Below are 57671 nucleotides of genomic sequence, written 5' to 3'. Positions count from 1 at the left end.
TGCGGTCGCTCACGCGGCGACCTGCTCGGCGCTGTCCGCCGTGATGCCCTTCGTGGAGGCGATCACGTTCTTCAGCTTCTTCGACAATGCCTCAAAGAACATGCTCAGCGGAAACTCGTCCGGAAGCACGTCATCCACGAGCTTGCGCGGCGGCAGGGTCAGGTCCAGGGCGTCCGGGCCCTTGGCCCACTTCGAGCCCGGGTGCGGGGCGAGGTAGGCCGAGACCAGCTCGTACCCGGCGAACCAGTGCACCAGCTTCGGGCGGTCGATGCCGTCCCGGTAGAGCTTCTCGATCTCGGCGCAGAGCTGGTTGGTGACCTGCGGGGCGCGCTCCCAGTCGACGGTGAGCTTGTTGTCGGTCCAGCGGATGACGTCGTGCTTGTGCAGGTAGGCGAAGAGGAGCTGGCCGCCGACGCCGTCGTAGTTGCGCACGCGGTCGCCGGTGAGCGGGAAGCGGAACATGCGGTCGAAGAGCACCGCGTACTGCACGTCACGGGCCTGCGGGACGCCGTCGGCCTCCAGCTTCACGGCCTCCTTGAAGGCGGTGAGGTCGCAGCGCAGCTCCTCCAGGCCGTACATCCAGAACGGCTGGCGCTGCTTGATCATGAACGGGTCGAACGGCAGGTCGCCGCGGCTGTGCGTCCGGTCGTGGACCATGTCCCAGAGCACGAATGCCTCTTCGCAGCGCTTCTGGTCGTGGACCATCGCGGCGATGTCCTCGGGCAGCTCCAGGCCCAGGATGTCGACGGCGGCGTCGGTCACACGGCGGAAGCGGGCGGCCTCGCGGTCGCAGAAGATGCCGCCCCAGGTGAAACGTTCCGGCGCCTCGCGCACGGCGATGGTCTCGGGGAAGAGGACGGCGGAGTTGGTGTCGTAGCCCGCCGTGAAGTCCTCGAACTTGATGCCGCAGAACAGCGGGTTGTCGTACCGGGTGCGCTCCAGCTCGGCCAGCCACTGAGGCCAGACCATGCGCAGCACGACCGCCTCCAGGTTGCGGTCCGGGTTGCCGTTCTGCGTGTACATCGGGAAGACCACCAGGTGCTGGAGGCCGTCCGCGCGGTCCGCGGCGGGCTGGAAGGCCAGCAGCGAGTCCAGGAAGTCGGGCACCTGGAAGCCGCCGTCGGCCCAGCGGCGGAGGTCCTTCATCAGGGCCTCGTGGTAGTCGGCGTCGTGCGGGAGCAGCGGGGACAGCTCCTCGACGGCGGATATCGCACGGCGCACCGCCACCTCGACGTCGGCCTGCTCCGGGGCGCCCTCGGCGTCGAAGTCGATCGATCCGTCCTTGGACTGCCATGGCCGGATCTGTTCCACGACATCCTTGAGCACGGGCCACGCCGGGTGCTCAACGACCCTGGTCGCGGGAGGAACCTGCCCCTCCGAACCCACCTGCACAAGAATTTCCGTCATGACCCATCCTCCACGCGTGAACCTAGCGACAGCACACCGTATGCGTACGTGGTTTCTCTCAGCAAGAGGAGCCTCGGGAAAATATTCTGTTGACTCGCATGGTCACCGCTCTTTTTCCTGCCTGACACCGTGACGGCGCTCACTTCGACTCCGCCGCGACCGACGGTCGAGTCTCGGCGGACACCTGCGGTCACCGCTCGGATCCAGCCAGTCAATGCCCGGGAGACTCGCCCACGCGAGGGTGAGCGCCGGCGCGGGCACGGGCCAGGCGCGAGGCCGGTGCCCCCACCCGTCACCCCAATCCCCGCGTGTACGCGCGGGTTCATCGGCGGACCAGGCCATTAGGCTGCGACTCTGCCGCGTGGACAGCGACGTCCGCGAAGTCCGCCCCGTCCGCGCGCGAGCCGAGCCGCCGTCGACGGAAGCGAGTTGAACCTTGAACTTCCTTACCATCGGTCACCGCGGTGTCATGGGCATCGAGCCCGAGAACACCCTTCGTTCCTTCGTCGCCGCCCAGCAGGCCGGCCTCGACGTCATCGAACTCGATCTGCACCTGAGCAAGGACGGCGCCCTGGTCGTCATGCACGACGCGGAGGTGGACCGCACGACCGACGGGACCGGCCCGATCTCCGAGAAGACCCTTGCCGAGCTGCGCGCCCTGGACGCGGGCCGCGGTGAGCGCGTCCCCGTCTTCGAGGAGGTCCTGGACGCCGTGAAGGCGCCGCTGCAGGCCGAGATCAAGGACGTGGCGGCGGCCCGGGCGCTGGCCGAGGTGATGCACAGGCGGGACCTGGTCTCCCGGGTGGAGGTGTCCTCGTTCCACGACGAGGCGATCGCCGAGATCGCCCGCCTGGTGCCGGGCGTGCGCACCGCGCTCATCGCCAGCCGCTACGGCACCGACGTCGTGGAGCGCGCCACGGAGGCCGGCGCCGCGAGCGTGTGCCTGAACATCCGGCGGCTCACCCTGGAGGTCGTGGAGCACGCCCGCAAGGCGGACCTCGGAATCATCGGCTGGGTGGTGAACACGCAGGACCACCTGCGGCTCGTACGGGCCCTCCAGCTGGACGGCGCGACCACCGACTACCCGGAGATCAAGCGCACCGGCCGTTTCACGGCGTAACGGTCACGCGAGCTCCTTGAGCAGCAGCTCGAACTGCAGGTCGTCGCGCTGCGGAATGCCGCAGCGCTCGTCGCCGTACGGGAACGGCGTCATCCGTCCCGTACGGCGGTAGCCGCGGCGCTCGTACCAGGCGATGAGGTCGTTCCGCACGGAGATCACCGTCATGTGCATCTCGGTGACTCCCCAGGCCTCGCGGGCCAGGCGCTCCGCCTCCGCGATGACCACCTTGCCGAGGCCCCCGCCCTGGAGTGCGGGGCTGACCGCGAACATGCCGAAGTAGGCGTGGTGGCCGCGGTGCTGGAGCTGGCAGCAGGCGACGATCCGGCCGTCCCGCTCGACCGTCAGCAGCCTGCTGTCGGTCGACTTGATGACCTGGAGCACGGCCTCGGGGTCGGTCCGCTGCCCTTCGAGGATGTCCGCCTCGGTGGTCCACCCGACCCGGCTGGCGTCGCCCCGGTACGCCGACTCGATCAGCGCGACCAGCGCATCCACGTCTGCGTCGGTGGCGTCACGGAAGGTCGGGGCGGTGGCGGCGGTGTCCATGGGGCGGGTCTCCGAATCTGTGGCGCGGCACGGCAGTGACGAGGGTAGCGCTGCCACTAGGATCCGGGTGCATGGTGCACGTACTCAGCAGTCGTACCCTCCTGTGCCCGACCGACCCCGAGCGCTCCCGGGCCTTCTACGGCGGGCAGTTGGGCCTCGCCGTGTACCGCGAGTTCGGCATCGGCCCGGAGCGCGGCACCGTCTACTTCCTCGGCGGCGGCTTCCTGGAGGTCTCCGGACGGTCGGACACCCCGCCGTCCCCGGCCGTGCGGCTGTGGCTACAGGTCCCGGACGTGACCGCGGCGCACGAGGAACTGCTGGCCAAGGGGGTCGGGATCGTCCGCCCGCCGGTGAAGGAGCCCTGGGGTCTGGTCGAGATGTGGATCGCGGATCCGGACGGCACACCGATCGTGCTGGTGGAGGTTCCGACGGATCATCCGCTGCGGTACCGGCCGGGGATCTAGCCGGCCGGGCCCGGCCGGTCCGGCGCTGAGGTCCGTCGGTGCGGGGCGTGTTCCCAGCCCCGGTCCGTTCGGGTCAGCTCGTGGAATCCCGCCGTGAGCAGGTGGTCGGTCCCGGCCTGGTCGTCGGCACCTCCGTACGCGAGGAGGCGGTCCACGCCGCACAGCCTGAGCCAGTCGGCGGCGTGGGCCAGGAGGCGGTGCGGCCAGTCCTCCCCGTGGCGGCCGGGGGCGATGTGGAGGTTGCCGATGTCGGCCAGGCCGGCCGCGCGGACGTGGCGTTCGGGGCGGGCCAGGGTGGTGTCCACCTCGATGTAGCCGACGGGGGTACCCGCCTCGTGCGCGGTGAAACGGGTGCCGCACGCCCCCGGTGTGCGCTCGACCGTGACGCCGGGGCGCGGTTGCGGACGGGGCAGATCGGACACCCACGCGATCAGGATCACCTCCGTCGTCCCGGTGTGCCGGAATCCGCCGCGCTCGTAGACGGTCCGGACGTGCGGCCAGTTCCGGGGCAGGCCGTAGACGGCGGGGGCGGGCAGATCGCCGGATGCGTGGCGGACGCGGACGTTCCAGCGGGCGAGCCGGGCCAGGCAGGCGCTCATGAGCAGGCCGGCGGCCTCCTCGGTGTCCGGGCGGAAGGAGGCCGGCGGGTGCCACAGGAACCAGCCGATCTCGCCCGCGTCCCGGTAGTGCGGGCCGACCTCGGCGTCGGGGCGGTAGCGCAGCAGGTGTGCGGCGGCGACGACGTGGCGGCGCTGCTCGGCGACCAGGGTGATCCGCTCGCTCACCCACGGGTCGGTGACGAACTCGTCCGGCTGCCGCTCCAGGCTGCTGAGCACCGTGTTCACGGAGACGGAGACACCAGGGACGACGGCGGCCACATGGGCGTTCACCAGGTCCGTGAGCTGGTCGCGGTCGTCACGGCGGAAGGGGCGTACCTCGGTCATGCGTGACCTCCGGTCGGGAACCGTCGGGGGAGGCCGCCATGCGATGCGGTACGGGGCCAGCGTACGACCGCCGCTGCGCCGTCGGCGAGAGGGTTTCCCGATGGCCGCCGTCCGTGGGCGGGGCTAGCGTGCTGAGAGGGACCGATTCCCGCGCCAGGCCGGGAGGAGCGCCATGAAGTTCGAGAAGCCGGTGACCGGCGGACCCTGCTGGACGGAGCTGGGGACGACTGACCTGGAGGGCGCCAAGCGGTTCTACACGGAGCTGTTCGGCTGGCGTCCGGAGACGGATCCGCGCGAGGAGGCCGGGAATTACACGGTCGCGCACCTGGGGGACGCGGCGGTCGCCGCGCTCACCCCGCTGTACCAGTTTCAACCGGTCGCGTGGAACGTGTCGTTCGCGGTGGCGGACGCGGACGCGACGGCCCGGACGGTCGAGGAGGCGGGTGGAACCGTGATCCTCGGTCCGCTGGACGTGTTCGACGTCGGCCGCTTCGCCGTGGCCCTCGACCCGACGGGCGCGGCCTTCCATCTGTGGCAGGCGCGGACGTTCCCCGGTGCCGGACTGTTCAACGCCCCCGGCTCGCTGGGCTGGGTGGAGCTGGCGACCCGTGAGACCGACCGGGCACGGGACTTCTACACCACGGTCTTCGGATGGACCGTCAACGCCTCGCAGTGGTACACGCAGTGGGGCATCGGCGGCGAGGACTTCGGCGGGATGGCGGACATGGGCGACCGCTTCCCGCCCGAGGTGCCCCCGCACTGGATGCCGTACTTCGCGGTGGCGGACGTGGACGCCACGGCACAGGTGGCGGTCGCGGCCGGCGGTTCGGTCCTGATGGAACCGATGTCGATGGGAGACGTCCGGCGCATCGCGGTGCTGCGGGATCCGCAAGGAGCTGCCTTCGGGGTGTACATGGAGGGCGGGGAGGGCTGACCGTCAGGCCAGCGGTGTCACCGTCACCCGGTCGATGACCGGGGCGTACGCCGAGCGCCGGGCACCGGGGTTGCGGCCCGTGCCGTCGAAGTCGGGCAGCTCGTCGGCGGTGAAGGTGAGGGTGTTGGCGCCCTGCCGCAGGGTGACGGGGACGGCGAGCGTGCGGAAGTCGTTGAAGTGGAAGGTGGTGGGGAACAGGACGCGGTGCGGGGCGGCACCGTTCACGCAGAGGTCCGCGTGGCGGCAGACCGGGTCGGGGTTGTAGTGGGTGGCGGGTGCCTGTTCGCCGTTGGAGTAGCGGATGGTCAGCGCGTGCCGTCCGGCGTGCTCGGCGGTGACGGTCAGGGTGAGCGCGTTCGCCGGTCCGCCGCCGATGCCGTCCACGGCCTTGCCGCCGGTGGCGAAGGTGTGGGCGCCGGTTACCTTGGCCCTGCCGGTCAGGACGCCCTCCTCGGCCGCGTACTCCGTGGCGCGCAGCAGCCCGCGTGACGGCCCGACGAGCAGCCGGTCCACGACGAGGCGCTCCGCCGCCCCGGTGATCGTGACCTTGTTGACGCCACCGGCCAGGAAGAGCGGCACGGCGCCGCGCCGCACGCGTCCGGTCTCCTCGCCGTTGACCGTCAGCCGCCCCTCGCCCGGGCCGAGGAGGCCGACGGTGACGGTCGCCTCGCCGTCGTCGGGGGCGTACACCCAGAAGGTGGCGGTGCCGCCGCGCGGCAGTACGGCGGCGCCGGGGCCCGACTCCCCGCGATGGTCGTGGCTCACCCGCGCCCCGCCGCCGAGGTGCGCGTACTCGGCGTCGTACAGGCCGGGCGCGGTCACGAGCTCGTCGCGCAGGGCGAGGTCGAGCCGGTCGACGACCGCGTCGCCCTTGGTGGCGCCGAGTTCGGGGTCGCGGGCGGACAGGGTGAGGGTGTGCCGGCCCGCGGTCAGCTCGACGCGGGTCTCGGCACGGCCCCACACGGCCCACTTGTAGCCGAGGGGGAGCCGCAGTTCGCGCGGCTGCTCACCGTCGGCGCGCAGGAAGACGTTGGTGGGGCCCTGCTCGCCCACCCCCTCGGCCAGGTTGTGGGAGTTGGCGTAGACGGCGACGTCGTACGTCCCGTCGGCGGGGACCTCCACGTCGAAGGCGAGGGCGAGGTCGGAGCCGGTGCGCAGGCCGCCCACGTGGTAGCCGCCGGAGGTGGCGAACTTCCCGACGTCGTCCGGGGATCCCTCGGGACCGTTCCTGCGGTGCCCGCTGCCCGTGTGCGCCGCGTCCTCGGCCTCGTACGTCCGCCGCCAGCCGGCCGAGGGCTGGGCCGGGACGGCTCCCTTGCCACCGGGCGAAAGGATCACCTGGTACGCGGACATCTCCGCCAGGTCCGTCAGACGCAGTGTCACTTTCCCGTCCACGACGGGGAGTTCGCGGTCGAGGAGGCGCAGCGGCTGGGCCGAGGCGCCGACCTGTCCCGTCCAGGGGATCTCCTGGAGCCGTATGTGGGCGGTCGCGCCGAAGAGGCCGGGGTCGACGCCCTCGAAGACGAGGCCGGCGGCTCCGCTCCCGCCGCCGAACAGCACCCGCGCCTGCCGCTTGTCCCGGTCCAGGGCGGCGACGCCCTGGAGGGTGTACCGCATGCCGGGCCGCGGCGCGGTGACCCGGACGGTGTCGCCGGTCAGCTGTCCGTAGGCGTTGAACAGCCACCACTGCCCGTTGCCCTTGTTGGCCTCGACCGCCGAGTCGTTGAGGTTTCCGTCGATGTTCCAGTACGCCATGTCGGCGTCGACCTTGGACTCCTCGATGGCGGCGATCCACTGGACCATCCGGCCCGGGACGGAGAGGTGGTAGTTGTGCGCGTACTCGTTGATGTTGACGGGCAGCGGGCCGATCCCCAGTTCCTTCTCCATGCGGCGGTACTTGGCGACGTCGGTACGGATCTCGTCCGGCGAGGACAGCTCATGCCAGGTGATCACGTCCGGCAGCACACCGTTGTCCCGGGCGAACTCCAGGAATCCCCGCACCTCCTCGTACAGGATGCTGGTGTTGGGGCCCGCGATGCGGGCGTCCGGGTCGAGCTCCCTGATGAGTCCGTGGACGCCCTTCCAGGCGGCGAAGAAGCGCGCCGGGTCGTCGCGCCAGGAGACGGTGTCGTAGCTCCACTCCCCCGTGCCGAACATGTTGCCCTCGGGCTCGTTGAACGGCACGTACACCACGTGGGACCTGAGGGCGCCCAGCGACAGCACCTGTTCGACCTGCCGGCGGACCCTGGCCCGGAAGTCGGCGAGCCGTTCCTCGCCGGTGGCACCGGGCCACTCGTAGGGGAAGCCGCGGTAGGTGTCGGTCATGTAGACGTAGACGTCCCGGCCGCCCGCCGCCACGAAGGACGGCAGGATCTCCAGGGCGTCGGCCCCGGGGTGCTGGATGCCGTCCTGGGCCTTGGTGGAGACCGTGCGGACGTACATGCCCTCGACGACGTTCCGGCTCGGCACACCGGCGCCGTACAGCCCGTACAGTGTGCCGCTCGCGCCGCCGTGGAAGGCGCCCGTCGGGGTGGCCAGGTCGACGGTGAGCGTCTGGACGGAGGAAGCTGCGTCGGTCACGACATCGATCCCCTGTTCGTGATTTCGTACACCAGGCGGTGAATCGAACCGACCGTAGGGATCACCTCGCGTCCGCGTCAACGGTCCCGCACCCGGGGCGGTCTCCGCGCGTCTCAGGCGCGCAGCGCGCCGATGCGTCCCTCCAGGCGGCTCAGCAACTCGGCCAGCAGGCCCGCCAGTTCGCCCTGGCCCTCGGGGGCGAGGACCGACAGTACGGCGGTCTCGTAGCCGAGTTGCTCGGGGAGGATGCCGTCGACGAGGTCACGGCCGGCGTCGGTGAGCCGGACGTGGGCGACCCGGCGGTCGCGGGCGTCGCCGCGGCGCTCGACGAGGCCGCGCTCGGTCAGGTGCTTGAGGCGCTTGGTGACGGCGGCACCCGAGGAGAAGGTCTCCCGGGCCAGCTCACTGGGGGTCAGTTCATGGCCGGTGCGGCGCAGCGCGCCGAGCAGGTCGAACTCGGGGCGGCTGAGGCCTGCGCGGCGCAGCGGGGCGTCCTCGGCCTGCTGCAGGAGGGCGGCGCAGCGGTTGATGCGGCCGATGACCTCCATGGGCCCGGTGTCCAGCTCGGGGTGGACGGTCTGCCACTGCCGGACGACCGCGGCGACGGTGTCGCCCCTGCCCTCGCCGTTGTCGGCCGCCGGTCGTCCGTTCGTCGCCGTCATGGCCGTACGTCCTCCGTTGTCGTCGTCTTCGCGGTCCGCGTGCCGGGCCGGGAGTGCAGCCCCTGGCGTCGTACCGTCGCGGCGAGCGTACGGTGTCCGGACCACTCGGCGAGCACGACCCGCTCCTCGGGCAGGGCGCGTTGCCGCCACTCGCCGGACACGGTGTCGGCCGTGGCGCGCAGGTCCGCCAGCGCGGCGGCGAGTCCGCGGCGGGCCGCCTCCAGGTCCCGGGGCGCCGGATGCGGCTCCGCGAGGAGGCGCGCGGTGCGCTCCCGGGCCCGCTCGACGGCGGTCAGCGCGTGCTCGACGCGGCCGCCGGCCCGACGGTCGGTGACGGCTACGGCCGCGACGAACCCGACCAGCGCACCGACGAGGGTGTCGGCGACGCGCTCGGTGATCAGCTCGCCGGAGTCCTGCGTCCGGGCGAACTCGGTGACGAGCAGGGCCATCGGGGTGACGAAGACGCTGCCGAGCCAGTAGTTGCGGCCCATCAGCGCCTCGGCGCCGAAGTTGAGGGCGAGGCAGCACAGCACGAGGGCGGCCGGATGGAGGTGGGCGAGCGGGACCGTCACGGCGAAGACGAGGACGCCGACGAGGTTGCCGACGACGCGCTGGACGCCCCGGCTCCAGGTGAGGGTGACGTTGGCCTGGTAGAGGGAGGCCGCGGTGACCAGGGCCCAGTAGGGGCGGCCGACGCCGAGGGCGAGGGAGGCGTATCCGGCGAGGGCGCAGCCGAGGGCCGTACGGGCGGCGATCGGGGTGAGCGGTTCCAGCCTGTGCCACAACGGGAGGTGCCCAGTGGCGAGTTCGGTGTCGACGCCGGGGAGTTCGCCGGCGGTGTCCGCCGGGTGGTCCGCCCGCGGGACACGTCCGGCGCCGCGCAGGTCGCGCGCCCAGGAGCGCAGCCGCTCGGGGTCCGTGTCCGCGGGTGCGGCGAGGGCGGCCTCGGCGCGGACGACGAGCCGTTCGAGGGCGCGCCGGGTCCGGTCCGCGCGAGCGTCGTCGGCAGGCAGCGACCGCCAGGCCGCCTGTACGGCCGCGGCTGTCGCGGCACGGGCCCGGTCGTGGCCGTCGGCGGTGCCGTCCGTGGCGGCGTACGCGGCGGCGTACGCGGCGGCGGCGTCCAGGGCGTGGGCGGTGGCGCGGCGCTCGGGTCCGTGCGGGCGGACCAGTCCCGGCGCCATGCCCACCAGCCAGGCCCAGCCGCCCGCGGCCAGCGCCAGCCCCACGTGGCCGGGTACCTGGCCGAGGGTCTGCGGGGCGAACAGCGAGGCGGAGCTGATGAAGGTCAGGACCACGTTCCCGGGCGGGCCGACGCGGGTGGCGTCGCACAGCGCCTTCTGGACGGCGGCCATGAGCGCGCCGACGGTGACCAGCGCGACGGCGTCGACGGTGAGCGACGCGGCGATCAGGGCAGCGGCGAGGCCGCCGGCCATGCCGAGCACCACCCAGGCCAGAGCGCGGGCCCGGGCCGCATACGGGCGGTTGTGACCGTAGAGCGCGCAGAGGGATCCGGCCATCGTGTACATGGCGAGATCGAGTCTGCCGAGCGCCAGCAGAGTCAGGTTGGGCGGGGCGACCGCGGCGACCACGCTGAGCGCCGGTTTGAACCAGATGTCGGAGGGCCGGCCGAGGCGCAGTACCCCGGCGAGGGGGAGGCGAAGAGGGGGCGTCGCACTGCTCATATCATCAATTTAGCATGTGTTTTATCTGTAAAATATTTGGAGCTTGCCGCGCCGCCCCCCTCGTCACCTGCTGTGCTCCGCCGGATGCTCCCCGTTTACATCCTTGCGCTCGCGTGCGCGCCGCATGTCCCGGGCATCGCATCCATCGACGGATCGTTTGCTGAGTGCTGCGTGCTGTGTGCCGAGCACGGAGCGGGGAGGTGCGCGTGCACGGACCGGCTTCGCTCGGCTGGCTGCTGGTCGCGTTGTGTGCGGCGACCGGCGCCTACTGCCTGCTGCGGATGCGCAGCAGTGTCGAGGAGCAACGGCGCGCCGCGGGCGGCGAGGCGCTGATGGGCTTCGGAATGGCCGCCATGGCCGTGCCGGCGGCGGTGTTCACCCCACCGTCGTGGACGTGGCCGCTCTACGCGACGTTGTTCGGCGCGGCAACGCTGCGCGCCCTGTGGGCCGCGCGCAGCGCCCCGCACCATCTGCACCACCTGGTGGGCACGGCGGCGATGGTCTACATGGCGCTCGCGATGACCGCCTCCCCCGGACACCGTCACCACGTGCACGGCGTCCCCGGAGTCCCCCTGGTGACAGGCCTGTTGCTCATCTACTTCACCGGCTACGTCCTGCTCTCCGGCATCCGCCTGGTCCCCGACGCCGGGGCGGCGAGCACCGGGACCGTCGTCGGCTGGGGGGATCGGCTGGAGCTGGCGCGGGCGTGCCGGCTGTCGATGGGGATCGGCATGGTGGCGATGCTGCTGACGCTCTGACCCACATCACCACGCCCGCGTGCACGCGTTGTACGAAAGCGTTGCCTGCGTCACTTCGGCGCGGCGGACCGTACCCGCGGGCGGCCCCCCGCTCATAGGGTGCTGCCCATGATGGTCCCCGCGGCACTGCTGCTGCTCGGCGCCCTGACCGCCGTCGCCGCTCCCCGGCTGCTCGCCCGGGCCGACTGGCCGGACCGTGAACCGGTGGTGGCGCTGTGGGTGTGGCAGTGCGTGGTGGCGGCCGTATTGCTGTGCTGCGCACTGTCGATGACGCTCAGCGCGGCGGCGGCCTGGCAGGCGGTGCGCGGGCATGTGTTCGGCCCCGCGCCGCGCTCGGTCGTGGACGCGTACGCACTCGGCGGGACCGGCCCCTGGGCGGCGGCGACCGCGGTGGCGCTCGCGTGCGGCGGGCTGTGGAGCGGGGCGATGCTGGTCCGTGAGGTCGTACGGGCCGGCGCGCGGCGACGCCGTCAGCGGGCCGAACTTCTCGTGCGCGCACCGCTGTTGCCTGGCGAGGAGCCCGTCAGCGGGCGGCTCGTCCTGCTGGAGGGGGAGCGCCCGGATGCCTGGTGGCTGCCCGGTGCGGCACCGCAACTCGTCGTCACCACGGCCGCGTTGCGCCGTCTGAAGGGGCGGCAGCTGGACGCCGTGCTGGCCCACGAGCAGGGCCACGCGCAGGCCCGGCACGACTGGCTGCTGCACTGCTCGGCCGCGCTGGCGGGCGGATTCCCGCAGGTGCCGGTGTTCGCCGCGTTCCGCGACGAGATGCACCGCCTGGTCGAACTGGCCGCCGACGACATGGCCTCCCGCCGCTTCGGCCGGCTGACGACCGCGCTGGCGCTGGTGGAACTCAACGAGGACCGGGGTGTGTTCGGCCCCTCCCCCACGCCGCAGGCCCATGTCCCGCAGCGTGTGCACCGGCTGCTGACTCCCCCGGACAGGCTCTCCGCGATGCGCCGTCTGCGGCTGACGGCGGCTGCGGCTCTGGTGCCGGTGATCCCGGTGCTGGTGGCGCTCGTACCGGGACTGCGCGCGCTCGGCTGAGGCTGCGGCGGGCTCTGCGGAGTCGGCCTCCCGCCCCAGGCGTCGGCGAAGACCGCGGCCTGCCCCGCCAGAGCCGGGCACGCCCTGTGGCGCACGGCAAGGCACCCTCACCAACGGACGATCCCGTTCAGCCCCACAGCCCGATCGAACTGACGCACACTGGACGGCGGTCATGCGCCGGGCGGGCCCCGGTAGGGTCCGGCGCATGGCTGCCGTCCTCTTCGATTTCTCCGGAACCCTCTTCCGCATCGAGTCCACCGAGTCCTGGCTGCGTGCCGTACTGGCCGGGAAGCCCCTCACCCTGACCGAGCCCGAACTCGCCGAAACCGCACGGGCACTGGAACTCGCCGGTGCGCTGCCGGGCGGGGCGGTCCCGGCCGATCCGCCCGAGGACCTCGCCGACGTGTGGGCGGTCCGCGACGAGAGCGCCGAACTGCACCGGGCCGCGTACACCGGCCTGTCCCGTCGGGTCACGCTCCCCGACCCGGCGCTGCACGACGCCCTGTACGAGCGGCACAAGTCCCCCGCCGCATGGTCCCCGTACCCCGACGCCGCCGAGGTGCTGCGGACGCTGCGCGAGCGCGGGATCGGGGTCGGCGTCGTCAGCAACATCGGCTGGGACCTGCGCCCGGTCTTCCGCGAGCACGGGCTCGACGCGCACGTGGACGCGTACGTGCTGTCGTACGAACACGGCATCCAGAAGCCGGACCCACGGCTGTTCGCGGCCGCCTGCGAGGCGCTCGGTGCCGATCCGCGGGACGTACTGATGGTCGGTGACAGCCGCGCCGCGGACGGCGGCGCGACGGCCCTGGGCTGCCGGGTGCACTTCGTGGACCATCTGCCGGTGACCGAACGGCCGGACGGGCTGCTTCCGGTGCTGGACCTGGTGGGCCGGCCCGAGGCCGGTACGCGCCGTCCGCCTGAGACGATCCCCCGCGTCGCCCCAGACGGACGGCAGCCCTGAACAGGCCCGCGCCGAAGCCGGGCCTGATGCGTTGAGTATAGTTGGCTGGCAGCCAGTCAACGCAGGAGTTACAGCATGTCCCCGCGCAGCGCCTCGGTCAATGAAGAGTTGCGCCGACGTTCCCGGGAGCGGCTCCTGCAGGCCGCGGTCGAACTGGTCGACGAGCACGGATTCGAGGCCACGACCCTGGGCGACATCGCGGACCGGGCGGGTTCGGCGCGCGGGCTGGTCTCTTACTACTTCCCCGGCAAACGCCAGCTGGTGCAGTCCGCGGTGCACCGGCTGATGCACCGCACGCTGGAGGAGGCCCTGGAGCGCGAGCCGCGCACCGAGGACGGCCGGGAGCGGCTGGCCCGGGCCATCGACGCGATCCTGGGGCTGGCGCGCGACCGGCCTGTCCTGATGCGACAGCACATGGCGGGGCTCCTGCAGTCCCAGGGGTTCGTGCAGTGCCCCGAGCAGCGCCGTCTGGCGGAGCTGCTGAGCGACACCGTCACCCGGTACGGCTCCGAGGACGCCGCGGCCGACTACCCGATGCTGCGCGCGCTGCTCATGGGGGCGGTGTACTCGGCGCTGGTCCCCGGGGTGCCGATGCCGATCCCGGTCCTGCGGGCCGAGTTGTTCAAGCGGTACCGGCTCGACCGGGAACTGGGCGTTCCGCCCGGGACCGAGCCGTCCGGCGGGACGGGCGAGAAGGATCTGTCGCGGTTCTTCGCGACGGACGACCGGCCGGAGTAGCCCCCACACCCTCGACGGCGACGCGTCCCCCGCACTTCGAGGAAACACGCCACGTAGCCCCGTGATAGCACTCCGTACGAGCGGACACGCGCCCACATCACCCGGCCGCACCCTGTCAGTGCGGGCTCCGCAGTGCAATGCTGGACACACCAGCGATCTCCTCCGGTCTCCCGGGGAAGGAGTTCCGCCGTGCTGCGTGTCGCCGTCGTCGGCTCAGGGCCGAGCGGGTGCTACACCGCCCAGACCCTGGTCCAGCAGGACCCGGACGTGCTCGTGGACGTCCTGGACAGGCTGCCGTGCCCGTTCGGTCTGGTGCGCTACGGCGTGGCACCGGACCACGAGAAGATCAAGTCGCTGCAGGGGAACCTGCGGACGGTCCTGGAGCACGACCGGGTCCGGTTCCTCGGCGGCGTGCGGGTCGGCGGCCCCGGTGGGCTGCCCGTGGAGCGGCTGCGGGAGCTCTACCACGCGGTGGTGTACTGCGTGGGCGCCTCGACCGACCGGCACCTCGGCATTCCCGGTGAGAACCTGCCGGGCAGCTGGTCGGCCACCGAGTTCGTGTCCTGGTACAGCGCGCATCCGGACTCCGTGGCGGAGGCCTTCGTACGCGAGGTCCGGTCGGCCGTGGTCATCGGCGTGGGGAACGTCGCGGTGGACGTCACGCGGATGCTGGCCCGCGGCGCGGCGGAGCTGAGCCCCACCGACATGCCGCAGGACGCGCTGAGCACGCTCGCGGCGAGCCGGGTGACCGAGGTCAGCATGGTGGGCCGGCGCGGCCCCTCGCAGGCCCGCTTCACCACCAAGGAGCTGCGCGAGCTGGGCGGCCTGCCGGACACCGAAGTCGCCGTGGATCCGGCCGAGTTGGCGCTGGATCCGGCCTACGCCGACCCCTCCGGGCTGCCCGCCCCGCAGCGCCGGAACGTGGAGGCGTTGCGCGGCTGGGCGGACGGGCCGCCCGGGGCCGCGGCGCGCCGCATCCGGCTGCGTTTCTTCCTGCGCCCCGTCGAGCTGCTGGCCGACGGCGGCCGGGTGGGCGCGGTGCGGTTCGAGCGGACGGTGCCGGACGGGCACGGCGGCGTGACCGGGACCGGCCGGTTCGAGGACGTGGAGGCGCAGTTGGTGCTGCGCTCGGTGGGCTATCGCGGAGTGCCACTGGAGGGGCTGCCGTTCGACGCCGAGAGCGGCACGGTGCCGAACGCGTACGGCCGTGTCGCGCGGGGCTGCTTCGTGCCCCCGGGCGAGTACGTGGCCGGGTGGATCAAGCGCGGCCCGACGGGTGTCATCGGCACCAACCGCCCGTGCGCCAAGGAGACGGTGACGCACCTGCTGGAGGACGCCCCGACGCTCGTGCGGAAGGACGTGCCGCCGGATCCCGTCGCGGCGCTCCGGGCAGAGGGGATCGTGCCGGTCGAGTGGAGGGGGTGGCAGGCCATCGAGCGGGCCGAGGCGGAGCTCGGGGCCCGGCTCGGGCGGAGCGTGGTCAAGCTGGCCGACTGGGACTCGCTGCTGACGGCGGCGCGGACGGCGGTCTCATAGCTCGCGGTCTCATAGCTCGCGGTCTCATAGCTCGCGATCCCGTGGGGCATGCGGTCTCGGTCTGTCCGGATGTCGCCCCCTCACCGCCGGAACAACCCCACCGGAACCGCCCCGGCCAGCACTCCGTAACCCTCCGGATTGAGATGCAGCCAGTCCCCGACCTGCAATCCTGGCAGCAGCCGCCCCGGATTCTCCGGATCGCGTACCGCCCGGTCGAAGTCGATCACCGCGTCGAAGTGGCCGCGCGCGCGGATCCAGGCGTTCACGCGCTGCCTGGACCGCTCCCGCTCGCCCGCCGGGTCGTCGTAGAGGGTGTTGCCGCCGAAGGGGAGCAGGGTCGCTCCGTAGACGCGGATGCCCTGGGCGTGGGCACGGACGACGATCTGCTGGTAGGCGGCGACGAGGTCGCCGGTGACACGGCGCTGGGCGTCGGGGGTGGCGTCGGCGGTGCCGACGTCGTTGACGCCCTCGAAGACGATCAGCCGGCAGACGCCACTGCGGGAGAGGACGTCCCGGTCGAGGCGGGCGAGGACGTTGGGGCCAAGGCCGTCGTCGAGGACGCGGTTGCCGCCTGCGGCCTGGTTGAGGACCGCGATGTCCGAGGTCGCGGGGCGTGACCGGAGGCGGTCGAAGAACTGGTCGGGCCAGCGGTCGTTGCCGTTGGTCGTCGAGCCGCGGCCGTCGGTCAGGGAGTCGCCCAGCACCGCGACCGCGTCGGTGGAGCCGGGCGCGAGGACCTCGACGTCGCTCAGCAGGTACCAGTGATTGACGGGGGTGGCGCCCGGCAGGTCCTCGTCCTTCGTGTGGTCGCCGTTCAGGAGGTACGAGGTGGTGCGCGAGCCCGGGTGCGAGGTGAGCGCGAGCGAGGGCTGGCCCTGCGCGGTGTACGCCGTGACCGTCAGGTCGGATCCGGCGCCCAGGTCGAAGTCGAGAGGGTCGGAGACGACTTGGGCCCCGACCGGGACGGTCGCGGAGACTCGACCGGAGAAGGTGACCCGCCGCGTGCTGCCCGGCTCGATCGCGCTCACGCCCGCCTCTCCGTCCCGAGGGGGCGCCACCGTCACCGCGGTGAGCGGCAGCGGGGTGTCGCCGTAGGCGTTGGAGAACCGGAGCCGCAGGCGGTGACCGCCCACGGAGATGCGCACGGTCTGCCGCACGGTGGTGTCGGCCAGGACGGACCTGTCCCCGGTGAAGGGCGCGGGCGGCAGGTTGGCGGGCTCGGTGAGCTGGGGCATCCCGGTCCAGGTGTTCACCCAGTGCCGTCCGGCCCGGGAGGTGCCCGAAGTCGCCCGGGGGACGGCGGAGTCGCGGTCCGCGACCAGGGCCGTGAGCGCCGACGACGTCACGACGAGGGCGAGCGCAAGGACGCAGGTGCTGATCAGGGTGGCGAGTGGCACGCTTCTGAGCGGCTTCACGGGGACCTCTCCGGTGGGGGCGGCGGTCGGTCGGGGGCGCGCGGCCGTCCCGCGCGCCCCCGGCCCGTCAGCTGACCGTGCAGGTGGTGCCGTTGAGCGTGTAGGCGGTGGGGGCCGCACTGTTGCCGGTGTGGGTGGCCTGGTAGCCGATGCCGACGCTCCCGTTCGGCGCGATCGCCGCGTTGTACGAGACGTTGGTGGCCGTCACCGCCCCGGACGCCGGGCTGTACGTGGCGTTCCAGCCGTTGGTGATGGTCTGGCCGGAAGGCAGGGTGAAGCCCAGTCTCCAGCCGTCGACCGCCGTCGTTCCCGTGTTGGTGACGGTCACGGAGGCGGTCAGGCCGGTGTTCCAGGCGTTGGTGGTGACCGTCACCTTGCAGCCGCCCGCGGGGGGCTGGGGCGCGGGTCCGCCGCTGTCCAGGCCGAAGAAGGTGAGCGCGCGGGACGCCATGCCGTAGGAGTACAGGTTGTGGCCGACACCCTGGAGGCTGACGGCCTCCACGGGGGCCTGGTCACCGGTGCCGCCGTAGCGGGTGCGGGTCCAGCCGGAGGCGGGCGTGTCGGTGGCGGCCGGGGTCTGGCCGACGCCGAGCACGTTCGTCCACTGCTTGATCTCCTCCCCGAAGTTCGGGTAGCGCAGCACGTCGTCCTCGGTGCCGTGCCAGACCTGCATCCGTGGCCGGGGGCCGGTGTAGCCGGGGTAGGCGGCACGGACCAGGTCGCCCCACTCCTGCGGGGTGTGGCCGACGGTGCCGCCGGAGCAGGCGCTGTTCCACTCGGAGCCGTCGGTGGTGGCGAAGCAGCCGAAGGGCACGCCGGAGAACGCGGCGCCCGCGGCGAACACGTCGGGGTAGTCGCCCAGCAGGACGTTCGTCATCATCGCGCCGGAGGAGATGCCGGTGACGAACACCTTGCCCGTGTCGGCCGAGTAGGCGCGGGTCACCCAGTCGACCATCGACCTGATGCCGACCGGGTCGCTGCCGCCGCCGCGGCGCAGCGCCTGCGGCGAGGAGACGTCGAAGCACTTGCTGGCGCGGGTCACCGAGGGGTACACGACGACGAATCCGTACTGGTCGGCCAGCGAGGCCCACTCGGTGCCGGAGTACATCGCGGGCCCTGAGCCGGTGCAGTAGTGCACGGCCACCACGACGGCGGGGTGCGCGGTGACGCTGTTCGGCACGTACACGTACATCTGCAGATTGCTGGGGTTGTCGCCGAAGCCGGTGACCTCGGTGAGCGTGGCCGTGGGGACCGCCTCCGTGCGGGCCGAGGCCGGCGCCGCGACGAGTACCGTCGCGGCGAGCAGCGGCAGCAGCAGCGCGCCCAGGAAGGCGAGCAATGACGAGCGCAGCGGTTTTCTCACGTGGTTGACGGTGGCGCCGACTGTGGGGGGCACGTCCTTCGTCCCTTTCTGATCGCGGCTCGTGCGGCGTCGTGCGGGAACAGGTCGTACAGCTCGTACGGTCGTACAGGTCGTACAGGTCGTACGCGGAACATCGGCATCGTGGCATGGACGCGGCCATCATGGAAGCGCTCCCACACCACTTCGCGACCGGCCCGAACGCGTTCCGCGCGAGACGTTGACTAGAAAGCGCTTGCATCCTACGGTCCGTTCAACAGTGTGACCACGGGGCCCGATATCAGGCCCATAAAGGCCCCGACTTCCTCAATCAGCGTTCCGCATGGCGTACGACATTCACGTACATGCCCCAACCCCCACGGAGGGACGCACCCGCATGCGCACTCACAAACCACCTTCGGACACCGGACGCGCGGTTCTCGGCGGCCTCGCCGCCCTCGGGCTCTCGGTTGGCATGATCATGACGGACGGTTCTCCGGCGAGCGCCGCCACCTGGCCGACCGCCAACGGCAGTCAGGCCGTCACGGCCACCATCCCGGTCTCGGGCACCAAGGACTACGGGATGAAGCGCCTGTACGGCAGCGGCGACCTGGGCACCGCCGGCCAGAGCGAGGACCAGGACCCCATCCTCGAACTGGCCCCCGGCGCCGTCCTGAAGAACGTCATCATCGGCTCGCCCGCCGCGGACGGCATCCACTGCCTGGGCAGCTGCACGCTGCAGAACGTCTGGTGGGAGGACGTCGGCGAGGACGCGGCGACGTTCCTCGGCTCCTCGTCGTCCAACGTGTACACCGTCTCCGGCGGCGGCGCGAAGGAAGCGAGCGACAAGGTGTTCCAGTTCAACGGCGCCGGAACGCTGAACGTCTCGAACTTCGCGGTGCAGAACTTCGGCACCTTCGTCCGCTCGTGCGGCAACTGCAAGACGCAGTACAAGCGGACCATCAACCTCAACACCATCGAGGCGACCTACAAGGGCGGCCGGATCGTCGGCATCAACACCAACTACGGCGACAGCGCGACCCTGAAGGCCGTCACGATGGTCGGGGACACCAGCAAGAAGATCGTTCCCTGCCAGAAGTACATCGGCAACAACACGGGCGCGGAGCCGAGCAAGAACGGGACGGGCGCCGACGGGACGTACTGCAGGTACGCCTCCTCCGACATCGTCTACCGCTGACCCGCACACACACGGCCGTCATCCGGAATCCGGGTGGCGGCCCGCGGTCCGCGACAGGCTCTAGAGGCGGCCCAGCAGCAGATCGAGGGCCTTGGTGGCGTCACGGCGGTTCTCGGCCTGCGACTCCTTGCCGTTGCGAGTGACATACGTCTGCATCACGAACTGCCCTTTGCGGCCGGTCAGATTCGTGTAGTAGTTGTCCGCCTTCCGGCCGTCCCCGTCGACGACCAGCCGGCCTTCCTCGCCCACCACTTCGTCGAAGCCCTTCAGCTCCGGAATCCTCACCTCGTGCACGCCGTCCCACCGCGCGAGTCCCTCGGCCTCCTTCACCATCGGGCATCGTCGCACCTCCGAACGCAACCGGGACAGATCGGCCCGAGCGAATTCCGGCTTTCGGTAGACGACGATCTGCGAGCTGGCGAGAACCGTGCCGTCCGGTTTCCTGACATTGCGCCGCATGGCGGCCAGGGCATTCGCGATCGACCGCGACGCGTAATCGCAGTTCTGATCCGTCACCCCCTCCGTCATGTCCTCGCTTTCGTAGGGATCCCCCTTCGTGACACCCATTCCCCAGTCCGCGGGCGCCAGCGCCACGCGTCTCGCGATCTCACGGGCCGCCGCGGGGGAGCCGACCTCCTCCTGCTGCGTCTTCTGGCCTTCGTGCCGGTCGGCGGTGACCACCAGCAACACCACGGCACCGGTGACGGCGACACCGGCGGCGGCGAGCGCGGGAAGCCCACGCCACCAGGGTCGCCGACGGGGCGGCGGGCCGGGTTCCGGCGCTCCGCCCAGCGGACCGGGTGGCGGACCGGAGGGCGGACCGGACGCCGGACCGGGCAGCGGACCGGGTGGCGGACCGGAAGGAGGACCGGACGGCGGACCGGACGGCGGACCGGACGGCGTTTGACTGCTCACGTGCCTCGTGTACCACCCGTGGGCCGTACGCCACCCGGCCGGGCGCGGAGATCACCTGACTGACCGGGCCAGTTCCCGCTGGTAGTCCGCGTACGTGGCGCGCAGGGCCTCCCCCGGCCAGTCGGCGGGGAGGAGCGCGGGGGGAAGGACGGGGTCGGTGAGCAGATGGCGTACGACCGCGGCGAAGGCGGTGAGGAGGTCGGCCGGGCGGTGGGACCCGGCGATGTGGGCGAGCAGGGCACGGGCGGTGGCGGCCCAGGCGTCCAGCGGCCACAGGCCGGCTACCAGTTCGTGCGGGGAGCCGTCGGGGCGGGCGGTGTAGGACTGGGCGACACTCCGCAGGTCGTCCGGCAGGGAGCGGACCAGGTTGGCGGGCCGCAGCCACACGCCCTCGCGGAGTTCGGCCAGGCGCAAGGCGGTCAACCGAGCGCGCAGCTCCGCGCGTTCGGCGGGGCCGCGGCCGGTCGCCGTGATCACCACCATCTCCCAGTCGCCCTCCCACGCGCGCGTGCAGGGGTGCACCGCGTCGTCCTGGCGGCGCTGGCGGGCCAGCAGCCGGTCGCTGAGCCCGTAGACGGCGTCCGTGCGCCGCAGGTCGCCGGAGGCGGCCATCCGGCTGAGCGCGGCCCGCAGGGTGGAGCCGCCGACACCGAAGGGCTCCACCAGCCGCACGAGGTCCTTCACCGGCAGCTCCGGCGGATGCGTGCCGAGCAGCAGGCTCAGCACGACCGATCGCGCGGACAGCGGCCGCAGGTCGACCTCGCCGGGCTGCACTGACACGTTCATCCGCATGGGCACGTACTGTACGTGCGCCTTCTTGTTGCATCATTGCTACAGTCGCACTAAGAGCGCAACATAGCCGTATGGTCCCGACACCCGCACAGCCTCAGCCGCAGTACGCCACCCACGACGTCACCAACCAGGCCCCGCCCCTGGCCCCCTACGACGCCTCCGAGGACCCGGCTCTCCTCGAGGGGCTGCGCCGCGAGGGGGCCGGCTGGGCCGAGGAAGGGATACGGCGCCTCGGCCGGCGCTCCGGGAGCGCCGAGGCGCAGGAGTGGGGTGAGCAGGCCAACCGGCACGAGCCGGTGCTGCGCACCCACGACCGGTACGGCAACCGGATCGACGAGGTGGAGTTCCACCCCAGCTGGCACCACCTGATGCGGGTCGCGGTCGCCGAGGGCCTGGCGGGCGCGCCCTGGGCGGACGACCGGCCCGGAGCCCACGTGGCCCGCACCGCGGGCGGCCTGGCGTGGGGGCACACCGAGGCCGGACACGGCTGTCCGACGTCGATGACGTACGCGGCCGTCCCCGCGCTGCGCGCCCAGCCGGATCTCGCCAAGATCTACGAACCGCTGCTGACGAGCCGGGAGTACGAGCCGGGGCTGCGGGTGCCCACCGACAAGCGCGGGCTGCTCGCCGGGATGGGCATGACGGAGAAGCAGGGCGGCTCCGACGTCCGGACGAACACCACCGTCGCCACGCCCACCGCCGAGTCCGGTATGTACACGCTGCGCGGGCACAAGTGGTTCACGTCGGCCCCGATGTGCGACGTGTTCCTCGTGCTGGCCCAGGCTCCGCAAGGCCTGTCCTGCTTCCTGGTGCCGCGCGTCCTGCCCGACGGCAGCCGCAACACGTTCCGCATCCAGCGACTGAAGGACAAGCTGGGCAACCGGTCCAACGCCTCCTCCGAGCCGGAGTTCGACGGGACCGTGGCCTGGCTGGTGGGCCCCGAGGGCCGGGGCGTGAAGACGATCATCGAGATGGTCAACTGCACCCGGCTGGACTGTGTGATGTCCTCGGCGACGCTGATGCGCAAGACGCTGGTCGAGGCGGGCCACCATGCGCGGCACCGCAGCGCGTTCGGCGCCCGGCTGCTCGACCAGCCGCTGATGCGCAACGTCCTGGCCGATCTGGCGCTGGAGTCCGAGGCCGCCACCACGCTCACGCTGCGGCTGGCCGGGGCGGCCGACCGGGCGGTGCGCGGGGACGCCGGGGAGCAGGCCTTCCGGCGGATCGCGACCGCCGTCGGCAAGTACTGGGTGACCAAGCGGGGCCCGGCCTTCACCGCCGAGGCCCTGGAGTGCCTGGGCGGCAACGGCTATGTCGAGGACTCGGGCATGCCCCGCCACTACCGGGAGGCCCCCCTGCTGTCGATCTGGGAGGGGTCGGGGAACGTCAACGCGCTCGACGTGCTGCGGGCGCTCGGCCGCGAGCCCGGCGCCGCGGAGGCCCTGTTCGCCGAACTCGCCCTGGCCCAGGGGGCGGACGCGCGGCTGGACGCGGCCGTGGCCCGGCTGAAGGACCGATTGGCCGAAACCGATCAGACGGGCGCACGCCGATCGGTGGAGCTGATGGCCCTGGCCCTCCAGGCCTCCCTCCTCGTCCGGCACGCTCCGCCCGCGGTCGCCGACGCCTTCTGCGCGAGCCGGCTCGACGGCGACTGGGGGCACGCCTTCGGCACGCTGTCCGGCGCGGCCGACCTCGGCGCGATCCTGGAGCGGGCACTGCCCGGCGGAAACTGATCCCTCCCGCCGCGCACGCCGCCCGTGGCCGGTGACAGCCGACGGATCGCACACAGTCGCCGCTCGACTCCGCTTCGTTGTCAGTGCGGTGGTGCAGACTCGCGACCAGGTGGCAATCGCCTGGGGAGGACAACGTGTTCACGGGGATCGACGAGGTCGACTGGGCTTCGCTGCGGCACGCGTACGGCAGCGCGGAGGACGTACCCGCACTGCTGCGCGGGCTCGCCTCCGCCGACCCGGCCGAGCGCGAGGCGGCGCTCGACGGGATGTACGGCTCGGTGCACCACCAGGGGAACGTGTACGACTCGACGCTGGCCTGCGTCCCGTTCCTGTTCCGGCTCCTGGCCCGCGCGGAGGTGCCGGACCGGGGCGGCATGGTCGAGCTGCTGGTGAGCATCGGGGCGGAGTGCGCCGGCGGCAGCTGTGCGCGTGCCCATGCCGCGGTGCGCGCGGGTGCGGAGGCCTTCGTCGCCCTGGCCGGCGACCCGGACGCCGGGGTGCGGCGGGCGGCGCCCGGGGCGCTCGTGCGGTTCCTCGACGAACCGGCGCGCGTGCTGGGCCTGTTACGGCAGCGGCTCACGGTCGAGCGGGACGACCGGGTCCTGCTCGCCCTGACGGAGGGCCTCGGCCACTTCGTGCGGTGCCATCCCGGACACGCCGTCGAGGCGGTGGACCTGCTGGCCGCGCAGAGCGCCCCGCCGTACGGTCCCGGGCTGCGGCTCGCCTCGCTCGGCCAGCTCGCGCTCGGCGCGCCCGACCGGCTCCCGGCCGATCTGGTCCCCACCGCCGTGCGGCTGCTCCGGGACAGGTCGGAGCACCGGTCCGGCGCACCGGACCGCGCCGGGACGGACACACTCGTCGCACGGATCCGGCGGCTGCGGCCCTCGGACGAGGAGGGCTCGCACCTGCTGCGGACCCTGCACACCGGGCTGGGCGACCGGGTGGCCGACCGGATCGCCCTGCTCACCGGGCAGTTGACCAGCCCGGACGCCATCGACCGGTGCAACGCGGTGTGGATGTCGGCGGCGCTGTTCCGCGAGTGGCGCGCCGACCACAGCGGGCCGATCGCCCTGATCGGCGCCCAGCTCCGGGAGGATCAGGACCAGTTGCGGGACGCCTCGGTCTCCGTCCTGTCGGAACTGTTCGGGCTGGCCGCGCCCGCCGCCGACGACCTCTGCGCGCTGCTGGCCGAGCGGCCCGGACTGCGGGTCCACCGGTGGGAGCGCGGGGCACCCACCCTGGGCGGCCCGCTCAAGGCCCTGGCCAGGAGCGGTGATCCGCGGGCGGTACCGATCCTGGCCGACGTGCTCGCGGGGCCGGTCGTACCCGACGACCTCGGACACGTGATCGTCCATCTCGGCCGGTCCGCGGGCCCGCTCGCTCCCGCACTGCGGCGCAGGCTCGGCCGGGTCGACCTCCGTTCCCCCGAGGTCGCCGACCGTGCCGTACCGCTGCTGTCGGCTCTCAAGGCCCTGGGCGACACGGCGGCCGTCCCGGAGGTGCTGCGTCTGCTCAGCGGCGCGCCGGGCGACCTCGGATCCCGGGACGCCGTCGTGCCGAACCTGGCCCGGACACTGGGGTCGTTCGGGGCCGCAGCGCGTGTGGCCGTGCCGGTCCTGCGGGGGCTGCTGGACACCGGGTACGCGGCCGCGGCCGCGGGGGCGCTGTGGGCAGTGGAGGGGGACGCGTCCGCCGTACTCCCCGTCCTTCTCCGGGAGTTGACGCACGAGCAGTCCGGTCGCCGCAGCGTCGCCGCCGGGGAGCTGGCCCGGCTGGGTCCCGCCGCCCGCGCCGCACTGCCCGGGCTGCGCCGCATGACGGAGTCGGCGGACCTGGTGTGGGAACGGACGTCCGCCGCCTGCGCCTTCTGGCGGATCGGCGGTGACGCGGAACCCGTGCTCCCGGCCCTCCGCTCCGCCTGGACGGAGAACCCCCACACGCGCGGCACGATCGCCGGCTGCCTCGCCGGGACGGGCCCGGCAGGCGCGCCCCTGTGGGACCTGGCACACACGGAACTCGCCGCCCCGCGCCGCCACACGGCCCGCGCGGACGGGTACGGCAGCCACGACATCCTGAAGGACGAAAGGCTGCTGAGGACGTGCCGGGAGGTGCTGAGGGGCCTGTAGGGGGTCGGTTTCAACGGTGCTCCGACGCGTGGTGGAGCGTGGGACAGGCAGACGCACGCCCACGAGGCAGCCGGTCCCGACGCACTGCGCCCCGCGCCGGATCATCGACGCGCCGACGCGTGACGGGGCCTCGGGCAGGCGGACGCACGGGCGGATCCGGACCGCAGCGCCCGCACGTGCCCACGGGCGGGAGCCGTCGGCCCGGTGCCGGACCGACGCGGCTGCCGGAATCGCCGGACGCCGAGCCGACGGGCAGACCGTGTCGCCCCGGCGGCCGGAACCGGGGTCACCCCGCCGTCCGCCCCCACTGCGGGCCCAGTCGCGCCCACTCCGCGTCCCACCGGTCCATGCGCCGTCGCTCCAGGCGGGCACGCAGGGCACGGCCGGCGATGAAGGGAACCGCTGCCGTGCTGACGCCGGCCAGGACGCCGATCAGGCCGGAGCGGAAGTGGCCCTGGGAAACAGTGACGGGTCTGGTGACGAGGTGGCCCTGCGGGTCCGTCCAGACGGTGACCGGGGCGTCGGCCGCGCTGCCGGGCGCGACCCGCGCCTGACCGGTGTGCGACGAGCCGTCGGCCACGGTCCAGCGCACCTTGGCCCACACCCGCTCGCCCACGCCGGTTTCGGTCTCCGAGGCGGAGGATCCCGGTGCCTTCCCGACGACCCGTGCCACGACGGGGCGCCACTCGACGCGTTCCCGGGCCAGGCCGTACTCCACGGACCGGGCCGTCACCAGACCGGCGAGCACCCCGGCCAGGACCGTGAGCAGCCAGGCGCCGAGCACCACCCAGGCCTCCACCACGTCGGCACGACGCCGGAGCGGGTTGCGCCGCCAGCGCCACAGCCACACCTTCGGACCACGGAACGCCATCAACGGCATCCTCCTCACGAGCGCACGGACAGGCCGGACCGCCCTCCCATACGGGAGAGGTCCCCTCGTTGCTCACGGCGAGCCCCCGCCCCGACGGTCGCACGAGACTCCCCGCCCGCGCAGGCGTCTGCCGAAACGGACCCCCGGATTTCCGCGACAGGCCGACACCACGCCTCTGACCTGCGACGAAGCAATGTCCAGGGGTGACTGTCAGTGGCGGGGTGCAGACTGGCCGATGTCTGAAAACTCTCTGTGAGAAACACATCCCGGAGGTGGTCGGCATGACCGAGGTACTGCTCGCCGTGGGCACCCGGAAGGGGCTGTTCATCGCACGACGGCGAGCCGGGGCCTGGGAGTTCGACGAGAGTCCGTGCTTCAACGCCCAGGCGGTCTATTCGGTCGCCATCGACACCCGCGGCCGCACCCCGCGGCTGCTGGCCGGCGGCGACAGCTCGCACTGGGGCCCGTCCGTGTTCCACTCCGACGACCTGGGCCGCACCTGGACCGAGCCGTCCCGGCCGGCCGTCAAGTTTCCCAAGGACACCGGCGCTTCGCTGGAGCGGGTCTGGCAGCTGCACCCGGCGGCCGCCGAACCGGACGTGGTCTACGCGGGCACGGAACCGGCCGCCCTGTACCGCTCGACGGACCGCGGGGAGAGCTTCGAGCTCGTCCGGCCGCTGTGGGAACACCCCACGCGCTCACGGTGGGTGCCGGGCGGCGGGGGCGAGGGGCTGCACACCGTCGTCACCGACCAGCGCGATCCGCGGGCGGTCACCGTCGCCGTCTCCACGGCCGGGGTGTTCCGCACCACGGACGGCGGCGCGAGCTGGACGCCGTCCAACTCCGGTGTGTCCGCGGTGTTCCTGCCGGACCCGAACCCGGAGTTCGGCCAGTGCGTGCACAAGATCGCCCAGGACGCGTCCTCCCCGGACCTGCTGTACCTGCAGAACCACTGGGGGGTGTACCGGAGCGACGACGCGGGCGCGCACTGGACGGACATCGGCGAGGGCCTGCCGTCCACCTTCGGCTTCGCGGCGGCCGCCCACCCGCACCGCGGCAACACGGCGTACGTCTTCCCGATCAACGCCGACGCCGACCGGGTGCCCGCCGACCACCGCTGCCGGGTGTTCCGGACGGCGGACGCGGGCAAGAGCTGGGAGCCGCTGTCGGCCGGGCTGCCGACGGAGGACCACTACGGCACGGTGCTGCGGGACGCTCTGTGCACGGACGACGCGGATCCGGCGGGCGTGTACTTCGGCAACCGCAACGGCGAGGTGTACGCCTCGGCCGACGACGGCGACAGCTGGCGGCAGTTGGCCTCCCATCTGCCGGACGTGCTGTGCGTGCGGGCCGCGGTCGTCGGATGAGGTCGACCGCCGCGAGGAAAGGAAGTTCCGGTCGTCCGGGGCGACGGTTCGGTCAACCTCGGTCGGCCTCCGGCCACCGCTTGATCGTCGCCCCGCGTACGGCAGTAGGGTGACGCCGTGGCACCACGACCCTTGCATGAAATCGTCGAACCGGGCTGGGCGAAGGCCCTGGAACCCGTGGCCGGACAGATCGCTTCGATGGGCGACTTCCTGCGCACGGAGATCGCCTCCGGACGCACCTACCTGCCGGCCGGGCCGAACGTCCTACGGGCCTTCCAGCAGCCCTTCGACGACGTACGCGTCCTGATCGTCGGCCAGGATCCGTACCCGACACCGGGACACGCGGTGGGACTGTCGTTCTCCGTCGCGCCTGAGATCCGTCCGCTGCCGCCCAGCCTGGACAACATCTTCCGGGAGCTGAACGCCGACCTGGGCCTGCCGCAGCCGTCCAACGGCGATCTGACGCCGTGGGCGCAGCAGGGGGTGCTGCTGCTCAACAGGGCGCTCACCACGGCCCCGCGCAAGCCGGGTGCGCACCGTGGCCAGGGCTGGGAGGAAGTCACCGAGCAGGCCATCCGTGCGCTGGCCGCGCGGGGCAAGCCCCTGGTGTCCATCCTGTGGGGCCGCGACGCCCGTAACCTGCGTCCGCTGCTGGGCGATCTGCCGGCCGTGGAGTCCGCCCACCCCTCCCCGTACTCGGCCAACGGCGGCTTCTTCGGCTCCCGCCCGTTCAGCCGGGCCAACGACTTCCTGATCCAGCAGGGGGGACAACCGGTGGACTGGCGCCTGCCGTGACCGGTGGCGCGGGGGACGGGTCCGGCTTCCTGGCCGTCGACTCGGGGGGCTCCGGTCTCCGTGCCGTCGTCGGAGTTCCGGGCCGGGGGCTGTCGGCCGTGCGGGAGTCGGGGGAGCCGGTCAGGACCGGCGCGCGGGGGATCGACCCCGGGCATCTGCTGGAGCTGCTCCTGCCCCTGGTCCGTGATCTGACCGCCGAGGCCGGCGTGGGCGGGCTGGACACCGCCGTCGTCGGCGCCGCCGGGTTCGCCACCCTGGGCGACGCGTTGCGCGCCGAACTGCCGGGTGCGCTGGCCCGGGAGCTCGGCGTGCGCACCGTCGCTCTCGCCGCCGACGCCGTCACCGCCTACGTGGGCGCCCTCGGCCCGCGCCCCGGTGCCGTGGTCGCCGCCGGTACGGGGCTGATCGCGATCGGCACCGACCTGACGGGCTGGCTGCGGGCGGACGGCTGGGGCCATCTGCTGGGCGACTGCGGCAGCGGGGCGTGGATCGGTCGGGCCGGTCTCGAGGCGGCGCTGCGCGCCCACGACGGGCGGGCCGGGGGCTCCGTACGGCTGCTGGCGTGCGCCGAAGATCAGTTCGGCCCGATGCCACAGCTGCCCGGACGGCTCTACCCGCGCTCCGACCGTGCCGCGGTCCTCGCCTCCTTCGCTCCCCGGGTGGCCGCCTGCGCGACGGACGACCCGGTCGCGGCGGGCATCCTGCGCTCGGCGGCCCGGCACATGGCCGAGTCCGCCGCCGCGGTGTGCCCGCCGGCGGGCGAGCCCCGCATCGCCCTCACCGGTGGCCTGTTCAAGATGGGCGACCCGCTTCTCGTACCCCTGGGCGAGGAGTTGGCGAGGCGGCTGCCGCATGCCCGCCGGGTGCCGGCCGAGGGGGACCCGCTGCACGGAGCCGTGCGGGTCGCGACCGGTCTGGCGGCCGGGCGGCTCACCCTGCCGAGTGAAGAGGCGATGTTGTACACCATGACCACAAAAGGTGACTGATCCCCTTGAGGTATTAAGTGTCCGGCAAGTGCCCCGATCCCGTGTGATGCGCGCGTAACTCATCAGACAAAACCGGACGGATACCGCTCACCTGCACCCTCCCCGAACAGGGGAGCCCAGAAAGCCACTAACATGCGGCTCCATGAGCTCCCCCACTGGACCCGCGTCCGGCCTGCCAGTACGAATGCCGCGACCCCGCCAGCCCGGACGGCACCGCCGCCCCGAACCGCTGGTGGCTCCCGAGGGCGCGCCCGCGCTCGTCCTCGCGGTGCCGGGTACGCCCAGCGCCGCCACGCGCAGCCTCGCAGAGGAGGTCGTGAGCATCGCCCGCTCCGAGCTGCCCGGCCTGGACGCCCGGATCGGGTACCTGGACGGGGACGACGCGGAGTTCCCCACCCTCACGTCCGTCCTCGCGCACGCCGCCGAGGAGCGCACCGCCCGCTACGAGCAGGCCGTTGCCGCCGGCGTCGAGGCCAAGGCGCCCGACGGCCCGGTCGCCGTCGTCGTTCCGCTGCTGGCCGGTCCGGACAGTGCTCTGCTGCGCCGGGTGCGCCAGGCCGTCATGGACAGCCGGGTCGCCGCCGATCTGACCGACGTCCTCGGCCCGCACCCGCTGCTCGCCGAGGCGCTGCACGTGCGCCTGTCCGAGGCGGGCCTCGCCCGCGCCGACCGCGCCCGTCTGTTCACCGTGGCGACCGCCGCGGACGGCATCGTCCTCGCCTCCGTGGGGGGCGACGAGGCCGTGCAGGCGGCCGGGATCACCGGCATGCTGCTCGCCGCGCGGCTCGCCGTGCCGGTGATGGCGGCGGCTCTGGACCAGGAGGGTGCGATCATCTCCATCGCCGAGCAGCTGCGGGCCTCGGGCTCGCAGCAGCTGGCGCTGGCGCCGTACCTGATCGGCCCGGAGATCGACCCGGGTCTGCTGGAGGCGGCCGCCGCCGAGGCCGGCTGCGCGACCGCCGAGGCGCTGGGCGCGTACCCGGCGATCGGCAAGCTCGCCCTGGCCAAGTACACGACGGCGCTGGGTATCGCTCCGCAGCAGCCGCAGGGCACTCCGGTCCGCTGACGTATCACGGCATCCGTACGACACAGGGCCCGCTCCCGGGACGGAGCGGGCCCTTCGCCTTGCGTGACGCGGATCGGCGGCGGGGTCGGCCGCGGGGACGGCGGCCGGCCTCAGCCGAAGACCACGCAGGAGGCCGCGGGCACCACCACCGAGCCGTCGTAGCGTGGCATCCCGGTCTCCGGGTCGATCGCGAACCAGGTCACCTCGCCGGAGCGCTCGTTGGCCGCGTAGAGGAAACCGCCGGACTCCGCCAGGGCGCGCGGCCAGTGGCCGCCGCACGGCACCGTGCCGGTCAGCCGCAGCCCCTCCCCCTCGACGGCGAACACGGACAGCACGTCCTCGCCGCGGGTCGCGGTCCACACGAAGCGGCCGTCGGGTGAGACGACGATGCCGGAGGGGTAGGCGTCGCCGGCCGGGGCGCCCGGCAGGACCGGGGTCTCGGTCAGCGGCTTCAGGGAGCCGCTTGCGGCGTCCCAGCGGCACACGGTGACGGTCGGGGTGAGTTCGTTGACAACGTAGGCGTGGCCGCCGCCCGGGTGGAAGGCCAGGTGGCGGGGGCCGGAGCCGGGGCGCAGGGCGATCTCGCGGTGCAGTGCGAGCGTGCCCCGGTCCAGGGTGCACACCCGTACCGAGTCCGTGCCGAGGTCGACGCTGACGGCCCAGCGGCCGCTGGGGTCGGGCTGGACGTGGTGGGCGTGCGGGCCGCGCTGGCGGCGTTCGTGCGGGCCGGATCCGGCGTGCTGGAGCCGGCCGGACGGGATGGGTGCCAGGGTGCCGTCCGCGCGCACGGGTACGGCGGTGACGCTGCCGGAGCCGTAGTTGGCGGTCAGGACGTGTCCGTCGTACAGGCTCAGGTGCGTGGGCCCGCTGCCGCCGACAGGTACCGGAGGACCGGCGAGCCGCGGCTTGTCGCCCTCGACGCGGTACGCGGCCAGCGCGCCGTCGGTGGTCTCGCTGACGGCGTACAGCGTGTCCCCGTCGGGCGACAGGGCCAGGTAGGAGGGGTCGGGGACGCCGTCGACGCTGCCGAGCACGGCCAGCGCGCCGCTGTGCGGGTGGACGGCCGCCGTGACGATGCCCGGGCCCCCCGCCGCCGTGAACGACCCGATGAACGCCCTGCGCCGCCTGCCGCCGTCTGCCACAGCTGTCCCCTCTCGGTCCGAGCCAGTCCCGGGCCGACGGTAGCAGTCGATCACCAACGGTCTAGACCAAGGTCCCGGTCCGTGGCGCTGATCGGGCGAGCGGACGCCGTGTCACCAGTCGGACGGGGTGTGACCGGTCGGACCGGGTGACGACGGCACGCGGCTCAGGCTCCGACGAGGGGCGAACCGGAGGGAGAGCGCAGGGGCTCCGCCAGGTCGGCCAGGGCCCGCTCCAGGCCGTGGAGGTGGGCCAGGGCGGGCTCCACGGGCGGCTCGGCGGGGCGGGTGACGTGCTCGGGAGTGCCCTGGGTGAGGGCCTCGACGGCCACCTCCACACGCCGACAGGCGGCGGCCAGCCGCGCGTCGTGGGAGGCGTCCGGGTCGGCGGCGACCGCGACGAGGCCGCGGATCTCTCGGGCGCAGTCGTCGAGCAGGGCGAGCACCCGGCGGGCGCGCCGCTTGCGGGCCGGCATCGGGTTCAGCGGGTGGACGAGCGGGGCGACGGAGAGCCGTACCCGGCCGAGCAGCTGCTCCAGCTCGGCCACGCGCGCCACCGGGTCGGCCGTGGGCGAGCCGGTGGTGGGGGTCCCCCCTGCTGGAGTGGAGCCGAGAGCTCGGGAGAGGGCCGCGGCCTCCTCGGTGCAGGCGTGGACGCAGCGCAGGGCGCGCTGGATCCAGACGTCGGTGGTGGTGTGGGTGGTGACGGGCAGCACGAACAGCACGGCCAGTACCGCGCCGAGGGCGCCCACGCCGGTCTCCGCGAGGCGCAGGGCGAGCAGGCCGGGGCTCAGGACGCCGAGGAGGCCGTAGAGCAGTTCGGCGAGCAGTGTCACCCAGAGCATCATCCAGGTGTACGACACGGCGGCCGTGTAGAAGATGCCGAAGACGGCCGCGGCGACGAGGACCGCGCTGGGCAGCGGCGCCCCGTCCACCGGGACGGCGACCAGCAGACCGAGGCCGATGCCGATGACCGTGCCGAGGACCCGGCGGAAGCCGCGGACCAGCGTCTCGCCGCGCGAGGCGGTGTTCACGAAGATCCACCAGGTGGCGCCGACGGCCCAGTACCAGCGCTGGCCGGACACCAGCTGGCCCACGACGAGCGCGAAGCCCGCGCCCGCGGTCGCCTGGACCGCCTGCCGGGTGGTCACCCGGGCGAGGCCGGTGCCGCCCGGCGGGGCGGGCACGGGGGCCGGGGGCAGGCGGCGCTCGTAGCACCACAGTCCGAAGCGCACCGCCCCCGCGACGAGCACCGCCAGGACGACGGCGACGTACAGCTCGGGCAGCCGCTCTACGGTGGCGTGCACGAACTGGGCGACGAAGAACGTCATGAAGGCGAACACGCCGAGGCTGTGGCCGCGCGGCCCCCACCGGCGGGCGTACACCCCCGCCCCGACGACCGCGAGGAACGCGAGGTCCCGGGCCACGGGGTGGTCGTGCAGTCCGGCCGCGGCGGCGAGCACCGGCAGGCCCACGGCGGGCAGCAGGGCGGTGGTGAACGCCTGCCCGCGCACGGTGGCGTCGGTGACGGTGAACAGGGCGAGCAGCGCGGCGAGCCCGCCGGTGACGGTGCCCACGAGGGAGTGTCCGGCCAGGCCGCAGACGGCCACCGCCAGTCCGATGCCGAGGACGGCCCGCGCGGCGAAACGCAGCCGCAGCCGCCCCGGGTCCGGAGCCACGAACACTCTCTTCAGCACTGCTTCCCGCCCCCTGTGGACACCGGCATGGAAAAGGCGCCGCGGGATCCGCAGCGCCATCGACACACCCATGAGAGCATCCGCCGGGACACTGGCTCAAGTCCCGACTGAATTGCAGGGCCATTGGCACAGTGACGAGTCTCGACCCCCGCCGTCACAAAGGCCAACGGACCAGGTCGGACGGCACACCCGGGCTGCGCATGGCTGGGCCATCGGTACAGTCGGTGGTGATCACCGAAGCAGGAGGAGGCCGAAGCGCCATGGCCGTGGACGAGCTCGACACCCGCATCCTGCGGCTGCTGCTGGAGCAGCCTCGGACCAGTGTGCGCGAGTACGCCCGTATCCTCGGCGTCGCCCGCGGCACCCTCCAGGCCCGGCTGGACCGCCTGGAGCGGGACGGAGTGATCACCGGCACGGGCCCCTCGCTCTCCCCCGCCGCGCTGGGCCACCCGGTGCTGGCCTTCGTGCACATCGAGGTCACCCAGGGCCATCTCGACGACGTCGGGGATGCGCTGGCCGCCGTACCGGAGATCGTCGAGGCCTTCTCGATCACGGGCGGCGGGGATCTGCTCACCCGGGTCGTGGCGCGTGACAACGCCCACCTGGAGGACGTGATCCAGAAACTGATCAGCCTGCCGGGCGTGGTACGCACCCGCACCGAGGTGGCGCTGCGCGAGCGCGTCGCGTACCGGCTGCTGCCCCTGGTGGAGTCGGTCGGCCGCACGGCGGCCCGCGGGTGACGCTTGGCATCCTGGACGCCATGAGCAACCTCGGCGGCCTCGGTGACGTCTCGGTCATCTTCGATCTCGACGGAACGCTCGTGGACAGCGAGCCCAACTACTACGAAGCGAGCCGGGAGACCCTCGCCGAGCACGGCGTGCGGAGCTACACCTGGGCGGACCACGAGGGCTACGTCGGCGTCAGCACCCGGGAGACGGCCGTCCTCTGGAAGGAGCGCCACGGTCTGAGCGCCACCGTGGACGAGCTGGTCGCCGCCACGGACCGCCGCTATCTCGCGCTGGCCCGTACCCACACGCGTGTGTACCCGCAGATGCGGAAGTTCGTGGAGCTGCTGGCGGCCGAGGGCGTGCCGATGGCCGTCGCCTCGGGCTCCTCCCCCGAGGCCATGGCGGCGATCCTGGCGGGCACGGGACTGGACGCGTATCTGCGCACGGCCGTGTCGGCCGACGACGTGCCCCGCGGCAAGCCCGCGCCCGACGTCTTCCTGGAGGCGGCCCGGCGCCTCGGGGCGGTCCCGGCCGACTGCGTGGTCCTGGAGGACGCGGCACCGGGCGCGGCCGCCGCGCACGCGGCGGGGATGCGCTGCATCGCGATCCCGTACGTCGCCGCCCAGGCCGACGCCCCGGAGTTCGCCACCGCCGGGCTGCTCCTGCGAGGCGGCCAGGCGGACTTCACCGCGCGGGCGGCGTACGAGTGGCTGCTGGGTAGGGGTAGGGCCTGACCGTGTTCTGACCAGGTTCTGATCGTGTTCCGATCGCCTCTGGAGGAGTCGATGGGTGCTGACGGCGTGCTGATAGCCAACCGCGGGGAGATCGCCGTGCGCGTCCTGCGGACAGCGGCGGAGGCGGGGCTTCGTACGGTGGCGGTGTACGCCGAGGGAGACGACCAGCATGCCCGGCTCGCCGACGAAGCGGTGCCGGTGGGCGACTACCTCGAAGCCGACGGCCTGCTGGCCGCCGCCCGGCATACCGGTTGCGGCCTCCTCCACCCCGGATACGGCTTCCTGAGTGAGAGCGCCGCTTTCGCCCGCCGCTGCGCCGGGGCCGGGATCACGTTCGTCGGACCGTCGCCCGAGGCGCTGGAGGTATTCGGCGACAAGGCGCGGGCGCGTGAGGTCGCCGCCCGGGCGGGCGTTCCGGTGCTTCCCGGGACGCGCGGGGCGACGAGCCCCGAGGAGGCTCGGGAGTTCCTCGCCGGCGGGCCGCTGATGGTCAAGGCGGTCGGCGGGGGCGGCGGGCGCGGCATGCGGGTGGTACGGACGCGGGACGAGCTGGCGCGGGCCTGGGAGCGGTGCCGTTCGGAGGCACAACGCGCCTTCGGGAACGGCGACTTGTACGTGGAACGCCTGCTCGAGGGTGCCCGGCACATCGAGGTGCAGGTGGTGGGCGACGCGGCCGGTGCCGTCACCCACCTCTGGGACCGGGACTGCACCGCACAGCGCCGCCACCAGAAGGTGATCGAGATCGCGCCCGCGCCCGGACTTCCGGACGCGGTGCGGGAGAAGCTCACCGACAGCGCGTTGCGGCTGGCTCGCGCCGCGCGCTGCGCGAGCCTGGTGACCGTCGAATTCCTGGTCCGTGGCGAGGAGTTCCACTTCATCGAGGCCAATCCCCGGCTCCAGGTGGAGCACACGGTCACCGAGGAGGTGACCGGAGTGGACCTGGTCGCGGTGCAGTTGCGGCTGGCTGCGGGCGAGACGCTCGACGGTCTGGGGCTGATGGGTCCGCCCCCGATGCCGCGCGGATTCGCGGTACAGGCGCGGGTCAACGCCGAGGTCACGGCCGCGGACGGTGCGGTACGGCCGTCGTCCGGACGCCTCACGCGGTTCGACGTGCCGACAGGGCCCGGCATCCGTGTCGACACCGCGCTGCGGGCCGGCGCCGAGGTGGGCGTGCGATACGACCCGTTGCTGGCGAAGGTGGTCGCGCACGTGCCGTACGGCGGCGTCGACGCGGCCTGCGCGCGGGTTCGGCGAGCGCTGGGCGAATTCGCGGTGGAGGGGGTGCGGACGGGGATTCCGCTGCTGAGAGAGGTACTCGCACAGCCGGACTTCTGGGCCCACACGGGGGTGGTGGAGGAGCGGGCGGGGGCCTTCGCACGGGAGGCGGCCGGGGCGCCGCAGGACGAGGGCACGGTGGTCGCACCGATGAACGCGACCGTCGTCTCCGTCGACGTGTCCCCGGGCGACCCGGTACGCGCGGGGCAGCAGTTGCTGGTGCTCGAAGCGATGAAGATGGAGCATGTGATCCCGGCTCCCGGTTCCGGCGTCGTGGCCACCCTGCACGCCCGCCCCGGATCGACGGTCTCCGAGGGCAGCCCGCTCCTCACCCTGAAGGACCTGTCCGCCGCACCCGCCTCGGAAGACGCGGCCGCCGAGGAGGCCGATCCCGATTCCCTCCGCGCGGACCTCGCCGAGGTCGTACGGCGGCACGGCTTCGGCCTGGACGGGAACCGGCCGGAGGCGGTCGCGAAGCGCCACGCGCTCGGCCGCCGCACGGCCCGGGAGAACATCGAGGACCTGTGCGACCCGGGCACCTTCACCGAGTTCGGCGCGCTGGCGATCGCCGCCCAGCGCCGGCGTCGCTCGCTGGACGACCTGATCCGGTCGACACCGGCGGACGGCCTGGTGACCGGCACCGGGCGGGTCGGCGGCCGGCCGTGCGTGGTGATGTCGTACGACTACACGGTCCTCGCGGGCACGCAGGGGCTGCAGAACCACCGCAAGACCGACCGGATGCTGGAGATCGCCGGGGAGCGGCGGCTGCCCGTGGTGCTGTTCGCGGAGGGCGGCGGGGGTCGTCCCGGCGACACGGACACCACGTCCGTCGCGGGACTGGACGTGACGACATTCCACCGGATGGGGCGGCTCAGCGGCAGGGTCCCGCTGGTCGGCATCGCCTCGGGGCGCTGCTTCGCGGGGAACGCGGCGCTGCTCGGCTGCTGCGATGTGGTGATCGCCACGCCCGAGGCGAACATCGGCATGGGCGGTCCGGCGATGATCGAGGGCGGCGGGCTGGGTGTGTACCGGCCGGAGGAGATCGGGCCGCTGTCGGTGCAGGTGCCCAACGGAGTGGTGGACATCGCGGTCGCCTGCGAGGCGGAGGCCGTGCAGGTGGCGCGGCGCTGTCTGTCGTACCTCCAAGGCGTGCGGGAGAGTGGGAAGGCGCCCGACCAACGGCTGCTGCGGCACGTGGTGCCGGAGAACCGGCGCCGGGCGTACGACATGCGCGCGGCGGTCGACGGGCTGGCGGACACGGGCTCCGTCCTGGAACTCCGGCCGGAGTTCGGCATCGGCGTCCTGACCTGTCTGATCCGTGTCGAGGGCCGCCCGTTGGGCCTGATCGCCAACAACCCGCTGCACCTGGGCGGCGCGATCGACGCGGACGCGGCCGACAAGACCGCCCGCTTCCTGAGCCTGTGCGACGCCTTCGGCCTGCCGGTCGTCTCGCTGTGCGACACACCGGGCTTCCTGGTGGGCCCGGACGCCGAACGGTCCGCCACCGTACGGCACTTCGCGCGGCTGTTCGTGACGGGCGCGAACCTCCGCGTGCCGCTGGTGAGCCTGGTACTGCGCAAGGCGTACGGCCTCGGGGCGATGGCCATGATGGGCGGCTCGACCCGCGCTCCCCTGGCCACGGCGGCCTGGCCGAGCGGTGAGTTCGGCGGCATGGGTCTGGAGGGCGCGGTCCGCCTGGCCTACCGCAAGGAGCTGGCGGCCATCGCGGACCCGGACGACCGCGCCCGCGCCTTCGAGGCCCGTGTCGCCGAACTGTACGAGCAGGGCAAGGCGGTCAACGCGGCGGCCGCGCTGGAGGTCGACGCGGTGATCGACCCGGCGGAGTCGCGCCGGTGGATCCTGGCGGCACTGGACGGGGACGGCGGCCTGCCTGAGCGACGGGGCTTCGTGGACACCTGGTGAGGAGCCGGCCACCTGCGGGGCGGCGCCTCGCACCGACCGTCCGGTGCGGCCCTCGTCGGCGAGTGGCGTTGTCCGACAAGCTGCTGCCGTAACTGCCGTACCTGCTGCCCCGCCGCGAGGCGGCTCCGGCGGCCCCCGTCACCCGGTCGGTGCATGCGGAGCAGGAACCTGTGTTCGGCTGTGCCACGCCCCTCCAGCCCAGCAACGCCATCACCGGCACGCCCCGTGGGCGGCCGGCAGCGGCGTGCGGCGGCAGCGGCACGACGAGCGCGGTGCGGCATCGGTTCCTACCGTGATCGCAGGACAGCACAGGAAGGCGAGCGCATGCCCACCGACCCGATCCATGGCGAGCCGGACCGGCGCGCCGCCCACGATCCGCGCTCGCCGGACCCCGGCGCGAGACACGCGGTGCGCCGCGGACGCGGCGGACCGCTCCGGCCGGAGGCCCCATGACCACGGTGCAGGCCCGCCCGTCGGAGCCGATCGCCGACGAGCGGCGCTGGAAGGCGCTGGCCGTCTGCCTGACGGCGGGCTTCATGACGCTGCTCGACACCTCGATCGTGAACGTGGCGCTGCCCTCGATGGACCGGGGTCTGCACGCCGCGCAGGCCGACCTGTCGTGGGTGGTCTCCGGTTACGCCCTGACCTACGGTCTCTTCCTCGTGCCCGCGGGTCGGCTGGGCGACCTGCGGGGCCGCAGGGAGACCTTCCTCGTCGGGATCGCCCTGTTCACGGTGACCTCGGCGGCCTGCGGGCTGGCGCCGACCGCGGGGTGGCTGGTGATGTGCCGGCTGCTCCAGGGCGTGGCGGGAGGCATGATCGCGCCCCAGGGCTCGGGGCTGATCCAGCAGATGTTCCAGGGTGCCGAGCGCGCCCGGGCGTTCGGCATGTTCGGCAGCGTCGTCGCCGTCTCCACCGCGGTCGGCCCGCTGGTCGGAGGCCTGCTGATCGAGGCGTCCGGCAGCTGGCGCTGGGTGTTCTTCGTCAACCTGCCGATCGGCGTGGCCGTGTTCGCCGCGGCGCTGCGCCTGCTGCCCGAGTCCCCGCCGAAGGGCGCCCGGGAGGGTTTCGACGTGCCGGGCGTGCTGCTGCTGGGCGCCGGTGCGCTGGCGATGATGCTGCCCCTGGTGCAGGAGCAGGCGTGGCCCGGGCGGCGCAAGTGGGTGCTGGTCCCCGTGGCCGTACTGCTGCTGGCGGGGTTCTGGGTGTGGGAGCGGCGGCAGGGGCGGCTGGGGCGGGGGCCGCTGGTGGACCTGCGGCTGTTCTCCCGGCGGTCGTTCACGTGCGGCGCGCTTCTGAGCCTGGTGTACTTCGCCGGCTTCACCTCGGTCTTCTTCGTGTACACGCTGTTCCTGCAGAACACCCTGGGCTACAGCGCGCTGGCGGCCGGGCTGGCCGCGATGCCGTTCGCCGTCGGATCGGCGGTCGCCGCGCTGGCCGGGGGACGGCTGGTCGTCCGGTACGGCCGCAGGCTGGTGGTCTGGGGGCTGTGCGCCGTCGTGCTCAGCCTGCTGGGGACGGTGGCGGCCGTGTGGCTGGTGCCGGGTACGGGCGTGGGGTGGGCCGCGGCGCTGCCCCTGCTCGTCGCCGGGATCGGCTCGGGCCTGACCACCTCACCCAACACCGCCCTCACCCTCGCCCGTGTCCCGGTGCGCCGAGCAGGCGCGGCCGGAGGGGTCCTGCAGATGGGGCAGCGGGTCGGGTCGGCCGCCGGCATCGCCGCCGTGGGCGCGGTGTACTTCGCGCACCTCGCCAACCACGGCCGTGCTTCCGGGGCGCTGCAGCTGGGCGTGCTGACGGCTCTCCTGTTCGTCCTGGCCGGGCTGGCCCTGGCCATCGCCGACCTGCGCGAGCGCGCCGAGCAGCCCTGACCGTGCCGTGGGGCAGCGCCGCCGGGCCGCTCGGCGCTGCCCGTCAGCCCGTCAGCCCGTCAGCCCGTCAGCCCGTCAGCCCGTCAGCCCGTCTGCGGCGGATCCCCGATCCTACGAGCGCTTCCGGGGCTTGCCCCGCTTGGCGCCGCCCTGCGAACCGCCGGAACGTCCCCGTGGGTTCCGCGCCGCCGACTTGCCCGCGGCGGGCTTCTTCTCGGGGCGTTTGCGCTTCTCCTGCGCCGGGGGCTGGGCCTGGGCGCGGCCGCGGGTGCTGTTGACCGTGCGGCCGCGGACGATGCCGATCAGGTCCTCGACCAGGTCGGTGGTGGCCTCCTCCAGCCAGGACAGGGCGACGCTCGACTGGGGGGCGTCCACCACCGTCCGGTAGGTGAGGTCCCTGCGGTGATGCAGGCGGGCCAGGGACTGGGGGACGACCAGGAGGCCCACGCCCGCCGCGACCAGCTCGATGGCGTCCTCGGTGGTGGCGGGGCGCTCGAAGGCGGGCTCCCCCGGCGGGCTGTCCCAGTCGAAGACGTCGTCGAGGGGGTGGAAGAGGACCTCGTCGGCGAGGTCGTCCAGGGTGACCTCCTCGGCCGCCGTGATCAGGTGGTCCTTGGGGACCACGACCACCGTGGCCTCGGTGTAGAGGGGGATCGCGCTGAAGAACGTACGGTCGACCGGAAGCCGTACGAACCCGGCGTCCGCCGCACCGCCGCGCAGCAGGTCGGACGCCTCGGCGGCCGTCACCTGGAGCAGGGTGAGGGGGATGTCGGGCAGTCGCTCGTTCCAGATCCGTACCCACTTGGCGGGCGTCACGCCAGGGACGTACGCGAGCCGGAACGACGGTGTTTCCTCCGAGCCTGTCACCAGGCCAGGTTACCGGCCGTGGTCGGGCCTCCCCCACTCGGCCGATACCCTTGACCTCATGAGTTCGCAGCAGACCGGCCAGACGATGAAGCCCGCCACGGCGGCGAAGAAGCTGGGTGTGTACCTCCCCGCCACCCCCGCCGAGTTCCAGGAGGGTGTCATCTCGCGAGCCGAGCTGAACGAACTCCAGGCCAACCCGCCCGAGTGGCTGAGCGAGCTCCGGCGCAACGGCCCGCACCCCCGCCCGGTGGTGGCGGCGAAGCTGGGCGTCTCCATCGCGGGCCTGGCGCGCGGCGGGGTCACCGAGGCGCTGACCTCCGAGCAGATCGAGGCGCTGAAGCAGGAACAGCCCGAGTGGCTGGAGAAGGAGCGCGCCACCCAGGTCGAGGTCCGCAAGGAAGCGGTGCGGATCAAGAACCTGAAGCGGGAGAAGGAGCAGGGCGCCGAGCAGGGCTGAGCGCCCGCCCGACGCGCCGTCCCGGCCGTCCGACGGCACCTGCGTCCGGTCCCGGCCGGCCTTGCCGGGAATGCCGGCCGCGTCATTGCGCCTGAAGCCCGGTACGGGCCGCCAGGCGGCGGAGGACTTGCGGCCGGTCCCGGTCCACTCCGGCCCAGCCGCCTCCGGCCCGGCCAGCTTCGGCCGGACCGCTTCTCGCCCGGCCGCCTCTAGCCTGACCGCCACCGGCCCGGCCAGCTTCGGGCCGGTTCACTCCGGGCCGGTTCACTCCGGGCCCGGTCCGCTCTCGTGGTGGCCGCAGCCCTCCAGAGCGGCGCGGTCGGCCCCGCCGCTGCCGGCCCGGAGACCCCGGTCGACGACGGCGAAGGTGCCGCCGGTGCCGGAGAAACCGGCGCACCGCGTAGCCGATGGCGCTGCGCGCGCTCGGGCCGTCGAAGCGGCTGCGGCAAGCGGCCGACGCGTCCCCCACGAGTCGACGACGGCGGCCGAGCGCACCACCTCAGCCCTCCCCGTCAGTACCCGGACCGGTCGGTGGTCCAGGCCGAGCGGCATGCTCGCGGCCGTCATCCACCGGAGCCGGAGGCGTTGTCAGTGGCCTCCCCTACAGTTCCCGTCACTTGATCACTGCGGTGCGGGGAGGCACGTATGGGGTGGGTTCCGGCGGGCGACTACGAGGTCGCTCTCGACGGCGCAAAGGTGGTGTGCCGCAACGCCGCCGGACGGCGGCTGAAGTCCGTGCCGGCCAAGCTGTCGGACGCCCCGGCGGTGGTGGGGCTGCGGCAGCTCGCAGAGTGGCTGGAGCGGCACGAGCGGCAGTGCCTGACCGACGTCGAGCGGTGGATGGTGCGCTCGCTCCCGGTGCCGCTCGCCGTCGTCGCCCGCGTCTGGCCGGACCCGGCCTGGCAGACCGCCCTGCGGGACGTCGTCGTCACGGGGGCCGACGGAGAGGTCGCCGGCTTCCTGCGGGACGCCGACCCCGAGCGCGGGCTCGGTCTGGTCGACCTCGACGGCGACACCGTGCGCATCGCACCCGAACTCGTCCGCATCCCGCACCCGGTGCTCCTCGACGACCTGGAGGAGCTGCGGGAGTTCGCCGTCGAACTCGGCGTCGAGCAGCGGGCCCAGCAGCTCTTCCGCGAGGTGTGGCACCGCCCGGCCGCACTCGACGCCGAGGACACGCAGGTCGGGGAATACGCCGGCGGAGCGTTCAAGGAGCTGCGCTTCCTGCACGGCAGGGCGGCGCAGCTGGGCTACCGCGTACGCGGGGGACACGCCGTCTGCTCCGTGCTGGAGGACGGCCGCGGTGTCGAGGCCCGGGTCTGGATCGGCGACTACGACGGCTACGAGGAGACCGAGACCGGTCCCCTCATGTGGACCGACGCCGCGGGCCGGGCGCTGAGGCTCGGTCAGGTCGGGCCGGTCGCCTGGTCGGAGGGCATGCGCATGGCGGCCGCGCTGTACGCGGGGCGGGACATCGAGGACGAGGAGCGGGCGGCATGACGACCACGACGTACGACGAGACCACCACGGCAGCGCTGCTCGACGCGGGCGCCGTCCTGCCCCCGGGCACCACCGCCCGGGAGGACGCGGACACCCTCACCGTGCGCACCTACACCCACCCGGCGCTGGCGGACCGGCGCGTGGTCCGCCTGGTGCCGGACACCCTCGGCGAGGCCGAGGACCTGGCCCTGGAGTTCCTCGGACTGGCCCGGGAGCAGGAGACGCCCGAGGTCGGCCAGGTGCGCCGGGAGACCCTGGGCTTCCCCGCCTGGGCGCTGGTCAACGACCCGGCCAACGGCCACCACGCGCTGGCTCTGGTCAAGGACGTCGAGCGGCTCGCGCGCCAGGCCAAGTCCCGTCCGGGCACCGCCAAGGAGGGCTTCGAGGAGCTCGGCACGCGGCTGGGCCGGGCCGTGCCCCACTTCCTGCCCACCTTCTACGAGCAGGCGGCCCGGGTCTTCCTCCAGCACGAGAACACGACGTACGCCGCCGCCTTCTTCGGCAAGGCCCGCGAGGCCGAGCGCGTGCACGCCCTCACCGTGGACGAGGAGCGGCAGCGTGCCGTGTTCCTGGAGTTCGCCTTCGCGGGCGCACTGACCGTCAAGGCGCTCAAGGAGTACGTGAAGGACCTCGCCCGCCGCCTCGACCCCGCGACGGCCTGGGCACAGTTCCGGCAGCTGACGGTGGAGCGCTGCGCGGCGGGCATGCCGCCGTACGCCTCGCTGCCGCAGGATGCGCGTGGGCTGATCAAGGCGGCCGGTCTGGACCGGACCACCGAGGAGTGCGCGCTCGTCGCCGATCTGATCGCCTCGCCCGCCGCCGTCCGGGCGCCCGCTTCCTTCTGGTCCGCCTACCGCTCCGTCCTCCCCGTCCTCGCCGGACAGCGGCCGGCCGTCCGGGCCCGTCTGCTGGAGATCATGCCGGCCGGGCTGGGCCGCCAGGTCGCGGACGACGAGTTCTGGCTGGCCCTGCTGGCGGAGTGCGGGGCGGAACGGCTGCTGACGGAGGGGGACGACGTCGACGCGGCGGACTGGCTGAGCCGTTGGGCGCTGCACCGCAAGCACGGCGGGTCGGTCTCCGACCGCTCTGCGGCCACCCTCGCGCTCGTCGGGCGAATGGCGTCCCGGCTGCGTGCCGACGGACGGGGGGTCGACCTCTTCACCGGCCGCTGGCACGCCGGTGCCGATCTCGACCTGCTGGACCTGTGCGTGGCGGAGGGCATCCCGCTCACGGTCCCCGAGGCCGGCACGGATGTGTACCTGGGCCTCGACCGCTGGCTGCGCGGCTCCGGGGACGGGCGGCGCGACCTGGTCGCCACCGGGGCCGACGCGCGTTTGCGCACCCTGCTGCTCCGGGCGGTGGGCACCCTGGGCGAGCACCGGTCGGCCACGGACCTGCTGAAGGCCGCCGAGCATCCCGTGCTCTCCGACGTGCTGCGGGAGTGGCTGGAGTCGGCGGCCGGGGAGTTCGCCGGCGCGGTGGGCCTGCCCGGCGCCCGCGCGGCGCTGGAGCGGCTGCGTCCCTTCCGCAGCGTGGCCGCCCAGGTCGGCCCGCTCGCCGTAGCCACGGTCGCGGAGCACCGGGTCGCGCCGCTGCTCGGCCGCACCCTGCGCGCGGGCATCCTGGACGAACTGGGCTGGCCCGCGCTGGAGGAGGGGCTGCGGCTGCTCGGCAAGCAGCCCAGGAAGGCCGAGGACGACACGCTGACCGTCACCGAGGCCTGGCCCGCGCTGATCCTCGCCCGGCGGCACAAGGCGGTCGTCGTCGGCCCGGACGGGATCCTGCTCGAACACGAACTGCGGCTCCCCGCCGACCTGGACCGCTGGCAGCGCCCGCGCTTCCGCTGCACCGACGGCGAGTTGCTGGTCATGTGGCGCCAGGGGGCCAAGCAGTCCGCCTACTGGTCCAACCGGCCGGACGAGGTGTTCACCCTGGGCGGCGAGCAGATCCCCACCTGGTGGTCCGGCCACGACACCGGCACCCCGTCGATCCCGCTGCCCGGCGGGGGCCGCGCCACCGGCGGCCGCACGCTGCACGCCGGTGACACCGTCCTGCCGCCGACCCGTTCCGTCATCGGCGACGGCACGACGTACTGGCGTCAGGGCAGGCAGGGCCAGGAGACGGTGTGGCTGGAGTACGACCCCGACACCGGCACGCACGGACGCGCGTCCCTTCCCGCCTTCCTGCGTTCCGGCATCCGCGAGGGCGCATCCCTGCGGCCCGCGCACTGCGAGGTCCTGCCCCTGCAACCCGGCCTGGAGCACAGCCCCTTCGGCACCGACGGCACGGTCCTCGGCCACTGGGTGCGCGAGGAAGGAAAGGGAGCCGAGGCGAGGATGGTCGCCGGTACGCCGGACGGCCGGACCGTGACGCTGCCGGCGGAGCGGGGCCGGGCGTACCGCGTCCCGCTGGGCGCGCTGCGGCTGCCCGGAGGCGCCGAGCCCGTCGTGGCACACGTCAACATGAGGGTGTCCCTGTTCGCGGCCGACGACACCTCCTCCGCCGGTGAACTCGGCCACGTCAGGCCGCACGACCAGGGCGGGGAGTTCGCCGCCGGCACCCGCCTCGTGCCGCCGGTCGCCTTCTGGCACGCCCTGCGCCCACGCGACGAGCAGGGCTCGGCGGTGCTGCGCGCCCTGACCGACGAACGGGCGGCCGAGGTGCTGCGGGTGACCGCGGCGGCTCTGGCCGAGCGGCAGGAGCGGATCACCCGGGCGGGTGGCCCCGGCGCCGCGGCGGCCGACGACCCGTCGGCCGGGACGGCCGCCGGCGGCAAGCCGGTCGTGCCGACCGCGGACCAGGTCGCCCAGCGGGCCGTGCGCGACGCCCTGCCCGAACTCACCGACCAGCGGCTCCTGATCGGTGTCGCCGCCCTCGTCCTCTCCGCCCTGCGCGTCGCCGAGTCGGCCACCACCTTCGTGACACCTCCCGCGGAACGGCCGCTGCAGCCCCGCCGCGCCGCGGGCATGTTCGCCGACTACAGTCCCCGGCACGGCGAGGATCGCACCCTGCACGACGCCGCCGCCGGCATCGCCGAGATCAGCGGCTGGTCGGGCGGGGAACGGTGGAGCGTGCTCCGGCAGATCCGGTCGGTCGACCACGTCCTGTCCGGCAAGCCCGCCGACGGCAAGCCGCTGCCCGACCCCGAGCGGCACACCGCCCTCGGCGACGGCTGGCGCAGCGACGAGCACACGATCCCCGGCATCGGCATGGTGTGGCCCTCCGTGCTGAGCACACTGCGACCGCTCGCCTACCGGGCCGCCTCGCCCGCCCTGACCGACGCCCAACGGGAGCCGCTGCTCCTACTGTTCGAGGCGATCGGCGAGGGCCCGCTGGCCACCCCGGACGGCACGCTCCGCGAGATCGTCCTGAGCGAGCCGCACGACAAGCAGCAGCGCGCCGGTCAGGTGCTGCGCCGTGACGGCCGTACCGTCGTCGTGCTCGGCTGCCAGAGCATCGACGGCCAGCGGGACCGCGTCAACTGGCTGGCACTGGACCACGACCCGTCCGGCGCGTTCGGCGCGGTCGCTCACTTCACGCTCGACAGGGAGACCCGGCACACGTCGGCGATCTCCGCGGAGCGGCTCGCCGCCGTCACCCGGCTGATCCGGGACAAGGGCGCGGCCGAGTGGCGGTCCGAGGCGCCCGCCGCTCTCACGGCCGCGACGGCCGGCGGACTGGGCCCCGTCCAGGCCACCGTGCTGCTCGCCGGGCAGCCGCACGCACCCGGCACCGAGGGGCTCGCCACCATCGGACTGAAGCCACGTCAGCGGGACATCGGCACCGGCATGCTGGGTTCCCTCGGCCGACGGGACCGGACGGCACTCATCGGAGCCCTGCTCCCCGAGGACCCCGCCGACCTGTGGACGGCCGGACCGGACACACAGGCCGCCGGCCGGGTGTGGGCCGAGCGCCTCGCGTGGTTCGTCCGCCTGCCCGAGGACATCGCCGCCGACCTGCCCGGCGTGTCCGTCGGCTCCGCCGAGGCCGTGCTCAACCCCGGGCGCACCCCCTGGCTCAGCCGCACCACGGTCCAGCGACCCGACAAGGACGGCAACCTGGTCGCGGACGACCCCGCGGCCGTCCCCGGGCGGTACGACCTCACCCGCGCCGTCGATGCCCTGGCCACGCTCGCCTACGCCCTGCCTTACGGTCACCCCCTGCGCGCCGCGCTGCCGGACGGTCTGGCCGCGCTGCGCCGCCGCGTCGCCGACCCGGAACTGCTCGTCGACCTCGACGTCGAGTGGACGGAAAAGGGCGGGTCGACCGCCGTCGAACTCCGCAAGGCGTACGGGCTTCCCGCCACCGGAGGCGCCGACGCGCAGGGTCTGACGCGGCTCGGCGAGGCGCTCGTCCTGCGCCCCTGGTACGGCGACACCGAGACGGTCCTGGTCCGCCCGGCCGGGCTCACCGGCCCGGACGACGCGGTCCTCGGGCTTGTCGAGGGCCTGGTGGGCCGGGCGCGCGGGGGCGGTGTCCGGGCGCTGCGGACAATCCTCGGCGACGACCTCGCCGGGGCCCTCGCGGCGGGAACGGACGCGGAGGGGCCCACGGGCCACGCCCAGGACTCGGCCACGAGCGTGCCCGCCCTCGTCACCGAGGTCGCCACCGCCCACGGCCTGGGCGAGGACGCCGCGGCGCTCTACCTCCAGCTGCTGGCGCTGCCCGATCCGACGGACCGCAACTGCGCCCGCTGGACCGGCTGGAGGCCCGCCCGTATGAAGCAGGCCCGTGCCGAACTGGCCGCGACCGGCCTGGTCGTCGAGGCCAAGCGGCCGCGCGCCGGGCGCACCCTGTTCCTGCCTTGCGGCTGGAACGACCTCAAGGCTCCGGCGCTGCCGGTGGAGACCTGGAAGGAGGGCCTCTACCCGGTCTCCGGCCAGGGCCGTGCCGTACCGCTCCTCGCGGTGCCCGAGCTGTTCGCCCGCGCCTGGGACCGCGTGCGTACGGGAGACGCTCCGGCGTACGAGGAACTGACCACCCGGGCCACCCGGAGGGGACGCCGCCGATGACCGCGCCCCAGCACCCGCCGACGACCACCACCCGTACCACCCCGAAGGACCACCGCCGATGACCACCGCCCTCGCCCCCGACGCGAACCGTCAGATCGTCCCGCCCGAGGACAGGCACGCCACCGAACTGGCCTTCCTCGCGGCCTACGACGACGGGCCGCGCCCGCCCGCCTGGCGGCTCACCCCGCGTGCGGTCGTCACGTTCGTCATGGGCAGCGGCGGGCAGGCCCTGAAGCTGCCGGACGGCGCCGAGGTGCCCGACGATGTGCCGCGCAGGCTGGTGGTGAAGGACAAGTTCGTCGGCGACCGGGCGCTGGTGGAGCGGTGTGTCGTCACCCTCGCGGGTGAGCGCGGTCTGCTGCTCGTCGGCGAGCCCGGCACCGCCAAGTCGATGCTCTCCGAGCTGCTGTCCGCCGCCGTGTGCGGCACCAGCGGGCTTGTGGTGCAGGGTACGGCGGGCACGACCGAGGACCAGCTCAAGTACGGCTGGAACTATGCCCTGTTGCTCGCCAAGGGACCCAGCCGGGAAGCCCTCGTGCCCTCCCCCGTCCTCACCGCGATGGGCCGGGGTGCCATCGCCCGGGTGGAGGAGGTCACCCGCTGTCTGCCCGAGGTGCAGGACTCCCTGGTGTCGTTGCTCTCCGAGCGGCGCATCGCGGTCCCCGAACTGGCGGGCACGGACGACTCCCTGGCGCACGCGGCTCCCGGCTTCAACCTCATCGCCACCGCCAACCTGCGGGACAAGGGCGTGTCGGAGATGTCCGCCGCGCTCAAGCGCCGGTTCAACTTCGAGACCGTGGGCCCCATCCCGGACCTGGACGCCGAGACCGCGCTGGTGCGCAGCCAGGCCCGCGCGTCCGTCGAGCGGGCCGGGGCGCCCTTCCAGGTCGACGACATGGTGCTGGAGGCCCTCGTCACCGCCTTCCGCGACCTGCGGGAGGGCCGGTCGGCCGAGGGCTGGGAGGTGGAGCGGCCCTCCACGGTGATGAGTACGGCGGAAGCCGTCTCCGTCGCCGGTGCGCTCGGGCTGGCGGCGGCCTACTTCCCCGGGGACCGCGACGTGCTCGGGCTGCTGCCGGGGCATCTCCTCGGCGTCGTCCGCAAGGACGACCCCGCCGACGCGGCCCGGCTGCGCGGCTACTGGGACGGTCCGGTGCGACGGCGCGCCGAACAGGGTTCGGCCACCTGGCGAACCCTGTGGGACCTGCGCACGGTCCTGGAGGGCTGACGGCCGTGCCCCTGCCCTCGCCCTCACCGGCCTCCCCCGCGTCGTCGGCCTCACCAGCCTCCCTGGCCTCTTTCACCTCGTCCGCCTCGTCCGCCTCGCCCTCCGCCTCCCCGGTCTCGCCAGCCTCCCCGGTCTCGCCAGCCTCCCCGGCATCACCCGCCTCGCCCGAGGAGGCCGTCGCGGCCCTCACCGACCCGGCGGCGCCCTACCTCATCGGTGTACGGCACCACGCGCCCTCGCTGGCCGCCGCGGTGCCCGCGCTCCTCGAAGCGGCGAAGCCGGACGTGCTGCTCGTCGAGCTCCCCGCCGAGATGCAGGAATGGCTGCCGTGGCTGGCCCACGAGGAGACCAGGGCCCCGGTCGCCCTCGCCGCCGCCCCTGTCGGCGGGGGCGGCGGCCCGGCCTTCTACCCCTTCGCCGACTTCTCGCCCGAACTGGCGGCGGTGCGCTGGGCCGCGCGGCAGGGCGTGCCGGTCGTCGCCTGCGACCTGCCGCTGGCCGACCGGGCGTGGGGTGAGGAGCGCGCGGGGCGGGCACAGGCTCCCGGCGGCCCCGGCCTGGCCGTGGCGCTGCGCTCACGCCTCACCGGCCGCCCCGGGGAGGACCTGTGGGACCGGCTCGTCGAGGCCACCGCACCGGGCTCGGCTCCGGAGGCGTTGCGCCGCGCGGCCCTGCTGACCGGGTGGGCGCTGCGCGAGGACGCGGTGGTGTCGGGGGGCGTGTCCGAGCTGGACCTGCGGCGCGAGAGCCGGATGCGCTCCTGCCTGGCCGCCGCCACCGCGAACGGCGAACGGGCCGCCGTGCTCGTGGGTGCCTTCCACGCCCCGGCGTTGACGGCCCCGACCGCCGGGACGGAGCCCCGCGCCGCCGAGGCCGCGTCCGCGGCCGTAGCGGCAGGACCAGGCGCGCCCGAGCCCGCGCCGCCCGTGGCCCGGGCCCACGGCGAGCGCCCCGGTTGGACGACCTCGCTCATCCCGTACACCTACGCGCTCCTGGACGAGCGTTCCGGCTATCCGGCCGGGATCCGCGACCCGGAGTGGCAGCACCTGGTGCTCGACGCGGCGGGCGACCCGGCCGCGCTGGAGGAGGCGCTGACCCGGGCGGCCGTACGGGTGTGTGCGGAACTGCGTGCCCTCGGCCACCCGTCGGGACCCGCCGACGCGCGCGAGATCGTCCGGCTGGCCGGAGACCTCGCCCGGCTGCGCGGGCTGCCGGCGGCCGGCCGGGGCGAACTGGTCGAGGCGGTGCAGACGGTGCTCGCGCAGGGGGAGCCGTACGGGCGCGGACGGGCCGTCGCACGCGCGATGGAGAAGGTGCTCGTCGGAACGCGCGGCGGCCGCCCCGCACCCGGAGCGCCACGCAGCGGTCTGGCCCCCGCCGTGGAGGCCGAGCTGGCGGCGCTGGGACTGCCCGGACCGCAGGACAGCGGCCCCGGTACGGCCCGGGACCTGCGCCTGGACCCGCTCCGTTCCGACCTCGACCGGCGACGTGAACTCCTGTTGCGCCGGCTGACGGTGTGCGGGGTGCCGTACGCCGAGCCCAAGGAGGTCGTCGGCGCGGGCGGGGCCGAGGCGCTCACCTCACGCTGGGAAGTGCGCTGGACCCCCGCCACCGCGGCGTTGCTGACCACGGCCGGCGTCCGTGGCGTCACCCCCGCCCAGGCCACCGAGGGCGTGCTGCGCGAGCGACGGCGGGCGGAGCACGACGAGGGCGGATCTACGGCCGCGCAGACTCTGCACGGTCTGGAGCAGGCGGCTCAGTGCGGTCTGCCGGGGCTGACGGACGAGCGGCTCGCGGACACGGCCGACGTACTGCCCGACTCCGGCACACTGCCCGAACTCCTCGCCGGCCTCGCCCTGCTGGACCGGCTGCGGGCCGGTCACATCGCCGGACTCGAAGCTGACGAGGACCGTGCGGCCCGGGCGGCCGCCGTGGCCGAGCTGCTCACCTCCGCCGCGGTGCGCCAGGTGGACGGCCTCACCGGTTCCGAGGACCCCGCCGACGCACACGCCCTGCTCGAACTCGCCCACCGCGCGGACCTTCTGGGCGGTATTCGGCTCGCCGACGCCCTCGCCCGGCTGGCCGCCGACGGGTCCCCGCTGATGCGCGGTGCCGCGGGAGCCGTACGCGTGCTCCTCGGCCACGAGGACCCCCGGCTCCTCGGCGACCGCGTCGCCTCCTGGGTCGACTCGGCCTCCGGCCCCGAGACCCGCTCCGCCCTCACCGCACGGCTCACGGGACTGCTGACCGCGGCGGGCCAGCTCCTGGAGTCCGCGGCCCCCGCGCTGGAGCCCCTGCTCAACCTCGTCCCGGAGCTGACCGACCGGGAGTTCCTGGACCGGCTCCCCGCGCTCCGGGGAGGCTTCGACACCCTCAGCCCGGCCGCCCGCGACCGCCTCCTGTCGGCCGTCGAGGAGCGCCTCGGCACCAGTCACCTGGCCGACACCGCCGGACTCGACCCCGCCGCCCTCGCCACCTGGACCCGCGCGGACCTCGCGGCACGCGAGGCCCTCGGCGCGCTCGGGCTGCTTCCGGCACCACCGGACCACGAAGAGCGGAACCACGAAGAGCGGAACCACGAAGAGCCGGTGCCCACCACCGGACCGGCCGCTGGAGGGCCACCGGGCGAAGCGCACCGGCTCGCCCCCGCCGACCGCTGGCGACTGCTGCTGGGGCGGCGTACCGACCGGCTCCCCCCGTCGGCATCGGCGCTTGCCACCGCGCTGGACGAGCTGTACGGCAGCGGACGCGGCGAGGGCAGCCGGGGTGATCTCGGCGGGCGGGGCCGGGGCGGCGGCCGGGAGGCGCCGTACCCCGGGGTGCGCGAGTGGTCCGAGGAACTGGCGGCCCTGTTCGGGCCGGGCATCCGGGAGGAGGTGCTGGCCGCGGCCGCGGCGGCGGGCCGCCGGGACGTGCTCGCCGAGCTGGATCCGGACACGGTGCGGCCCTCCGTCGACCTGCTGCGCAGCGTGCTCCGGCACGCGGGCGGACTGCCCGAGGCCCGGCTGGCCGCGCTGCGTCCGCTCGTACGGCGCCTGGTAGAGGCGCTGACCCGGGAGCTGGCCACCCGGCTGCGCCCCGCACTGCACGGCACGGCCCTGCCACGGCCCAGCCGACGGCCGGGCGGCGGCCTCGACCTGCCCCGCACACTGCGGGCCAACCTCGCGACCGCCCGGCGCGGCCCGGACGGCACCGTCCAGGTCGTCCCCGAGCGTCCCGTGTTCCGCACCCGCGCCCGGCGCGCCTCCGACTGGCGGCTCGTCCTGGTCACCGACGTGTCGGGGTCCATGGAGGCGTCCACGGTCTGGGCGGCCCTGACGGCCTCGGTGCTGGCCGGGGTGCCGACCCTGTCCACGCACTTCCTGGCCTTCTCCACGAAGGTCATCGACCTCACCGACCATGTCGAGGACCCGCTGTCGCTGCTGCTCGAAGTGAGCGTGGGCGGCGGCACCCACATCGCGGCGGGGCTCCGGCACGCCCGCGAGCTGGTCACCGTGCCGTCCCGCACCCTCGTCGTGGTCGTCAGCGACTTCGAGGAGGGCTATCCGCTGGGCGGGCTGCTCGCCGAGGTCCGCGCGCTGGTCGGGGCCGGCTGCCACGTCCTGGGGTGCGCGAGCCTCGACGACGCGGGCCGGCCCCGGTACTCCACCGGTGTCGCGGGACAGCTCGTCGCCGCGGGGATGCCCGTCGCCGCCCTCAGCCCGCTCGAACTCGCCCGCTGGGTAGGGGAGAAGATCGCATGAGCACGGACCTTCCTCCGGTCGCCCCGGCCGTGACCGCGGAGCTGGTCGCGGCGTTGTCGCCGCGGCTCCGCAAGCGGCTGGACGCGGCCGTCGGCAAGCTGGCCGGCCGGCCCGTCGTGCGCGACGGCGACACCGTGCGCATCGCGCTCGACGCCGACACCGACCTCGAACTGCACGCCCCCGGCTCCACGGTGAGCAGTGCCGACGCGATCCGCTGCGGGTGTCTGCTGGCGCCGGACTGCCTGCACCGGGCCGCTGCGGCGTCGGCGGCCCCGATCGCCGACGCCGACGCCGATGCCGATGCCGAACCGAGTGGACCGGCCGAGCCGCGGGCGGAATCGGGCCCGGCCACCGGGCAGCTCAAGGCAGGAGGGGCCGACGGGGCGGAAGCCCCGCCCGCGGCGGAGCCGGAGGGCGCCACCACCGACCAGCGCGCCGCCGCGCGGGCGTTGTACGACGCCGCGGCCGCCGTGCTCGCCGCCGGCACCGACGGCGCCGGCGGCGTGCTCCAGGCGGAGCTGCTGCGCGCGGCGCACGGCGCGCGCCTTGCGGGACTCCCCAGGGCCGCCGCCACGGCGGTGTCCGTGGTCACCGCGTTGCGCGCGGCCCGCTCGGCGGACCCGGCCTACCGGCTCACCGACCTCGTCTCCGCCCTGCGCGAGGTCCTGGCCGTCGCCCACCGCGTCCCGTACGCCACCGGCCCGGAACTCGCCGCGCTGCGCGGCACGGCACGGCAGCCGTACACCCCGGACGGCTCGCTACGCCTCTACGGCCTGTTCTCGGAGCCCGTGCTCACGGCGAGCGGCTACGCGGGCGCCGTCACCTGGGCCGCCGACGCCGACGGCCGCCTCTGCACGGTCTCCGACGTGGCCCCGGGCGGCTCCGGCCGGGCCGTGGGCGCGGCCGACCGGACCGTGCGCATCGGTGACACGGCCCTGACCCACCGTGAGCTGTCGCGTGCGGGGCTCGCGGTCTCCGGTGCCACCGTCTCCCCGACGGGCCGGCTGGGCGCGGGTGCGGGCGTACGGGCGGTCCGGGCGTCCGGTGCCGTCTGGCACGACGAACCTCTCGACCGGCTCTGGGCCGTGCCCGCCGCCGACCAGGTCACCCGTGCCCTGGCCGGCGGCCACGACCTGCTGTTCCTGGATGTCACCCTCACCGGCACGGTCCGTGAGTCGGCGGGCGACTGCCTGCTCGCCGACTGCAACGGGCTGACGCTTCGTCTCGTTGCCGCCCACGACGACCCCGCGCTGCCCTGTCGTGACAACCTCCGCCTGCTGGCCGCCGCCCGGGGCAGCAGGCTGCGGGTCGTCGCCCGTCTCACCCCGGCCCCGCACCCCCGGGCCCTGCTCCTGGCGAGCGACCACCCGAAGGACCCCGGTACCCGTCTCGACCTGGGCCTGGACCGCCTGCGGCGCGCGGACCTGCCCGACGCGACGGCACCGGCCGCCGGAGCTGTCGAGGCCACTGTCGACGAGGCGCCGCTGTACCTCCTGCGCCGCCGGGTCCAGCAGGCCGCCTCCGGGGGCCGACAGGTGCTCGCCTTCCCGGGGAACGGAGTCGCGGACGGCTCGCGTCTGCGCAGGCACGGCCTGGCGACCGCGGGCGATCTGCTGGACGGGCTCCACTCCGCCGCGGCGGACCGTTCCCGTGACCCGTTCGGCCGGCTCCTCCCGGCCGACACGGACCGCTTCGCCCGCGCCTGGCTGGCCGCCGCCGTCTACACCGAGGCGGTCGACCGGGCGCTGTGTGCCGCGGCGTGGAGTGCGGGCCGCCGCTCCCCCGTGTCGGCGGCCCGCACTCGGTGGTGAGTACATCCGAGAACATGAATGTGGCCCGGTTGAATTCTGGAGGACCGAGTGCCGCGCGGGTATGGGTACAACTGCGTACGCGAACGAGCGGAGAGGGACAGGTGACACCAACGCCGGACGGAGCCTACGAACGCATGGTGTCGGTGGCCGTCGCAGCGCTCCACGAGCGTGATCCCGAGCGGCTGTGGCCGCTGCTGGCCGCGGCGCTGCCCGGCCTGTTCGGCGGGGACGCGCTGATCTACAAGCTGGACGACTGGAGCGAGAGCGCGGGCACCGTCCGTGTGTCGCCCGGTGCCGCCGCGGAGTTACGCCTGCTCGGGGCCGAGGACCTGGGTCTGCTGCGCGCGGGGTACCCGTTCGCGGCCCTCTACTCGGCCGAACACGAAAGTGTCCCCGTCTCCGCGCGCCAGGTGGCCGGTCCGGTGTGGCCGACGAGCCCGACCGCGCGGCTGCTCCGCAGGGTCCTGGGCACGCACGATGTTCTGGCGGTCCCGCTGCCGCAGACGAGCACCCCGATCACCGGGTGCATGGTCTTCCGCTCCGGTACGGACTTCACCGACGACGACATACGGATCGCCCGGCGTACGCAGTCGCTGCTGGCCGCCGTCGAGCAGCAGCGTCAGCTGCTGGAGCACTGGCAGCGGCAGCTCGTGGCCCGCGGCGCACCGGGCGCTCCCCACGAGCCGGCGGAGGACTGCGCGCTGACGCCCCGGGAGACGACCGTCCTGCTGTTGCTCGCGGACGCCCTGACCGCCGCCGCGATCGGCCGCCGCCTCGGCATATCCGACCGCACGGTGCACAAGCACGTCGAGAACATCTACCGCAAGCTCGGCACCCGGGACCGTGTCAGCACCGTGCTGCGCGCCCAGCAGATCGGCCTGGTCCCCCCGCCCGGCGCCGCACCGCTTCAGGCACCGCCGGGGCAACACAACCGCGTCTGACGGCCGGGGGGCATCCTGCTCCCTAGACCGGGGGCTCGTGCACCGAGGGCCCCTGGACCCGGGTGTTCGGGTACCGCACCGCGAGGGCCGCGATGTCGTCCTCGAGTCTTCCGCCGCTGTAGTGGAGCAGGTCCCGGTGGAGCCGGTCGAGCAGCTCGCGGGGCGGCGCCAGACCCTGCTGCCGCATCCAGTCGGGCAGCGGGAAGAACTCTCCGGCGCGGTCCCGGGCCTCCGATACGCCGTCGGTGTAGAGCAGCAGATGGTCGCCGGGGGTGAACGGGACGGTGTCGACGTAGTACTGCTCACCGATGAGCGCCGCGAGGTTGAGAGGCGGCGAGGCGGTGGTGGGCTCCAGGACGCGGAGGTTGCCGCGATGCACGAGCAGCGGCGGGGGGTGCCCGCAGTTCAGAATTCTGATCTGGCCGCCGCCGTGCGGGATCTCGGCGATGAGGGCGGTGGCGAAGCGCTCCGGCAGATCCTTGCCCGGGAACGCGGCGCTGTGGCGGGCGATGCTGGTCTCCAGACGGTGGATGATGCCCGTCAGCTCGGGCTCGTCGTGTGCGGCCTCCCTGAAACAGCTGATCACCGCGGAGGCCGCCCCCACCGCGGACAGCCCCTTGCCCCGCACGTCACCGATGAGCAGACGGACCCCGTACGGGGTGCCGGCCGCCTCGTAGAAGTCGCCGCCGATCCTGGCCTGCTCCTGGGCCGCCAGGTACAGCGACTCGATCTCGACGCCCTCGATGCGGCGCGGCAGGGGGCGCAGCAGCACCCTCTGGGCTGCGTCGGCGACGAGCCGGACCTGGAGCAGGATCTCCTCCCGCTGGAGTCGGACGTGGCTCGCGTATGCGGCCGCCAGAGTGACCGCGACGATCGCGGCCGACGTGTACTGCGTCCCCAGATCGGCGTAGAAGAAGCTGAGAGTGATCATGACCAGCAGGCAGAACGTACCCAGCAGGATCGTGGGGATCACGGGCCACATCGCGGCGGCGAGGGCGGGGGCGGCGGGCAGAAGGCGGCTGATGGCGATCTCTCTCGGCGTGGCGAACGCCAGGCCGGCGACGAGGGCAGTCAGGATCACCGGCGCGAGCCGGGCAAATTCCCACCGACTGCCGTAGGGGGGACGACGGAGCTGCAGCCGCCCGGGCATGATCACAAAATGCATCATATCGACTTAGAGCGGGCATCGATCCGCGAGGACGGAGGCACTTCGGGTGCGGTGCCCGAAACGACGGGGGAAGCCATCGGATGTGGCACGGATTCACCGGTGCTACAAAGGGCATATGGCGAACCGTTTCGCCGCTTTTCGACATCTCTCGCTCAAGCCGCTGGTCAGCAGGAGCCCGCGCAGCGTCGCCGGGCAGGTCTTCGCTCTCCAGGTGGCCGTGGTGGTGCTGCTCGTGGCCTGCAGCGTGTTCGTCCTCGCCCTGCAGTCGAAACGGGACACCACCGCCGAGGCCGTACGCCGCTCCATCGCCGTCGCGGAGACCTTCGCGAACTCTCCCGGCGTTCTGGAGGCGCTGAAGCTCCCCGAGCCGTCGAAGGTGCTGCAGCCGCTCACCGAGGCGGGGCGCAAGGCTGCGGGCGTCGACTTCATCGTGGTCATGGACACGAAGGGAATCCGCTACACCCATCCCATACCGAGCCGGATCGGGAAGCGCTTCGTCGGCACGATCGGGCCGTCGCTGGCGGGAAAGGTGTACACGGAAAGTGTCCACGGTCCGCTGGGCCACGAGGTGCAGGCCACTGTCCCCGTCAAGGACGACGACGGCAAGGTGGTGGCTCTCGTCTCGGCGGGGCTGAAGGTCAAGAACGTGTCCAGTGCGGTGAACCGGCAGCTGCCGATCATCCTCGCCGCCGGGGGCGGAGCGCTCGTGGTGGCGACCGGCGGGACCGCGCTGGTCGGCAGACGGCTGCGACGCCAGACCCACAGCCTCGCCCCGGCCGAATTGACCCGGATGTACGCCCACCACGACACGGTGCTGCACTCCGTGCGCGAAGGAGTGCTCATCGTCGCCGGCGACGGGCGGCTGCTGCTGGCGAACGACGAGGCGAGACGGCTGCTGGAACTGCCGCCCGACACCGAGGGACGACCGGTACGGGAACTGTCGAGCCTGGACCCCGAGATGGTGGCACTGCTCGTCTCCGGGCGTGAGGCCATCGACGAGGTGCACGCCGCCGGGGAGCGACTGCTGGCGGTGAATCAGCGGCCGACGGACCGTAGGGGCGGCGGGGCCACGGTGGTGACGCTGCGTGACTCGACCGAGCTGCAGGCGGTGTCGGGCCGGGCGGAGCTGGCGCGGGAGCGGCTGAAGCTGCTGTACGACGCGGGGCTGGGCATTGGGACGACGCTGGATGTGGTGCGTACGGCGGACGAGCTGGCGCGGGTCGTGGTGCCCCGCTTCGCGGACTTCGTCACCGTGGATCTGGCGGATGCGGTGCTGCACGGCGAGGAGCCGGCTCCTACGGCGACCGGCATGCGGCGTGTCGTGGTGCGCGGAATCCGGGAGGACCATCCGCTGTACAAAGAGGGCGAACTGATCCACTTCTTGCCGTCCACGCCCCAGGCGCGCGGTTACGGCAGCGGGCGCTCCGAGCTCGTGACCGATCTCACGGCGGTGTCAGGCTGGCAGGCGCAGGATCCACAACGCACGCGGGAGATCCTCGCCTACGGCATTCACTCGCTCATCGCCGCTCCGATCCGGGCCCGGGGTGTGGTGCTGGGCATGGCGAACTTCTGGCGCGCCAAACGGCTGGAGCCGT

42 protein-coding genes and 1 pseudogene are annotated in these 57671 nt (G+C 73.6%); 27 read left to right on the top strand and 16 right to left on the bottom strand.

Going from position 1 to position 57671, the window contains the following annotated elements; all coding sequences use genetic code 11:
* Positions 1-9: 9 nt before the first annotated feature.
* Complete coding sequence (locus ACIPSA_RS44135; protein ID WP_402646018.1) at positions 10-1407, bottom strand: DUF6421 family protein; 1398 nt, start codon at positions 1405-1407, stop codon at positions 10-12.
* Between the two features lie 436 nt (positions 1408-1843).
* Between ACIPSA_RS44135 and ACIPSA_RS44130 the strand changes: the two genes are divergently transcribed.
* Positions 1844-2527, top strand: coding sequence for a glycerophosphodiester phosphodiesterase (locus ACIPSA_RS44130; protein WP_402646016.1), 684 nt, complete (start codon positions 1844-1846; stop codon positions 2525-2527).
* Positions 2528-2530: 3 nt separating this feature from the next.
* Here the strand turns inward: ACIPSA_RS44130 and ACIPSA_RS44125 are convergent, their stop codons facing one another.
* A complete protein-coding gene (locus ACIPSA_RS44125) occupies positions 2531-3070 on the bottom strand; it encodes a GNAT family N-acetyltransferase (protein WP_402646014.1) in 540 nt (179 codons plus the stop codon).
* A gap of 71 nt (positions 3071-3141) precedes the next feature.
* Here ACIPSA_RS44125 and ACIPSA_RS44120 point away from each other — a divergent pair, with 71 nt between their 5' ends.
* On the top strand, positions 3142-3534 hold the full coding sequence (locus ACIPSA_RS44120) for a VOC family protein (protein WP_402646011.1): 393 nt from the start codon (positions 3142-3144) through the stop codon (positions 3532-3534).
* On the opposite strand, the gene ACIPSA_RS44115 is transcribed toward ACIPSA_RS44120, so the two are convergent.
* Positions 3531-4478, bottom strand: a complete 948-nt coding sequence (locus ACIPSA_RS44115; protein ID WP_402646009.1) for an N-acetyltransferase — start codon at positions 4476-4478, stop codon at positions 3531-3533. The genes ACIPSA_RS44120 and ACIPSA_RS44115 overlap by 4 nt on opposite strands.
* Positions 4479-4650: 172 nt before the next feature.
* On the opposite strand from ACIPSA_RS44115, the gene ACIPSA_RS44110 reads away from it, so the two are divergent.
* Positions 4651-5412: a VOC family protein gene (locus ACIPSA_RS44110; RefSeq protein WP_402646006.1), complete on the top strand. Its 762-nt coding sequence runs from the start codon at positions 4651-4653 to the stop codon at positions 5410-5412.
* A gap of 3 nt (positions 5413-5415) precedes the next feature.
* Here the strand turns inward: ACIPSA_RS44110 and ACIPSA_RS44105 are convergent, their stop codons facing one another.
* The 3 genes from ACIPSA_RS44105 to ACIPSA_RS44095 all read right to left on the bottom strand — a co-directional run bounded on the left by ACIPSA_RS44105 (position 5416) and on the right by ACIPSA_RS44095 (position 10339).
* Positions 5416-7992 (bottom strand): cellulosome protein, encoded by a 2577-nt coding sequence (locus tag ACIPSA_RS44105; RefSeq protein ID WP_402646004.1) that lies wholly within the window; start codon positions 7990-7992, stop codon positions 5416-5418.
* A 113-nt stretch (positions 7993-8105) separates the two neighbouring features.
* A complete protein-coding gene (locus ACIPSA_RS44100) occupies positions 8106-8654 on the bottom strand; it encodes a MarR family winged helix-turn-helix transcriptional regulator (protein ID WP_402646001.1) in 549 nt (182 codons plus the stop codon).
* Positions 8651-10339 (bottom strand): FUSC family protein, encoded by a 1689-nt coding sequence (locus tag ACIPSA_RS44095; RefSeq protein WP_402645999.1) that lies wholly within the window; start codon positions 10337-10339, stop codon positions 8651-8653. Before ACIPSA_RS44095 ends, ACIPSA_RS44100 begins: the two co-directional genes overlap by 4 nt.
* Before the next feature lie 206 nt (positions 10340-10545).
* On the opposite strand from ACIPSA_RS44095, the gene ACIPSA_RS44090 reads away from it, so the two are divergent.
* From ACIPSA_RS44090 to ACIPSA_RS44070, 5 genes are all read left to right on the top strand, one after another.
* Entirely contained in the window at positions 10546-11097 is a 552-nt protein-coding gene (locus ACIPSA_RS44090; RefSeq protein ID WP_402645996.1) for a DUF5134 domain-containing protein, read from the top strand.
* Between the two features lie 108 nt (positions 11098-11205).
* A complete protein-coding gene (locus ACIPSA_RS44085) occupies positions 11206-12141 on the top strand; it encodes a M56 family metallopeptidase (protein WP_402645993.1) in 936 nt (311 codons plus the stop codon).
* 205 nt (positions 12142-12346) lie between these two features.
* A complete protein-coding gene (locus ACIPSA_RS44080) occupies positions 12347-13105 on the top strand; it encodes an HAD family hydrolase (RefSeq protein WP_402645991.1) in 759 nt (252 codons plus the stop codon).
* A 75-nt stretch (positions 13106-13180) separates the two neighbouring features.
* Complete coding sequence (locus tag ACIPSA_RS44075; RefSeq protein ID WP_402645988.1) at positions 13181-13843, top strand: TetR/AcrR family transcriptional regulator; 663 nt, start codon at positions 13181-13183, stop codon at positions 13841-13843.
* A 189-nt stretch (positions 13844-14032) separates the two neighbouring features.
* Positions 14033-15379, top strand: coding sequence for an FAD-dependent oxidoreductase (locus ACIPSA_RS44070; protein ID WP_402645985.1), 1347 nt, complete (start codon positions 14033-14035; stop codon positions 15377-15379).
* Between the two features lie 80 nt (positions 15380-15459).
* On the opposite strand, the gene ACIPSA_RS44065 is transcribed toward ACIPSA_RS44070, so the two are convergent.
* Both ACIPSA_RS44065 and ACIPSA_RS44060 read right to left on the bottom strand, forming a co-directional pair.
* Complete coding sequence (locus ACIPSA_RS44065) at positions 15460-16761, bottom strand: SGNH/GDSL hydrolase family protein (RefSeq protein ID WP_402646190.1); 1302 nt, start codon at positions 16759-16761, stop codon at positions 15460-15462.
* Between the two features lie 100 nt (positions 16762-16861).
* A complete protein-coding gene (locus ACIPSA_RS44060; protein WP_402646188.1) occupies positions 16862-18157 on the bottom strand; it encodes a PHB depolymerase family esterase in 1296 nt (431 codons plus the stop codon).
* Positions 18158-18530: 373 nt separating this feature from the next.
* Here ACIPSA_RS44060 and ACIPSA_RS44055 point away from each other — a divergent pair, with 373 nt between their 5' ends.
* Positions 18531-19331, top strand: a complete 801-nt coding sequence (locus tag ACIPSA_RS44055; RefSeq protein WP_402645984.1) for a pectate lyase — start codon at positions 18531-18533, stop codon at positions 19329-19331.
* A gap of 60 nt (positions 19332-19391) precedes the next feature.
* Here ACIPSA_RS44055 and ACIPSA_RS44050 read toward each other — a convergent pair whose 3' ends face one another.
* A complete protein-coding gene (locus ACIPSA_RS44050; RefSeq protein ID WP_402645981.1) occupies positions 19392-20012 on the bottom strand; it encodes a hypothetical protein in 621 nt (206 codons plus the stop codon).
* Positions 20013-20297: 285 nt separating this feature from the next.
* Complete coding sequence (locus ACIPSA_RS44045) at positions 20298-21038, bottom strand: PaaX family transcriptional regulator C-terminal domain-containing protein (protein ID WP_402645978.1); 741 nt, start codon at positions 21036-21038, stop codon at positions 20298-20300.
* 71 nt (positions 21039-21109) lie between these two features.
* Here ACIPSA_RS44045 and ACIPSA_RS44040 point away from each other — a divergent pair, with 71 nt between their 5' ends.
* Positions 21110-22771, top strand: a complete 1662-nt coding sequence (locus tag ACIPSA_RS44040) for a DNA alkylation response protein (protein WP_402645976.1) — start codon at positions 21110-21112, stop codon at positions 22769-22771.
* A gap of 134 nt (positions 22772-22905) precedes the next feature.
* The gene (locus ACIPSA_RS44035; RefSeq protein ID WP_402645974.1) at positions 22906-24897 is read left to right on the top strand and encodes a HEAT repeat domain-containing protein; all 1992 of its coding nucleotides are present in this window, start codon (positions 22906-22908) and stop codon (positions 24895-24897) included.
* Between the two features lie 286 nt (positions 24898-25183).
* Here the strand turns inward: ACIPSA_RS44035 and ACIPSA_RS44030 are convergent, their stop codons facing one another.
* The gene (locus tag ACIPSA_RS44030; RefSeq protein WP_402645971.1) at positions 25184-25768 is read right to left on the bottom strand and encodes a hypothetical protein; all 585 of its coding nucleotides are present in this window, start codon (positions 25766-25768) and stop codon (positions 25184-25186) included.
* A 281-nt stretch (positions 25769-26049) separates the two neighbouring features.
* Here ACIPSA_RS44030 and ACIPSA_RS44025 point away from each other — a divergent pair, with 281 nt between their 5' ends.
* From ACIPSA_RS44025 to ACIPSA_RS44010, 4 genes are all read left to right on the top strand, one after another.
* Positions 26050-27135, top strand: a complete 1086-nt coding sequence (locus ACIPSA_RS44025; RefSeq protein WP_402645968.1) for a WD40/YVTN/BNR-like repeat-containing protein — start codon at positions 26050-26052, stop codon at positions 27133-27135.
* Positions 27136-27252: 117 nt separating this feature from the next.
* On the top strand, positions 27253-27930 hold the full coding sequence (locus ACIPSA_RS44020) for a uracil-DNA glycosylase (RefSeq protein ID WP_402645966.1): 678 nt from the start codon (positions 27253-27255) through the stop codon (positions 27928-27930).
* Complete coding sequence (locus ACIPSA_RS44015) at positions 27927-28916, top strand: N-acetylglucosamine kinase (protein ID WP_402645963.1); 990 nt, start codon at positions 27927-27929, stop codon at positions 28914-28916. Before ACIPSA_RS44020 ends, ACIPSA_RS44015 begins: the two co-directional genes overlap by 4 nt.
* A gap of 142 nt (positions 28917-29058) precedes the next feature.
* Positions 29059-29982 carry a sirohydrochlorin chelatase gene (locus ACIPSA_RS44010; protein WP_402645960.1) on the top strand — a complete coding sequence of 308 codons (924 nt, stop codon included), beginning with the start codon at positions 29059-29061 and terminating at the stop codon, positions 29980-29982.
* A gap of 110 nt (positions 29983-30092) precedes the next feature.
* Here the strand turns inward: ACIPSA_RS44010 and ACIPSA_RS44005 are convergent, their stop codons facing one another.
* Complete coding sequence (locus ACIPSA_RS44005) at positions 30093-31124, bottom strand: lactonase family protein (RefSeq protein WP_402645957.1); 1032 nt, start codon at positions 31122-31124, stop codon at positions 30093-30095.
* A 164-nt stretch (positions 31125-31288) separates the two neighbouring features.
* Complete coding sequence (locus tag ACIPSA_RS44000) at positions 31289-32818, bottom strand: FUSC family protein (protein WP_402645955.1); 1530 nt, start codon at positions 32816-32818, stop codon at positions 31289-31291.
* Positions 32819-33078: 260 nt separating this feature from the next.
* Between ACIPSA_RS44000 and ACIPSA_RS43995 the strand changes: the two genes are divergently transcribed.
* The 4 genes from ACIPSA_RS43995 to ACIPSA_RS43980 all read left to right on the top strand — a co-directional run bounded on the left by ACIPSA_RS43995 (position 33079) and on the right by ACIPSA_RS43980 (position 39349).
* On the top strand, positions 33079-33558 hold the full coding sequence (locus ACIPSA_RS43995) for an Lrp/AsnC family transcriptional regulator (protein WP_402645952.1): 480 nt from the start codon (positions 33079-33081) through the stop codon (positions 33556-33558).
* A 20-nt stretch (positions 33559-33578) separates the two neighbouring features.
* Entirely contained in the window at positions 33579-34280 is a 702-nt protein-coding gene (locus tag ACIPSA_RS43990; protein ID WP_402645950.1) for an HAD family hydrolase, read from the top strand.
* 51 nt (positions 34281-34331) lie between these two features.
* Positions 34332-37478, top strand: a complete 3147-nt coding sequence (locus ACIPSA_RS43985; protein ID WP_402646187.1) for a carboxyl transferase domain-containing protein — start codon at positions 34332-34334, stop codon at positions 37476-37478.
* Positions 37479-37927: 449 nt separating this feature from the next.
* Positions 37928-39349: an MFS transporter gene (locus ACIPSA_RS43980; protein ID WP_402645948.1), complete on the top strand. Its 1422-nt coding sequence runs from the start codon at positions 37928-37930 to the stop codon at positions 39347-39349.
* 111 nt (positions 39350-39460) lie between these two features.
* Here ACIPSA_RS43980 and ACIPSA_RS43975 read toward each other — a convergent pair whose 3' ends face one another.
* Positions 39461-40216 carry a LysR family substrate-binding domain-containing protein gene (locus tag ACIPSA_RS43975; RefSeq protein WP_402645946.1) on the bottom strand — a complete coding sequence of 252 codons (756 nt, stop codon included), beginning with the start codon at positions 40214-40216 and terminating at the stop codon, positions 39461-39463.
* Between the two features lie 58 nt (positions 40217-40274).
* On the opposite strand from ACIPSA_RS43975, the gene ACIPSA_RS43970 reads away from it, so the two are divergent.
* Entirely contained in the window at positions 40275-40673 is a 399-nt protein-coding gene (locus ACIPSA_RS43970; protein WP_402645943.1) for a DUF5997 family protein, read from the top strand.
* Positions 40674-40937: 264 nt separating this feature from the next.
* Here ACIPSA_RS43970 and ACIPSA_RS43965 read toward each other — a convergent pair whose 3' ends face one another.
* Positions 40938-41240 (bottom strand): hypothetical protein, encoded by a 303-nt coding sequence (locus tag ACIPSA_RS43965; protein ID WP_402645941.1) that lies wholly within the window; start codon positions 41238-41240, stop codon positions 40938-40940.
* A gap of 78 nt (positions 41241-41318) precedes the next feature.
* On the opposite strand from ACIPSA_RS43965, the gene ACIPSA_RS43960 reads away from it, so the two are divergent.
* The 6 genes from ACIPSA_RS43960 (at position 41319) to ACIPSA_RS43935 (ending at position 54908) form a co-directional block, all read left to right on the top strand.
* The gene (locus ACIPSA_RS43960) at positions 41319-42173 is read left to right on the top strand and encodes a DUF4132 domain-containing protein (protein WP_402645939.1); all 855 of its coding nucleotides are present in this window, start codon (positions 41319-41321) and stop codon (positions 42171-42173) included.
* Positions 42170-47185: a hypothetical protein gene (locus tag ACIPSA_RS43955; protein WP_402645936.1), complete on the top strand. Its 5016-nt coding sequence runs from the start codon at positions 42170-42172 to the stop codon at positions 47183-47185. The genes ACIPSA_RS43960 and ACIPSA_RS43955 overlap by 4 nt, the downstream gene beginning before the upstream one ends.
* A gap of 58 nt (positions 47186-47243) precedes the next feature.
* Positions 47244-48413 carry an AAA family ATPase gene (locus tag ACIPSA_RS43950; RefSeq protein WP_402645934.1) on the top strand — a complete coding sequence of 390 codons (1170 nt, stop codon included), beginning with the start codon at positions 47244-47246 and terminating at the stop codon, positions 48411-48413.
* A 62-nt stretch (positions 48414-48475) separates the two neighbouring features.
* Entirely contained in the window at positions 48476-52156 is a 3681-nt protein-coding gene (locus ACIPSA_RS43945) for a DUF5682 family protein (protein ID WP_402646184.1), read from the top strand.
* A complete protein-coding gene (locus ACIPSA_RS43940) occupies positions 52153-53967 on the top strand; it encodes a hypothetical protein (protein ID WP_402645931.1) in 1815 nt (604 codons plus the stop codon). Before ACIPSA_RS43945 ends, ACIPSA_RS43940 begins: the two co-directional genes overlap by 4 nt.
* 134 nt (positions 53968-54101) lie before the next feature.
* Positions 54102-54908 (top strand): LuxR C-terminal-related transcriptional regulator, encoded by an 807-nt coding sequence (locus ACIPSA_RS43935; RefSeq protein ID WP_402646180.1) that lies wholly within the window; start codon positions 54102-54104, stop codon positions 54906-54908.
* Between the two features lie 22 nt (positions 54909-54930).
* On the opposite strand, the gene ACIPSA_RS43930 is transcribed toward ACIPSA_RS43935, so the two are convergent.
* A complete protein-coding gene (locus tag ACIPSA_RS43930; RefSeq protein ID WP_402645928.1) occupies positions 54931-55989 on the bottom strand; it encodes a PP2C family protein-serine/threonine phosphatase in 1059 nt (352 codons plus the stop codon).
* Positions 55990-56191: 202 nt separating this feature from the next.
* On the opposite strand from ACIPSA_RS43930, the pseudogene ACIPSA_RS43925 reads away from it, so the two are divergent.
* Positions 56192-57671: pseudogene (locus ACIPSA_RS43925) on the top strand (histidine kinase); the annotation flags it as partial.

Origin of the sequence: Streptomyces sp. NPDC086549 (assembly GCF_044746205.1) — a bacterium.
Lineage (GTDB): Bacteria > Actinomycetota > Actinomycetes > Streptomycetales > Streptomycetaceae > Streptomyces.
This window is presented reverse-complemented; position numbering and strand designations above follow the sequence as displayed.

Excerpts from the sequence above, each read along its gene's own strand:
- ACIPSA_RS44010 (WP_402645960.1), top strand. The coding sequence starts at position 29,059 with ATGAGCTCCCCCACTGGACCCGCGTCCGGCCTGCCAGTACGAATGCCG.
- ACIPSA_RS44030 (WP_402645971.1), bottom strand. The coding sequence starts at position 25,768 with ATGGCGTTCCGTGGTCCGAAGGTGTGGCTGTGGCGCTGGCGGCGCAAC.
- ACIPSA_RS43990 (WP_402645950.1), top strand. The coding sequence starts at position 33,579 with ATGAGCAACCTCGGCGGCCTCGGTGACGTCTCGGTCATCTTCGATCTC.
- ACIPSA_RS43995 (WP_402645952.1), top strand. The coding sequence starts at position 33,079 with ATGGCCGTGGACGAGCTCGACACCCGCATCCTGCGGCTGCTGCTGGAG.
- ACIPSA_RS43980 (WP_402645948.1), top strand. The coding sequence starts at position 37,928 with ATGACCACGGTGCAGGCCCGCCCGTCGGAGCCGATCGCCGACGAGCGG.
- ACIPSA_RS43950 (WP_402645934.1), top strand. The coding sequence starts at position 47,244 with ATGACCACCGCCCTCGCCCCCGACGCGAACCGTCAGATCGTCCCGCCC.
- ACIPSA_RS43960 (WP_402645939.1), top strand. The coding sequence starts at position 41,319 with ATGGGGTGGGTTCCGGCGGGCGACTACGAGGTCGCTCTCGACGGCGCA.
- ACIPSA_RS44025 (WP_402645968.1), top strand. The coding sequence starts at position 26,050 with ATGACCGAGGTACTGCTCGCCGTGGGCACCCGGAAGGGGCTGTTCATC.
- ACIPSA_RS43965 (WP_402645941.1), bottom strand. The coding sequence starts at position 41,240 with ATGACGGCCGCGAGCATGCCGCTCGGCCTGGACCACCGACCGGTCCGG.
- ACIPSA_RS43985 (WP_402646187.1), top strand. The coding sequence starts at position 34,332 with ATGGGTGCTGACGGCGTGCTGATAGCCAACCGCGGGGAGATCGCCGTG.
- ACIPSA_RS44095 (WP_402645999.1), bottom strand. The coding sequence starts at position 10,339 with ATGAGCAGTGCGACGCCCCCTCTTCGCCTCCCCCTCGCCGGGGTACTG.
- ACIPSA_RS44075 (WP_402645988.1), top strand. The coding sequence starts at position 13,181 with ATGTCCCCGCGCAGCGCCTCGGTCAATGAAGAGTTGCGCCGACGTTCC.
- ACIPSA_RS43970 (WP_402645943.1), top strand. The coding sequence starts at position 40,275 with ATGAGTTCGCAGCAGACCGGCCAGACGATGAAGCCCGCCACGGCGGCG.
- ACIPSA_RS43955 (WP_402645936.1), top strand. The coding sequence starts at position 42,170 with ATGACGACCACGACGTACGACGAGACCACCACGGCAGCGCTGCTCGAC.
- ACIPSA_RS44110 (WP_402646006.1), top strand. The coding sequence starts at position 4,651 with ATGAAGTTCGAGAAGCCGGTGACCGGCGGACCCTGCTGGACGGAGCTG.
- ACIPSA_RS43935 (WP_402646180.1), top strand. The coding sequence starts at position 54,102 with ATGGTGTCGGTGGCCGTCGCAGCGCTCCACGAGCGTGATCCCGAGCGG.
- ACIPSA_RS44040 (WP_402645976.1), top strand. The coding sequence starts at position 21,110 with ATGGTCCCGACACCCGCACAGCCTCAGCCGCAGTACGCCACCCACGAC.
- ACIPSA_RS44085 (WP_402645993.1), top strand. The coding sequence starts at position 11,206 with ATGATGGTCCCCGCGGCACTGCTGCTGCTCGGCGCCCTGACCGCCGTC.
- ACIPSA_RS44045 (WP_402645978.1), bottom strand. The coding sequence starts at position 21,038 with ATGCGGATGAACGTGTCAGTGCAGCCCGGCGAGGTCGACCTGCGGCCG.
- ACIPSA_RS44135 (WP_402646018.1), bottom strand. The coding sequence starts at position 1,407 with ATGACGGAAATTCTTGTGCAGGTGGGTTCGGAGGGGCAGGTTCCTCCC.
- ACIPSA_RS44115 (WP_402646009.1), bottom strand. The coding sequence starts at position 4,478 with ATGACCGAGGTACGCCCCTTCCGCCGTGACGACCGCGACCAGCTCACG.
- ACIPSA_RS44100 (WP_402646001.1), bottom strand. The coding sequence starts at position 8,654 with ATGACGGCGACGAACGGACGACCGGCGGCCGACAACGGCGAGGGCAGG.
- ACIPSA_RS43940 (WP_402645931.1), top strand. The coding sequence starts at position 52,153 with ATGAGCACGGACCTTCCTCCGGTCGCCCCGGCCGTGACCGCGGAGCTG.
- ACIPSA_RS44055 (WP_402645984.1), top strand. The coding sequence starts at position 18,531 with ATGCGCACTCACAAACCACCTTCGGACACCGGACGCGCGGTTCTCGGC.
- ACIPSA_RS44125 (WP_402646014.1), bottom strand. The coding sequence starts at position 3,070 with ATGGACACCGCCGCCACCGCCCCGACCTTCCGTGACGCCACCGACGCA.
- ACIPSA_RS44120 (WP_402646011.1), top strand. The coding sequence starts at position 3,142 with ATGGTGCACGTACTCAGCAGTCGTACCCTCCTGTGCCCGACCGACCCC.
- ACIPSA_RS44080 (WP_402645991.1), top strand. The coding sequence starts at position 12,347 with ATGGCTGCCGTCCTCTTCGATTTCTCCGGAACCCTCTTCCGCATCGAG.